Source organism: Komagataeibacter nataicola, from assembly GCF_003207795.1.
In the GTDB taxonomy this organism is placed as follows: Bacteria; Pseudomonadota; Alphaproteobacteria; order Acetobacterales; family Acetobacteraceae; genus Komagataeibacter; species Komagataeibacter nataicola.
Window position 1 is genome coordinate 1 of record NZ_NIRT01000004.1, and the last position, 57,671, is coordinate 57,671.

The following is a 57,671-nucleotide window of genomic DNA, read 5'->3' on the forward strand; positions in this document are numbered from 1 at the left end:
GCAGAAGATACGGCTGGGATCGGTCAAACGGGATGAAGCGGCTCATCGCGACACTCTACAGCCTTACCCCTTCACAGGGTACCCCAACCCGACAGGCTGCTAGAGCACTTTGTTGCGGGTACGGCCGCCCGGAGCGCCGCCGAACTTGTAGGCGTCAATCGTAATACAGCGACCCTGTATTACCGGAAATTACGAGAGATCATCGCAGAACAGATTGCTCATGAGGCGCCGGTCTCGGGGGAAATCGAAGTCGATGAGAGCTATTTCGGTGGGCATCGCAAAGGAAAACGAGGTCGGGGCGCTGCCGGGAAAGTGGCCGTCTTCGGCCTGCTGAAACGGCATGGCCGTGTCCATGCCGTCATGATCCCCAATGCCAGACATCAGACACTGATGTCGATCATTCGAAAGAAAGTACAGCCCGATTCAATTGTTTACAGCGATTCCTGGCACGCTTACGACAAGCTGGATGTCTCGGAATTCCATCACGAACGCATAGATCACAGCAGGCATCTTGCCCTGGGCAGAAACCATATCAACGGCATCGAGAATTTCTGGAGCCAGGCGAAGCGGCATCTGCGGCGATACAATGGAATACCACGTAAAGACTTCCATCTCTTCCTGGCCGAGTGCGAGTGGCGCTTCAACATCCGCTCACCTGCAAAACTCCTGAAAATCCTCACTCAATGGGCTAAACTGCCCGCGTGAACCGTCGCAAACAATGCTTACCTATGCCAGCCCCAAATATTTTAGAAATATATGAAGTAAAATATATCAATATATCAATATATCATAAATATGGACTTCAGTCGGCCAAACTGGTGCAGATAAGGTTGACTGTAGCCTTACAGCCATCCTGTCGGTATCACTTCAAGGCAACGGTCTTTGTCACTGTCCACAGCACAGGGGAGGGGCATTTTGTCCAGATGGCTCGAATCTGCTGGATCGTGTCGCTCAGGAATGTCGTGAATCGGTATGACCCTGAGGATATGTAACCTAACCGCCCCCCAAAAGTATATTGAAACATTTTTTGATGAGCATTGTCTGTTTTGAAAATGGTTTCTGCCAACCTCTCCGGAGAAGGTAGCCGGTCGTAAAGAAATATACCGAGAAATCAAGGCAATATAGATAATTGTTTTGTTACGTAACAGTATAAGGGCCATAAAATTCAAGCCCTTAGAATAACCATAATCAATTATACCGTAACGAATAAATAACACATCACTTTTTATTGATTTGTATTAAATGGATTAGATCGGCGATCGGAAATAGGCAGATCACGTACAACAATTTATTTATATCAAGGATATATGATATAGATCGTAAAAAAGATCAGTTTAAAATATAGAATAATAAAAATAATCAATAATATATCAGTTATGTAAATAAATACCGACTGCATGGCGAAAGTTTATGTCTCCACGCAGGCGGTATCTATACTTAACCATGCGCTACCCAATGGAATAATGCCGTGTTGCAATTGTTTAAAATGATGATGGATTCCAACATGCCCCTCCTTATTTCCGCCCTGATTGTGTGTATCGCAGGTTCATGGATCACTGTCCGCATTTTGGCGCGCATCGCCGCGACCCCGGGGCGGCAGAACCATTCATGGTATCTGCAATGCGCGGCCGCAGGCGCCACGACCATATGGTGCACCCACTTTCTGGCGCTGCTGGCGTACATGCCAGGTGTGGCGGGCCTGCTGAATATTCCGCTTACGCTGTTTTCGTTTGTCATTGCTGCCGTGGGCGTGCTGGCCGCAACCGTCATCGCCACCACCAGCACGAGCCGGATGGGGCCAGCACTCGGCGGTGCCGTGCTCGGACTGGCTATTGCGGGAATGCATTATTCCGGCATGTATGCCGTTGAATTCGGCGGGCATATGGCATGGAGCCTGCCAACAATCGGCTTGTCCCTGTTGCTGGGTATCGCTTTTGGCACGTTGTCCCTGCAGTGCCTGCTGCGTAGCACAAACCGGCATCGTGAATTCCTGGCGACGGTCCTGTTCGTCGCGGCGATCGCGGGGCTGCATTTTATCGGTGTGTCCGCCATGCGCACGCACATGATGTCGGCCGAGCTTGTGGCGACAGGCAATGCCCCTGTCGTGCTTGGCGTTGCGCTGGCCATTACAACCCTTCTGCTTGTGGCCACGGGCGGCAACAGTTTTTCGATCGACGATGCAACGCGCGCGGAATCTTATGAGCGCATGCGGCAGATGGCGTTGCATGATGCCCTGACAGCGCTCCCCAATCGCGTCAGCTTCAGCGATCATCTCGATCAGGTGATCGAGGCGGCAAAAGCACAGGGAACACAGTTTGCACTGATTGGCATTGACCTTAACAAGTTCAAGGAAATCAATGATGTGCGCGGTCATGCCGCAGGGGATGTCGTTCTGGTCACCATTGCCAACCGTTTTAGCGAGATGCTGGGGAAAGGCGAGTTCGTGGCCCGTCTGGGCGGGGATGAATTCGCTGCCGTGCACCTGACGGGCGACCCCGATGAACTGAATGCCTTTGTCGCCCGCATCGAGGAAGCCATCAACCTGCCCATCCCGATCGAGGATTACGAAGTTACAACCGGCGGAAGCATAGGCCTGGCCCTGTTCCCCAAAGATGCGACCGACAAGGAAACACTCGTGACGCGGGCCGACCTTGCAATGTATCGCGCCAAGGCGGACCCGTTGCGCACCGTGGCCTATTACGAGCCCGCCATGGATGAAACGGTGCGCGAAGCGCGCGCGCTTGCGGCGGACCTGAAGGCGGCAATGGAAAAAGGCGAACTGAGCCTGCACTATCAGGTGCAGACCGCCATTGCGACGGGCGAGGTCTTTGGCTACGAGGCCCTGCTGCGCTGGGCCAGCCCCGACCGGGGAGACGTGCCGCCGGCCCGGTTTATTCCTGTTGCGGAGGAGAACGGCCTCATCATCCCGCTGGGTGAATGGGTTTTGCAGACCGCCTGCGCACAGGCCGCGAAGTGGGATGGTGCGTACAAGCTGGCGGTCAACCTGTCTCCGGTGCAGTTCTTTCATCCTGATCTGTACCGGCTGGTCAGGGAGACACTTGAAAACACGGGTCTTTCGCCCGATCGGCTCGAACTGGAATTAACGGAAACTTCAATCATTGATGACAAGCAGCGTGCTCTTGAAATCGTACGCCGGATCAAGGAACTCGGCGTTTCAATTGCACTTGATGATTTCGGCACGGGTTATTCGTCCATTGACACGCTGCGTTCCTTCCCGTTCGACCGAATCAAGCTTGATGGCAGTTTCATGCAGGGGATCGAAACCAATTCCGATGCCGCCGCTATCGTCCGTTCGGTCCTTGCCCTTGGCCGCACCATGAACATTTCCGTGCTGGCGGAAGGGATCGAAACACCCCGGCAGCTTGAAGTGCTCCGTGGCGAGGGCTGCGTGGCGGGGCAGGGGTTCCTGATTGGCCGCCCCGCCCGGCCGGAAACACTGGGGCTGCAATTGGCCTGATGCCGGAGCGCTCCACATGCCTTTTCCACCCCGTGCAGGCAGGCGCCCTGCCTTTTTAATTGTGAACAGTGGCCCATCATCATGAACAAGTTGCTCCTTACCCCGCCCTCCCCAAAGCCGGCCTTATCGGGTGACACCGCCCTGAGCCTGCTGCACGACGCGACCGAGGCGATCGTGGTGATTGACGACCGGAATAACGTCATCTTTTTCAATAAGGGGGCGGAAAAACTCTGGGGGTATTCGCCCGATGAAGTGCGTGACCGAAACGTGCGGACGCTGGTCCCGGATTTTGCCTGCGGTGAGCCTGGTGGCTACGCAAGTAACGGCACGACGGATATCGACGCCATTGTCGGCACAACACGCGAGATCATCTTTGAGAACCGGCACGGAGACTACATCACCGGTGAACTGACGCTGTCTTCAAGCAAGGTCGGCCCGAAAGGCAGGAAATACTACCTTGTCTCCATCAAGGCGGTAACGGAAGAAAACCATCGCAAGAAACTGCTGGACCTGCAGAATACGGTCTTCCAGTCCCTTTCGACCGATATGCAGATCCAGGATGTGGCCGATCTCGTGTGTCGTGAGGTCGAGAATTTCATTCCCAATACGGTCGCCATTCTTGTCCTGATTGATGAAGACCACCGGCTTCATGTCCTGTCAGGTCCCGGCCTGCCACGGCGCTATGCCGCAGCGCTCGAAAATGTCACGCTCTCCGATGCGGACATCATGGCCCTGTCCAATGATCTTGACGAGGCGGCCACCGTTGTATGGGAAAGCTACAGGTCGCTGGGGGTTTCGCTGGGGCTGCATAGTTGCTGGGCCTCCGCGATCAAGGCCTGCAACGGCAAGATATCGGGCATATTCGCGCTCTTTTCACGCAACACCAGCACGATCAGTGACTGGCCGCAAAAAATCGTGGCGGGCTGCGTGCCATTCTGCAGTGTCCTGATCGAGCAGTATGAAGCGCGTCACCATATTTCCCAACTGGCCAATTATGACCCGCTGACCGGCTTCCTCAACCGGACCGCCATCCACAAGATCCTCAGGAATCTTGTCGGCAAACCGGGTGACAATCATTTCGCCGTGCTGATGCTCAACCTCGACCGCTTCCGCGATATCAACGATGCCCTCGGGCACACCAATGGTGATGATTTCCTCAGGGCGGTGGCGGCACGGATCAAGAGCCTGTGCCGGAGCCACTATATTCTCAGCCGCGCCGGGGGGGATGAGTTCGTCATCATATTGCCCGATACGCAGGCCGCCCCCGCAACGGCATTTGCCGAGAGACTGATCCAGGGCATGGAAGACCCCATCGAAATTGGTGGCAACTTCATTGCGGCTTCGATCAGTGTCGGGATCAGCATGTTCCCCGAAAATGGGCCGGACAGTGAATCCCTTATCGGTCATGCCGAAGCGGCGATGCGCCTGGCCAAGAAAGATGCCCGCGGAACCTTCCGCGTCGCCACGCCAGAGGACCATACCGCGGCACAGGACCGGCTTGTCCTTGGCTCCGCCTTGCGTGAATCCCTGGCGAAGGGCTTGCTCAACCTGCATTACCAGCCGCAGATCGAGGCAAAAACGGGCGCGTTATATGGTGTGGAGGCGCTGTCGCGCTGGCATCATCCGCACCTGGGCAATATTTTTCCCTCCCGTTTCATTGCGGTTGCGGAGGATACCGGGCAGATCGAGGCGATCGGCGTATGGTGCCTGGAAGAAGCCTGCCGCCAGATCGTGGCATGGGACCGCGATGGAGTCATGATTCCGGCCGTATCGGTCAACCTGTCAGCCGGTCATTTCCGCAAACGCCAGTTGCCTGAGATGATCTTGAACCTGCTGACCCGGTTTGGCATTGCCCCGGAACGGCTGACGGTGGAGATTACCGAAAGCGTGATGATGGATGAAAACAAGGATACGATGGATGTATTGCACGCCATTCGTGCCCTGAATGTTGGCCTGTCGATGGATGATTTTGGCACGGGCTACTCATCGCTGTCGCGGCTGACCCGCCTGCCGCTGACGGAAATCAAGATTGACCGCAGCTTCATTATGAACCTTGAGCATGATGCGAATGCGCAGGCGGTTACAACGGCGGTTATCGGCATCGGTAACCGTCTGGGCATGACCGTCGTGACCGAAGGGGTGGAGACGGAGGCACAATACGCGCTTCTGGAAAGCCTGCACTGTGATGTCATGCAGGGTTATCTGTTCGCCAGGCCCATGGCGCCCAATGATCTGGAAACATGGTTCAGGCAGCCCCGCAAGATCATGCCCGCGATGCGGAGGGCGGGGGAAGAAAAGGCAGCCTCCGGTCAGGCTGAAAAAAAGAAATAACCCTATGGCCTGAAGCGAAGGCGCCAGTCGGCTATCGCTTCAGGCTGGGGCGCCCGTTCCTCGCGGGAGGCCATGTCTGCCCGCTGGTCATTGCGCCAGAGGGCAGGCTGTCCGTGGCTGCGGCAAAAGGTTACGCGGGCCGCCACGCCGTTGCCTGTTGCAGTAATTTGCCGATCAGGGCGGATATCTTGCGGGTCTTGTCCGTATCAAGCGGCCATGGCGTATCTTCATGGCCGAGGTAGATCCTCTGGGCTTTTTCAAGCTGTATGGCATGGATGCCCTGTTCGGGCTGCCCATAATGCCGTGTTGTATAGCCACCCTTGAACCGCCCATTGACGACATGGGAATAATCCGTGTCCTGTGCGGCAAGGCTGACAACGCTGTTGATGAGCGACGGCGCGCAGGCAGCTCCCTGGTTGGTTCCGAAATTCAGGTCGGGCAGGCAGCCCTCAAACAGGCGCGGGATTTCCGTCTTGATGGAATGGCCATCCCACAATATCGCCCAGCCCCACCGGGCTTTGAGCCGGGCGAGTTCTTCCGCCACCGCATCATGATAGGGCTGCCAGTAGCGGATCCGGCGTTCGGCCGTTTCAGCTTCATCCGGTTCTTGGCCGGAGTGGTAGATCGGGGTACCATCAAAAGCCAGATCCGGCACGAGGCCGGTCTTGGGCCGACCCGGATAGAGCGTGGAATCATCCGCGCCCCGGTTGAGGTCAATGACATAGCGGGAATAATTGGCACGAATGACCCCGATGCCCAGATCGGCTGCCGACGTGTAGAGCTTTTCCATATACCAGTCGGTATCTGGCAGTAACCGGCCGCGTGGCGTCATGCGTTCCGCCATGCCGGGCGCGAGTGCCGTGCCGGCATGCGGAATGGTGACAAGAACGGGGGCCGTGCCGCGTGTGTGCGTGAAGACGGGCGGGGTCATGACAGTGAACTCCGATCGGAACGTAAGGTCGTAATCGCCTTGCTGAATTCGGTTGCAATGCGTTCTTCGTGAATATGGTGCCCTTCGCGCACGACCCATTGCCCACCGCACAGTACATCGCTCACAGGCAGGGTGGCGCGGGCAAACACAAGCGAATCCATAATGGTATCGCCCCGCAGGTCAGGCAGTGACAGGGCGGAGCCGGCCAGCGTGCACAGATCGGCACGCTGCCCCACGGCCAGTTGGCCACCCCCATGCGCGCAGGCCTGCGTTCCACCCCGCAGGGCCTGTGCATAGAGGTATCCCCCGATCGACCCGGTCTGGTCCGAGGGCAGGGCGCGGCAACGTTTTTGCGATATGAGGCGCTGCCCGTATTCCAGCGTGCGCAGCTCCTCCGCTACGTTAAGCAGTACATTGCTGTCACTGCCGATGCCAAAGCGGCCCCCCGCATCCACGTAATCCATGAAGGGGAAGAAACCATCGCCCAGATTGGCTTCGGTAATGGGGCAGATACCGGCAACCGCGCCCGAGCGGGCCAGGCGCAGCGTTTCGTCCTGGTCCATATGCGTTGCATGGACCAGGCACCAGCGTTCATTCACCGGCATCTCGTCAAGCAGCCAGGCAACCGGCCTGCGCCCAAGGAAGGCAACGCAGTCATCCACTTCCTTCATCTGTTCGGCAATGTGAATGTGCACGGGCATGTCACCGGGCATCAGGGCGAGCATTTCGCGTATGTCATCTCCACTCGCCGCGCGCAGGGAATGCAGCGCAATACCTGCATTGACCAGGGGATCACCAGCATGGCGGGTGGTAATATCGGTAATGATCCGCGCAAGGAATTCCGGTGAACTGGCAAAGCGCTTCTGTTCCGCCGCCAGCGGGCGGCCAAAGCCCGCGTGCCGGTACAGGGCAGGCAGCATGGTGATGCCAATGCCCGCATGCCGGGCCGCATCAATGACGGCAAGCGGCATTTCGGCGGGCTGGGCATATGGCTGCCCGTCCGGTGCGCAGTGCAGGTAATGGAACTCGGCAACCTGCGTATAACCGGCCTTGAGCATTTCCATATAAAGCTGTGCGGCGATGGCGCGCAGTGTCGCGGGGTCGATTACGGCGGCGAGGCGGTACATCTGCTCCCGCCAGCTCCAGAATGAATCGGCCGGATCAAGCCGGGTTTCCGTCAGTCCGGCCATGGCGCGCTGGAAGGCGTGGGAATGCAGGCTGGGCATGGGCGGCAGGGCGATATCGACGCGCCTGTCATCCGGTGCGGGCTGCTGGTCGGCTTCTATCGTGGTGAAATGGCCACTGGCATCAAAGCCGAGGCGCACATTGTCACGCCACCCCTCGGGCAGGAGAGCCTGCCCGGCAAAAATGGTCTGGATCTGTACCGATAAGGACATGACGGGCCTGTTTTGAAGTGCATTGCATTGGAACGGTTTCAAAACTAGACATGTATATACGTTTAGGGTCAAGCGCTGAAATGGGAGTGCGTCATGTGGGATCGGTTATGGGTCGATGTCAATCTGGCAACCAATGCGAGTGGAACCGGGCTGCCGGGCGGGGATGATTTCGGGGTCATTCCTGATGGCGCCATTGCCGCCCGGGATGGGCAGATCGTATGGGTTGGCCCCCGGGCGGACCTGCCCGGCGAGCCCGAACGCCTCGCGACCGAGGTGATTTCGTGCAGGGGGCAGTGGATGACGGCAGGCCTGGTCGATCCGCATACGCACCTGGTCTATGGCGGTGACAGGAGCGGCGAGTTCGCGGAGCGGCTGCAGGGGGTCTCCTATCAGGAGATCGCACGGCGCGGGGGCGGTATCCTGTCCACCGTGCGCGCCACTCGTGATGCGAGTGAAGAGGAACTGCTGCGCCTTACGCTCCGCCGTGCGCGCAGCCTTGTTGAAAATGGCGTGACCACGGTCGAGATCAAGTCCGGCTACGGGCTGCGGCTGGAAGATGAACTCAAGCAGCTGCGTGTGGCGCGCGCGGTGGGCAGGCATCTGCCGGTGCGGGTGCACACCACCTTCCTCGGCGCCCATGCGCTGCCGCCGGAATTCGCGGGCAGGCAGGATGATTACGTCACCTTCCTGTGTACGGAAATGCTGCCTGCCGTGGCGGAAGCCGGCCTGGCTGACAGTGTCGATGCGTTCTGTGAAACCATTGCCTTCCAGCCTGCTGAGGTCGAGCGTATCTTTGAGGCCGCCCAGCGCTGGAAGCTGCCCGTGCGCCTGCATGCCGACCAGATGTCCGATCTTGACGGGGGCAAGCTTGCGGCGCGCTGGCATGCGCTGTCGGCCGATCATGTTGAATATGCAAGCGAAAGCAGTGTGCATGCCATGGCGGATGCAGGCACGGTTGCCATGCTGCTGCCCGGGGCTTTCTATTTTGTGCGTGAAACGAAGCAGCCCCCGGTGGCCCTGTTCCGCAAGTATGGCGTGCCCATGGGCCTCGCCACGGACTGCAACCCCGGCACATCGCCCGTGCTCAGCCCCACGGCGGTCATGAACATGGCCTGCACGCTTTTCCGCCTGACACCGGGCGAAGCCCTGGCCGGGCATACCCACATCGCAGCAAAGGCGCTGGGGCTGGAGCATACGGTCGGGCAACTGCGCACGGGCATGGCCGCCGACATGGTGGTATGGGATATCGCCGGCCCGCATGAACTGTCGTACTGGATCGGGGGAGTAAGGCCCAGCGCACGGATTTTTGGTGGTTGTCCGCAATAAAAAGTTGCGATCAGCGCTGGATGGCGCTCACTCCCTTATGCCAGTATAGACTAACGTCTTCTGAATAAGGGGTAATTGCGTGTCACTGGTCTTAAGCAAGGATAAACCCACTGCCCGTTACGAGCAGGTCAAGCTCTACATCATCGAGCGGATCGAAACCGGTGAGTGGGCAATCGGTCATCGACTCCCGTCGGAAAGCGAACTGGTGGAACTGCTTGGTGTCTCGCGCATGACAGTCCACCGCGCCCTGCGCGAACTCACAGCCGAAGGGCTGGTCACGCGCGCGCAGGGCGTGGGGACATTCGTTGCCGAGCCCGCCCAGCGTGTGGAACTGCTGGAACTGCGTGATATTGCAGATGATATCGCCTCCAACGGGCATGAGCACACCACGCGCATCATCACGCTCGATACGATCCGCGCGAACAGTGATCTCGCAACAGCGTTCGAACAGCGCCCCGGTGCGCGGCTCTTCCATTCCATCATCGTCCATTATGAAGATGATACGCCACTGCAGGTCGAGGAGCGTTTCGTCTCGCCCCATTTTGCGCCTGACTATCTGGATCAGGACTTTTCCCTTACCCATCCGCACCGTCATCTTTCGGGCATTTCCCACCCCGAGGAGATCGAGCACGTGGTGTTCGCGGTAACGCCGAGCCTCGATATCTGCACGCTGCTCGAGCTTGATGAGCCCGAGGCCTGCCTGCAGCTCATGCGGCGTACATGGGTCGAGGGGCGAGTCGTCATGAAAGGTATCTTCACCTATTCCGGCAGCCGTTTCAGCTTTGTCGGTCGCTACAGGCCCTGATCTTTCTCCCCCCATTGTTCTAAAACGGTATTTCATTACGTTTTCATGTTGACAAGGGGGAGGGTCTGCGGCAAACGAATGTATATACAAGTACATTCAAGGTGATGTCATGAGTAGCCCGACCTCGTCCCGTCTGTCCAATGATCGCATTATCCATGCTGCGCATGGCCCGGAGATCACGGCAAAAAGCTGGCAGACTGAAGCTGCTATGCGGATGCTGATGAATAACCTCGACCCCGAAGTGGCGGAAAAGCCTTCGGAGCTGGTTGTCTATGGTGGCATAGGCCGTGCAGCCCGTAACTGGGAGTGCTACGACCGTATTGTCGAAACGCTGAAGACGCTGGAATCCGACCAGACCCTTCTGGTGCAGTCCGGCAAGCCGGTTGGTGTGTTCCGCACGCATGAGAACGCCCCCCGTGTCCTGATCGCCAATTCCAATATCGTGCCCCACTGGGCGAACTGGGATAAGTTCAACGAACTCGATCGCGCCGGGCTGATGATGTACGGCCAGATGACGGCCGGTTCCTGGATCTATATCGGTAGCCAGGGCATCGTTCAGGGAACGTATGAAACCTTTGTCGAGATGGGGCGCCAGTACTATGGTGGCGACCTGACCGGCCGGTGGATCCTGACCGGCGGCCTCGGCGGCATGAGCGGCGCGCAGCCCCTCGCTGCGGTCATGGCCGGTGCGTCGATGCTGGCGGTCGAATGCGAGCCCAGCCGTATCGAGAAGCGCCTGCAGACCGGCTATCTCGACCGCAAGGTCGAAACGCTTGATGAAGCGCTCGAGATCATTGATGCAGCCTGCAAGAGCGGCAAGCCGGTTTCCGTGGGCCTGCTTGGCAATGCAGCCGAAGTCTTCCCCGAGCTGGTGCGTCGTGGCATCCGCCCCGATGGCGTGACCGACCAGACCTCCGCCCATGATCCGCTCAATGGCTACCTCCCGGCAGGCTGGACGCTGGACCAGGCGGCAAAGATGCGCGTGACCGACCCGGCTGCGGTCGAGAAGGCGGCAAAGGAATCCATGAAGCTGCACGTGGAGGCCATGGTCGCCTTCCACCGTCTGGGCATTCCCACCTTCGATTACGGCAACAACATCCGCCAGATGGCGCTTGAGGTTGGCTGCGAGGAAGCCTTTGAGTTCCCCGGTTTCGTGCCCGCCTATATCCGCCCGCTCTTCTGTCGCGGTATCGGCCCGTTCCGCTGGGCGGCCCTGTCGGGCGACCCGGAAGACATCTACAAGACCGACGCCAAGGTGAAGGAGCTGCTGCCCGACGACAAGCACCTGCACAACTGGCTCGACATGGCGCGTGAGAAGATCCACTTCCAGGGCCTGCCCTCACGCATCTGCTGGGTCGGGCTGGGTGACCGCCACCGCCTTGGCCTCGCGTTCAATGAAATGGTTGCCAAGGGTGAACTCAAGGCGCCGATCGTGATTGGCCGTGACCATCTTGACAGTGGCTCCGTCGCCAGCCCCAACCGCGAGACGGAAGCCATGCGTGATGGCTCGGATGCCGTGTCTGACTGGCCGCTGCTGAACGCGCTGCTCAACACCGCATCGGGTGCGACATGGGTTTCGCTGCACCATGGCGGTGGTGTGGGCATGGGCTTCTCCCAGCATTCAGGCATGGTGATCGTGGCTGATGGCACGGATGACGCCGCAAAGCGCCTTGAGCGTGTGCTGTGGAACGACCCGGCAACGGGCGTGATGCGCCATGCGGATGCGGGTTACGACATCGCGGTCGATTGCGCCCACGAAAAAGGGCTTGACCTGCCCATGATCAAAAAAGGCTGATTTCAGATGTCAGAAAATCTCGTTCTTCATCCCGGTCAGCTTGATCTGGCTACCCTGCGCCGCTTCGTGTTCGAGGGGATGGACGTCTCCCTGAGCCCTGAGGCGCAGGCCACCCTGGCGGCGGCCGCGCGTTCGGTCGAGCGGATCGTGGCCGGGGGCGCTGCGGTGTATGGTGTCAATACCGGTTTTGGCAAGCTGGCCAAAACCCGTATCCCCGATGACCGGCTGCGTGATCTCCAGCGCAACCTCGTCCTCAGCCATGCGGCTGGCATTGGCAAGCCGCTGCCCGAGCGTGTGGTGCGCCTGATCATGCTGCTCAAGGCCAATGGGCTCGGGCGTGGTTTTTCGGGCGTGCGGCCCGAGGTTGTGCAGCTTCTGCTCGACATGCTCGCCAAGGGCCTCATTCCGGTCATCCCCGAAAAGGGATCGGTTGGCGCATCGGGCGATCTGGCCCCGCTGGCGCACATGACCGCGGTTCTGATCGGTGAGGGCGAGGCCTTTTACAAGGGCGAGCGCCTGCCGGGCGCCCAGGCGATGAAGGCTGCCGGCCTCGAGCCGGTTGTCCTTGGCCCCAAGGAAGGGCTTGCACTGCTCAACGGCACGCAGGTATCCACATCACTGGCCATTATTGCCCTGTTCGATGCCGAGCGGCTGTTCCAGGCGGCTCTTGTGACCGGCTCGCTCACGCTTGATGCCGCGCGTGGCACGGATGCGCCGTTCGATCCGCGCCTGCACACGCTGCGTGGCCAGCAGGGGCAGATCGAATGTGCGGCGGTCTATCGCAAGCTGATGGAGGGTTCGGCCATCCGTTCCTCCCATGAGGTTGATGATGAGCGCGTGCAGGACCCGTACTGCCTGCGCTGCCAGCCGCAGGTCATGGGTGCGGCGCTGGACAGCCTGCGCCATGCTGCCCGCGTCCTGCTGATCGAGGCCAATGCGGTTTCCGATAATCCCATTCATTTCCCCGATACGGATGAGATGATCTCGGGCGGTAACTTCCATGCCGAGCCGGTTGCCATCGCGGCCGATCTCATGGCGATCGCGGTATCGGAAATCGGCGCCATCGCCGAGCGTCGTCTCGCACTGCTGGTTGACCCGGGCATGAGCGGTCTGCCGCCCTTCCTGGTCAATGACAGTGGCGTGAACTCGGGCTTCATGATCGCGCAGGTCACGGCAGCGGCTCTGGCGTCTGAAAACAAGACACTGGCCCATCCCGCCAGCGTGGACAGCCTGCCGACCTCCGCCAACCAGGAAGATCACGTTTCCATGGCGACGTTTGCAGCCCGCCGCGTAACTGATATTAATGACAACGTGCGTACCATCCTTGGCATTGAATATCTGGCGGCCGTGCAGGGGCTTGACTTCCTTGCACCGCTGACCTCCTCGCAGCCGCTGGCGCAGGCCGCCGCCGCGCTGCGTGAGCAGGTGTCCTTCTTCGCGCAGGACCGGCTGTTCACCCCCGATATGGAAAAGGCCAATGCACTGATCGCCGCCGGCAAGCTGAATGCCGCGGTGGCGGGTGCCCTGTCCCTGCCCACGGTCGAGGCTGCCTGATGGTGGACGACGGCGCGTTCATCGCTGCTGCGCGGAAGGCGCGCCGTCGTCTTCCCCGGCTATTGGCCGATTATATTGATGGCGGTGCCCATGGTGAACGCACCATGGCCCGCAACCGCAACAGTTTTGCCCAATGGGGCGTCGTGCCCCGTGCCCTGCATGATGTGTCAGGCATTGACCTGACCACGCGCTGCTTTGGCCGGACATGGAAGCTGCCGGTCTTTCTCGCTCCGGTCGGGTTCGCAGGCATGTTCCATCATCATGGCGAGCGCGGCGCTGCCCATGCGGCGCGCAGCCGCGGCGTGGGAATGGCCATTTCCACCTTTGCCATGGCTCCCATGGAAAAAGTTGCCGCGACGGGCGCTGATGTCATGGCGCAGATTTATGTGCTGCGTGACCGCGCCCTGACACGCGACATGCTGGCCCGCGCGGAGGCATGTGGCATAACCGGCATTATCCTGACCGTTGACACAGCCATCACCCCCGTGCGTGAGCGTGATGTGCGCAATGGCTTCCGTCATCTTTCCCGCCCTACCGTATTGCAGGTGGCGGGCCTGCTGAACCATCCGGCCTGGGTTGCGGGCCTGTTGCGTAGCGGCATGCCCGTGGTGGGCAATATTAATGCCTATACAACCGTCCGCAACGTAATGGGGCAGGCGCGTGACGTGGCCGCCAAGATTGATCCCACGCTGGATTGGGATGATCTGGCATGGCTGCGTGAAACCTGGCGCGGCACCCTGGTGGTCAAGGGCGTGATGTGCCCCGAAGATGCCGTGCGTGCGGCAGATGCCGGGGCGGATGGCATTGTGGTGTCCAACCATGGCGGCCGCCAGATGGATCCGGCTCCCGCAACCCTTGACGTGCTGCCCGGCATTGCGGCCGCGGTGGGCGAGCGGCTGGACATCATGCTTGATAGCGGCATCCGCCGTGGTGCGGATGTGGTCACGGCGCTGGCGCTCGGCGCGCATGCGGTGTCCATCGGTCGCCCCTGGGCATGGGGGCTTGCCGCGGGGGGCGCGCCCGGCGTGGCGGCTGCCCTTGATGCGCTTGCACAGGAAACGCGTGATGTCATGGCCCTTGCCGGGCTGTGTGACATCGCGGCCGTGCGTGCAGCGGGCCAGAAGGCGCTGTGGCGGTTCTGACGGACCGCTCATCAGCAGACTGCCCGAACAGCTGATCCTGAAAAATATTCCGAAACTGCCCAAAGGTTTCTGCTGAAGCTTCTTTCAGAACGCTTCTGGCTGCGCCGCCTTTATGAAAAGGCGCCAACCCGGGCCTTTGTGCCGCCTCTGGATAGGGGCATAAGCCAGATGACAGCCCCGCCGGGTCACGGCGGGGCTGTGTCGGTCAGGCTGTAGTGGTGCGGGGTTTCTGGGAATCGCGGATGCGGCCCATGATGTAGTCACCGGCGGAAACCGGCTTGAAAAGCGGCTGCGTGCCTGCAGGCAGGTTCAGGTCACACGGGTCGACAATGGCGTCGTAATCCGGGTCGTAGAAGGTTGCGATGGACAGGCGTTCCTTGCCTGAGCGGTTCGTCACCCGGTGCATGTTGGAGTTGTAGCGCTGGTTGGACCAGCGGCACAGCAGATCGCCAATGTTGATGACCAGCGTGCCGGGAATGGGCGGGGCTGGAATCCAGTTGCCATCCGCACCCATGACATCAAGGCCGCCGGTCTGGTCCTGCCATAGCAGGGTGATGCAGCCATAATCGGTATGGGGGGCCACGCCAAACTGGTCTTTCTCGCGTTCGGCCGGGTGCGGCGGGTACCAGATGGCCTGCGTGCGTTGCAGCGGGCGGTCATATTTCCCCACGAAGAAATCCGGCGCGATGCCAAGCGAATGGGCAACGGCGCGCAGCAGCACCTGCCCGCAGGCACCGATGGCGTTGAAGTAGTCCATCATCGCCTCGCGGAAAGCGGGGCGGTTGGCTGGCCACTGGTTGGGGCCACGCAGGGGCTGGCCAGCCAGCACGGCGGGATCATCGGCCGGGAGTTCCAGCCCGATCTGGAAGAACTCCTTATAATCAGGCTGTTCCGCGCCGTACATGGTCGTGCGGTTGAGGGCGTTGAAGCCGCGCACCGCTTCCTTGGGCTTGCAGGTCAGTTTTTCTTCCATGGGGGCATGGAAGAAATCCAGCGCCTCTGCCCGCAGGCGGTCGATGGTTGCATCGGGCACGCCGTGGTTGCGGATGTAGCAGAACCCCGATGTCGTGAAGGCATGGCTGATCAGGGCACCGGTTGTTGCGTAGTCACCTTGCCGTGCGGGACCGAGATCAATGATGGGAAGACCGGCAGGCTCACTCATGACATGACTTTCTCAGTTTGGGATGTTGAAATGATGACAGCGAGCAGACAGGCGGGCAGGGCAGGGGCAACGGGCGCGACATTGGTCGTGCCGGTGGTGTGCCCCCATGCAATCATGCCTGTCGGCAGCGTGCTAGCGCAGCCTGCAATCCGCCATTCACCCTGAAGGGGAAGGAGGGCGACCGTATGGGCATGTTCCAGGCGGAATGGGGCCTGAAAGCGTTCCAGCCGTGCGGGCACCGCAGGTGCTGCCATGAGATTGAAGGCCTGTACGGCCTGCCCATGGCATGACGCCCCTACTGCGAGGGCGCCGTCAAAACGGATGATGTCGCCCGGGCGGTCAAGGGTCGTGCCGCCCGGTGCGATTCCGGTCAGTGTCAGCCTGCCGGGGGAGGCAAGCCCCAGCTGGCGCACAAGGCCGGGAAACAGTGAAAAAGGACCATCGCCCACGATGCTCGCCACGCTCACGCGCCACAAATGCGCCGAGGTGGGCGCATGGACGTCATGCGCCATGATTTCGCGCGTGGTGCCCCGCCCGTTGCGCCATGGCCGCGATGCAAAGGCATCGAGTGTGGCGATGTTCAGCATGGCGGGGCAGGGGGTGGAAGCAGCTTGCCCGGGTTGAGGATATTGTTCGGGTCAAGCGCGAGCTTGATCGTGCGCATGACATCCAGCGCCACCGCATCATGCTCGGCGGGCATGAACCCGATCTTGGCCAGGCCCACGCCGTGCTCGCCACTCGCTGACCCGCCTAGCGAAAGCGCGCGGGCGATGATCTTGTGGTCCAGCACGCGGGCTTTTTCCACTTCCGCCTCATCGGGCGGCACAAGCATGACGGTATGGAAATTGCCATCACCGATATGGCCCACGATCGGGGCGGTAATGCCGGATTCCTCGATATCATGCTTGGCGCCCAGGATCATGTCGGTCAGGGCGGAAATGGGCACGATCGCATCGGTCGAGATGCCGGTATATCCCGGCCGGTATGCCAGGCAGGCCCAGAATACGGCATGGCGTGTCTTCCACAATGCCGCGCGTTCCTGCGCCTGGGTGCTCCATGTAAAGGCCGAGCCGTTATTGTCGTCGGCAATGGCCTCGACTGTCGCGATCTGTTCACGAACCGCTTCCGGGCCGCCCTCGAATTCAAAGAACATGGTGGGGATGGGGCGGTAGCCCTCCAGTTTGGCGTAGCGGATGCAGGCATCCATCTGCACGTCATCAAGAAGCTCCATGCGCCCGATCGGCACGCTCATCTGCATGACCTGCACGGCTGTTTCCACGCAGTCGGCCAGTGTCTCGAACTGGCACACGGCGGCAGCCATGGTCTCGGGTATGCCATGCAGGCGTAGCTGCACCTCCGTAATGATGCCCAGCGTGCCTTCCGAGCCGATCATGAGGTGCGTCAGGTCATAGCCCATGGCAGATTTACGCACCCGGCGGCCCACGCGCATGATGCGCCCGTCAGCCAGCACCACGGTCAGGCCCAGCACGTTTTCACGGATCGTGCCATAACGCACGGCTCCCGTGCCTGATGCGCGCGTGGCGCACATGCCGCCAATGGTTGCCTCCCCACCCGGATCAACGGGAAAGAACAGCCCTTCATCACGCAGCAGCAGGTTGAGATCCTGCCGCGTGATGCCCGCCTGCACCCGGCAGTCCATGTCGCCTGTATTGAGTTCCAGCAGGCCGGTCATGCGTGACAGGTCTATGGAGATCCCACCTTCGATGGCGTTGACCTGCCCCTCAAGCGACGTGCCTGCCCCAAAGGGTATGACGGGCGCGCGGTGGGTGTTGCAGACGCGCAGCGCGTGGGCCACGTCCTCCGTGGTTTCGGCAAAGATGACAGCCTGGGGCGCATGCTGGGCGTGATAGCCCTCGCCGTGGCCATGGTGCTCGCAGACCGACTGGCTGCGTGACAGGCGATCGCCAAAATGGGGGAGCAGTTCGGCAATCGCCTGTTCAATCCTGTCGGCTGTCGTCATTTCACGCATTCTCCAACGGTGCTGTCGGCAGGGGCAGGGTGCAGTATCGCCTGCAGGGCTGCAAGGAAGCGGGCGTTCTCATCGGGCAGGCCCACGCTGACGCGCAGCCAGTGCGTATAGCCCGCCTCCTTCCATGGTTTTACGATCACGCCGTGATGCAGCAGGGCTTCGGCGATATCCCCCGACGGACGATCTGTCCGGAAGAACAGGAAATTGCCATAGGAGGGCGCAACCGTCAGCCCCATCCGCTCCATCTCGCCCCGCAGTTTTTCACGCGCCTCAACCGTGCGGCCCGTGCTGTGGTCCATGTGCTCCAGCCCTTCGAGTGCGCCAAGGGCGGCAAGCTGTGCGGCGATGTTGGTATTGAACGGATCGCGGATTCGGCCGAGCGAATCGATGATCGCGGGGTCCGACCCGATGGCGTAGCCGATCCGCAGCCCGGCAAGCCCGTATGCCTTGGAGAAGGTGCGCAGCACCAGCCACGGCCTTTCCTGCTCGCGCAGGATGGTGCGGGCATCGGGGTAGGTGGCGTCGAAGCGCGCATACTCATAATAGGCTTCATCCACCACGATCAGGCAGTCGGGCGGGCAGGCGGCGAACAGCGCGCGCATGTCATCCGCCTTCATCATGCAGCCCACCGGGTTGGACGGGTTGGCGAAGATCAGCACCTTGAGCGGGGTGGAGACCGCCTTCATCAGAGCGGGCAGGTCGAAGGTGCATGCGGGTGTCATGGGTATTGCGTCAACCTGCCCCCCCATGGCCTCGGCCGTGATGATATGCAGGCCGAAAGAAGGCACCACGGTAACGACGCGGTCACCGGGATTGATATATGTTTCCGCGATCATGCGGATGATCTGCTCGGAGCCGTTGCCAAGCAGGATGCATGAGGCGGGTTCGTGCAGCCTTGCCGCGAGGGCGGCCTTCAGCTTCTGGTCGGCCTCGGGGTAGAGCGCAACCTGTTTGACAAGCCCCTGCAGGGCCGCAGCCACGGCGGGAGCGGGGCCGTAAGGGTTTTCGTTGCTGCCCAGCTTGGTAATGGTTTCTGCACCGTAACGGCTCCGGACGGCTTCCGTGCTCAGGCCCGCATTATAGGGTGCAAGCTGCGCGACTTCCGGCCGGCATGCAGGGCCATTGACCTTTGCTGTGGAAGCGGGCTTGGCGGACATGACCTGATCTCCTGTTCGTTCATGTATATACAATCATATAAGATTTCGTTGGTCGAGCGAAATTTAATTGGATGCGTGGCGGGGCTGGCCTTGGATAAGTTTTTGATGAAGCAGTCTTATTTCGCTAAATTTTTAGGATCAGACGCCTTTTTTTATTTCGTATCAGTATTGACGCTTCTTGTACAGACAACATAACATCGTTGCATTGTCGCTCATATCGGGAACGGCCAGAAAATGAACCAGGCAGTATCAATGATTCCCCCGACCGGACAGGCGGCGGATTTTCACGAGAATGGCGCGGTCGTGCTGCGTGGCGTATTCGCCCCGTGGGTCGAGGCACTGCGCGCTGGCGTTGATCGCCTGATGGCGGACCCCAGCCCCCTTGAACGTTCCTACCAGCCTGATGGCTCAGCCCCCTTTTTTCAGGATCTATGCAACTGGCAGCGTATCCCTGAATTCCGCGATTTTGTCGAGCATTCTCCCCTCGGCCAGATCGCGTGTGAACTGCTGGGCGCGCATGAGGTGCGTTTTTTTCATGACCATGTCCTGGTCAAGGAGCCGGGCACGTCGCTTGTCACCCCATGGCATCAGGACCGCCCCTATTACTGCGCCCGCGGCCCCCAGACCGTAAGTTTCTGGATTCCGCTTGACCCGGTGCCCGCCGCCAGTGCGCTGGAATGCGTGGCCGGCTCCCACAGGTGGGGGTATGACCACAGGCCCATGCGCTTTGATGGTACGCCCCTTTACGCGGTTGATGACAGCCCGCCCATGCCCGATATCGATTCGGCGCGCGGGGACTATCCTATCCTGAGCTGGGACATGGAGCCGGGTGATGCCGTGGCGTTTGACTTTGGCACCGTTCATGGCGCCGCGGCGACCACGGGCTCGGTCAACCGGCGGCGCGTTTTCTCGGCGCGGCTGGTGGGGGATGATGCGGTCTTCGCCTCACGCGGGGGAAAAGGCTCGCCACCTTTCGCGCATCTTGCCCTGAAGGATGGTGACCCGCTGGCTGGGCCCGACTTTCCCGTCCTTTATACGGACCCGGCGTGAGGGCGCCCCTCCTGCTTGTGTTGGGCCTCCTGGCGGCTGGCGTGCCGGCAGGTGCCCGGGCGGGATGTCTGGATGATATCCGCAAGGCAGGGGTCATGCGGGTGGGTAACGGGCTGCTTGGCGCGCATCCCTCCCTGTGGCAGGACCATGATGGTGTCTATCATGGTATTGATGCCGACCTCCTGACCGAACTGACACGCCGCATGGGGCTGCCCCGCTCGGAGTTTGTCATTACGGAATGGTCAACCATCGTGCCGGGCCTCAAGGCCAGGCGGTGGGATATCGTGCTGTCGGATGTCCATATCACCCAGGAGCGTGAGGTGATGGGGCATGTGCGCTTTTCCATCCCTTATTTCATGCTCTACGATTACGTGATCGTGCCGCAGGATTCGCCCATCCATTCCCTTGCGGACCTGAAGGGCAAGACAATCGGTTCCGTGCTGGGCACCAACGATTCCGCCACGGCCCACCGCCTTGTGGAACAGGGGATGGGTGCTGCGGTCGCGGATTACGATACGTTTGGCGACCCCTTCCTCGCGCTGCACAACAGGCAGATCGATGCGGTCGTGGTCGACCAGGGCACGCTGCATGCGCAGCAGGCGCATTTTGCTGGGCTGCGCACGGTAGGCGGGCCGATTTTCTATACACCCAAGCCGAAATGGGCCAGCGCGCAGGCCGCCGCCCCCTACAGGCTGGGGAGCGAAGGGGTGGTGGTGCGGCCGGCCTGCACCGACCTGCTCGCCGTGATAAACCACGCCCTGCAGGACATGCATGAAGACGGTACGATCCGCACGATCCTGAAACGTTACGGCGTATGGGAACCGCAGCAGGACCATCTTCTAAAAACATCCGGACAGGACTGAGCGGCGGCATGTACAATTTCTTCTTTTACGCGGTGCCGGAGCATTTTCCCTTCCTGCTTCAGGGCGCGCTCGTTACGGTCGAACTCTCGCTCATCTCGATGCTGCTGGGCACGCTGCTGGGTTTTTTTCTTGCGGTGGGCCGGCTGTCGGCCCGGCGCACGCTGCGCTGGCCGCTTGATGCGTTTGTCGAGGTCGTGCGCGATACGCCGCTGATCGTGCAGTTGCTGCTGATCTACTTTTCCCTGCCCGAAGCCGGGATCGTGCTGAGTGCGTTCTGGGCGGGCATTGCAGGGCTTACGCTCAACCTGGCGGCCTACCTGTCCGAGGTGTTCCGCGCGGCGATCGTGGCGGTTGATAAAGGTCAGCGCGAGGCCGCCATCTCGCTTGGCATGTCGCCCGTGGCCGTTTATTGCCGGGTGATCATTCCGCAGGCGGCGCTGGCCTCCCTGCCAACGCTGGGGGGGTATTTCATCGCGCTGCTCAAGGATTGTTCGCTGGTTTCGTTCATCTCGGTCAATGAACTGCTCCGCCATGCCACGATTGTCATTTCCGACACGTTTGACAGCATGGATACATATATCATGGTGGCGATCATCTATTTCATGATGAGCTTTGTCAGCGCCCGGATCATCCGTTACATCGAACTGTGGCTTACCCCCTCAAACCGTCGTGCCACCATCAGCGTGCCATTGACCATGGACAAGGAGGGCGCGCGATGACCGAGCCAAGGCCTCCCGTCCTGATGGTGCGCCAGTTGCGCAAGACCTTTCAGGGCAATGCCGTTCTCAAGGGAGTGGACCTGTCCCTGCATGAAGGCGAGATCGCCTGCCTGATCGGCCCGAGCGGCACGGGCAAGTCCACCATCCTGCGCTGCCTCAATTTTCTGGAGCAGCCCGAGGGGGGGGAAATCACCTTCTTCGGGCAGACCCTGTGCGCGGAAGGTGGCAACAGCAACATCTTCCGCATCGCCCCGCCGCGCATATTGCAGGCGGCGCGGGCGCGCATGCCCATGGTGTTCCAGCACTTCAACCTGTTTTCGCACCGCACGGTCATGGAAAACGTGGTGGAAGGGCAGGTGGTCGTGCTGCGTCGTGGCCGGGCCGAGGCCCGCGACAGGGCCCGCGACTGCCTGGCGCGCGTGGGCATGCTGGAGCGTGCGGATTTCTACCCTGACCAGCTTTCAGGCGGGCAGAAGCAGCGCGTCGCCATTGCGCGTGCGCTGGCCATGTCGCCCGCGCTGATTCTTTTTGATGAGCCGACCAGCGCACTCGATCCGCAACTCGTGCAGGAGGTGCAGGGCGTGATTCGCGACCTGTCGGCGGAGGGGATGACCATGCTGATCGTGACCCATGAAATGCGTTTCGTGCGTTCAATCGCCCATACGGTCCACTTCTGTGAAGGCGGCCGTATAGCGGAAAGCGGGTCGGCTGCCGACATATTCGGCCCCAATGCACCGCCGCGTATCCAGACCTTCATGGAGGTCGCCCATGGCTGACCAGAACCGTTTTTCCTACAGGGCCGATTCATGATGACCTCGCAAGGCACAAAGACCGAACAGCATACCGAGCTGCCCGAAGATTTCCTGCCCGAGAAAACCGTCGAATTCCAGACGATCTACCCGGTTGCCGCATCGGAGCGGCACGGTCGCGCCCGCGACCTGCTGGCCCTGTGGTTTGGCGCCAACATGACCATGCTGACCGTAACGACGGGCGGCGTCATGCGCGGGACATTTCACCTCACCCCGCTGACTGCCATTATCGCGGCTATCATGGGCAACCTGATAGGGGGGCTGTTCATGGCCCTGCATGCGGCGCAGGGGCCGCATCTCGGCATACCGCAGATGGTGCAGTCGCGCGCGCAGTTCGGCATGATCGGCGCAGCCCCCATGACTGCCCTGATCGTCATCATGTTCCTGGGGTTCTCCGCCTCCAACCTTGTGCTGGGGGCGCAGGGGCTGGCCACGATGAATGGGCATATGGGCGGCACGCCGGGCATGCTGATCGTGGCGTTCCTCTCGCTGGTGCCGGCGGTGCTGGGGTACAGGGCCATCCATGGCGCCACCCGGATCGCCTCGGTGCTGTGCGGTGCGGCCGTGCTGACCTGCCTTGTGGTGGCGTTGTATCACATACCGCGCACCAGCGCGTGGTGGGTCAGTGACGGGCATGACACGGTGCCGGGTTTTCTTGGTGCCATGTCGCTTGCGGCCCTGTGGCAGATTGCCTACGCGCCCTATGTTTCGGACTATTCACGCTACCTGCCCAGCAGCCGGGCGGGGGAGCGGCAGGCTTTCCATGCCACTTACTGGGGCTGCGTGCTGGGGTCGTTCGTCGCCATGCTGATCGGCGTTGTAACGGGCGCCAATGTTGCCGCCGTGCTGGGGCGCGAGCTCGGCTGGCTGGCCGCGCCGATTCTGGGCGTGCTGTCACTGGGCATCATCATCGCCAATGCCATGAACCTTTACTGCGGGGCGCTTTCCTCCATTACCGTGTTCCAGACCCTGGCCCCGCACCGGCATTTCGGGCGCGGCTGGCGTGTGGCGATCTCGATCACGCTGCTGCTGGTGGCGACCGTGCTGGCGGTGGTCATGTCCGATCAGTTCGACAAGGCCTACGCAGGCTTCCTCGAGCTGCTCATGGCGATCATGGTGCCATGGTCGGCCATCAATCTGGTCGACTATTACCTGTTGCGCCATGGCAACTATGACCTGCCATCTTTCTTTGCTGCAGATGGGGGCGTGTATGGCCGTTTTAACCTTCGGGCTATGCTGTCATATCTTTTCGGGCTGGTCATACAGGTGCCGTTTCTGGCTAACGAACTGTATATGGGACCATTTGCCCACGCATTCGGGGGGGCGGACCTGTCATGGGTATTCGGGCTTGCGCTGACAGGCCTCGTATATGCCGTGGCCATGCGGAACACAGGGAAGGAGAAAACGACGGAGTGATTACATTTTCGATACGAATCTTATTGACTGTACTCGTATAGACAACTTAGCCTGTTTTCAGGACAGACAATGGCCTCCGGGCTGAACATCTTTCAACATTTCATGCTGACGGGGCGCGGTGACTGCCTGCGGTTAAGCGTCGTAAGTAGGGGTCAATAATGATGCGGAACATTTCGTTATCAAAATTATGTCTCTTTTCCACCACGCTCTTCACGATCGGAACCGGCGTGGCTTCGGCGCAGGTGGTACCGCAGGCGACCGAAAAGGAAGGCGACCGTGCGCACCATGCCACCGGCCGCACCGCCGCGCACGCGACAGCGCCTGCCGCCAGTAAGGAAGCTGTCTATGTCAGCTCCACTTCGGAAACATTTAACGTCAAGTCCAAGCATGTCTCGCACGGCGCGCTGGTCACTGTCGGCCAGAAGCTGCTGTCACAGGCGCCAGCGGGTACCAACCCGCTCAAGACCCTCGGGCAGTTGCCCGGCGTCATGTTCCAGTCCGCCGATGCGCAGGGCGTGGATATCTGGTCCGAACAGATCTTCATGCACGGCTTCCAGCAGCAGGAGATCGGCTTTACGCTCGATGGCATGCCGCTAGGTGAACAGTCGCTGCGAAACTATAACGGCTTCAACGCTCTGCTTGCCATCTCGTCTGAAAATGTCGGGCGTATCGACGTGTCCCAGTCTGCGGGCGCGGAAGATATTGCCGCCACCAACAACCTTGGTGGGTCGATGGCCTATGTCTCGCGTGATCCGTCGCACAAGATGGGCGGCATGATCAGCCAGGGCTTTGGCAGCTTTGCCAATTATCACACGTTCGTGCGTTTCGAGAGTGGTGACCTGAACCGCACCGGCACGCGTTTCTATACATCCTACAGCCGCCAGGATGGGCAGATCTGGAAGGGAACGGGCGAGCAGTTCGTCCAGCAGGTTAACGCAAAGCTGGTGCAGCCTCTGGGTGAGGAAAGCTCCCTGTCCGCCTATTTCGACTGGGCCGACATGCACCAGTTCTCCACGCCCGATGCTTCGCCTGAAGTGATCCGCAAGGCCGGTTATAACGTAACCAACTATTATAACGGCAAGCAGAGCGGCCTGCAGGCTGCGATCAATGCGGCCAATGGCATTTTCCCGTCATCATTCTCCGGCCTGGCCGACCCGGAGGATTCCGCCTATTACGATGCGGTTCTCAACAGCGAGGACTATTTTGGTGGCGTGAAGGCGCATATCAAGCTTTCGCGTGACGTGACGTGGGACACCACGGCCTATGGCCATGGCGAGACGACCCAGTCCACCTGGACCACGCCCTATTATCCCTCGCCCAACGGTTCGCCGCTGTCCGAACTGCGCAAGGCGCCGGGCATCCGTCGTTTCGGCGTTATTTCACAGGTGCATTACGATACATCCAAGAACCAGCTGGCCGGTGGCGTATGGTATGAAAACAACAGCTACCAGTCGCCCGAGTATGACTTCCAGATGCCCAACATCGTCAACGGCCAGCTGACGCAGGCACTGCCCAACCCGCTGAATTACTGGAAGAACCCGTTCGCCGAGATCTATAACCAGGATTACAACACCAACACCTTTACGGCCTTCGTGCAGGATACCTATCGCCCGATCCGGCACCTTGCCCTGCATTTCGGCTTCAAGTCCGTTCTCAGCACCACGCGTGTTGGCAATGGTTATGCCAACCAGGATTATTACGGTGCGGGCACACAGCTTGCCAGCGGCGTTGGCCTGACCACTGCCAAGCCTTTCCTGCCGCATATCAGCGCGGACTGGCATTTCCTGAAACATCATGAACTGTATTTCGACATTTCGGAAAACGTGCATACCTACGCACAGTGCGGCTACAACCTCTGCGCCTCGCCGTTTGCCGTAACGCAGGCCGCGTTCAATGCCGAGCGGAATACCATCCGCCCTGAAACGGACTGGACCTATGCGCTGGGTTATCGCTATTCCAGCCAGTATGCCGGGCTGTCGCTGTATGGTTACCGCACGAACTTCAACAACCGCCTGCAGCAGATCACGTCGGGATCAGCAGTCAATCCGTTGTCTACCGTAGCAAACGTCGGCGGGGTGACCATGGATGGTGTGGATGCGGCCCTTACCCTCATGCCGGTCCACGGCCTGGCGTTCACCAACAGCTTCAGCTACAACCATGCGACCTATGACAGCAACCTTGTGGATGGCGGCGTCAACTATCACACCAAGGGCGTGCAGGTCATCAACTACCCGCGCTTCATGTACAAGACCCGCCTGTCCTATGACTACAAGGGCCTGACAGCCTATGTTGATGCGACCTTCACCAGCCACCGCAACTACAGCTATACGGGGGATGTAAAGGTTCCGTCCTACTGGCTGGCCAACCTGGGCGTGCAGTACAACCTCAGCAAGATTGGTTCGGTGCATCGCAAGCTCGCCCCGGCCAAGGATCTTATCCTTTCCTTCAGCGTAACCAACCTGTCGAACTCCCACTATATTTCCACCATGGGTGAAAACGGCAACCCGATGAGCCTTTCCCAGGGGGCGGATGCTTACCAGTCCTTCCTGGTGGGTGCGCCGCGGATGTTCTTCGGTTCACTCAGCGCGAGCTTCTGATATCGCGCCAGATCGGTAACAGCAGTCGGTATATGCCCGCGTGGCATATACCGGCTTTTTTATTGTCTCAGGAGCCCGTGCCTTTTCATGACCGCCCTGCCAAGCCAGCAGTCACTTGACTGGATTACGCGCCTGATTGCGCATGAGAGTATTTCCTCCCGGTCCAACATGGCGCTTGTTACGGAAGTAGCCACCCATTTTCGTGAACTGGGCATGGACGTTGTACTGACACGCAACGAGGAGGGGACAAAGGCCAACCTGTTTGCAACCCTGCCGGGGAGTGAGGGCAGCCTGCATAACGGACTTGTGCTGTCAGGCCATACGGATGTCGTGCCCGTGGCGGGACAGGACTGGACATCGGACCCGTTCGTGGCAACCATCCGTGATGACAGGCTGTACGGTCGTGGTGCATGCGACATGAAGGGCTTTCTGGGCATTGCCATTGCGCTGGCTGCGGAGTTTGCACAAAAACGCCTGCAATACCCGCTGCATTATGCCCTGTCGTTTGATGAGGAACTTGGCTGCATCGGCGCGCCACTCATGATCCGTGATATCGTGGCGCGTGGCTACCATCCGCGTGTCTGCCTTGTGGGGGAGCCCACGGACATGACCCCGGTTACCGCGCACAAGGCATCACGGGTGTATGAATGTCGCGTGCATGGCCGTGCGTGTCATTCCTCAGCTCCGGCCGATGGGGTGAACGCCATTAATTATGCCGCCAGGATCATCAACTTTCTTGAGGGTATGGCGACAACCTTCCGTTATGAAAAAATGCAGGACCCGGATTTCGATCCGCCATACACCACATTCTCGGTCGGCACGATTGAAGGCGGCCTGTCCACCAATACGGTGCCGGATCTTTGTGATTTCAGCTTCCAGTTCCGCGCCCTGCCACAGGAAGATGGGGAGGCCATAGAACAGGCGATCCGGCATTATATCGATCATGACATCATACCCGCGATGCGACGTGATGATCCTGATGCAGGCGTGACCCTGTTCCGGCGCGCCAACGTGCCTGCCCTGGCCGGACTCAAATGCGAGGCGATTGACGATATAAAGGACAAGCTGGGAAACTGGCAGTGTAGCTGCGTATCATACGGAACGGAGGCGGGGCTGTTCCAGCAGGTTGGTATTGACGCCGTGGTGTGCGGTCCCGGTTCGATCATGCAGGCGCATAAGGCAGACGAATTTGTGTCGTTGCAGCAACTGGCTGATTGTGAGAATTTTCTGCGTAACCTGGTTATCTAGTTTTTCCATATGAATGGAATGACTTTATACTTTCAACACAATGCGGTCCTGCCTGATGCGCTCGGGGCCGTACTCGTGTAGGATGGGTTATCGCCAGAAGTGACACTGTATGGGAAATATTGGTGGCGGGAAAAGATGACCGGAAACAGGATTGGCCGATCATCATCCATATTGGCCCCGATATTTCCCGGTTTACTGTTTCCTGACCGTTTTTATGGCAGGATGACCGGATTCAATAAGGAGAAAATGCGTGAAATCGCGTGCCGCTGTTGCGTTTGAAGCCAGGAAACCCCTTGAAATTGTCGAGATCGACGTCGAGCCGCCGCGTGCGGGCGAAGTGCTGATCAAAATCACCCATACGGGTGTATGCCATACCGATGCCTTTACCCTGTCCGGTGATGACCCGGAGGGGCTTTTCCCCGCAGTGCTCGGGCATGAGGGTGCCGGCATTGTCATGGAAGTGGGCGAGGGTGTAACCAGTGTACAGCCGGGAGATCATGTCATTCCGCTTTATACTGCGGAATGTGGAACGTGCCTGTTCTGTAAATCCGGCAAGACAAATCTGTGCGTGTCGGTCCGGGCAACGCAGGGCAAGGGGCTTATGCCTGATGGCACGACGCGCTTTTCCTATAAGGGCAAGCCGCTATATCATTACATGGGCTGTTCTACATTCAGTGAATATACGGTTGTGGCCGAAGTATCCGTGGCCAAGATCAACCCGCAGGCCAACCCCGGCCATGTGTGCCTTATGGGATGTGGCGTGACGACCGGGATTGGCGCCGTGCATAATACAGCCAAAGTACAGCCCGGGGATTCGGTTGCCGTATTTGGTCTGGGCGGTATCGGCCTTGCTGTTATTCAGGGCGCGCGGCAGGCTAGGGCCGGACGGATCTTTGCCATCGACACAAATCCGGACAAGTTTGAGCTGGCAAAAGCCTTTGGTGCGACGGATTTCCTTAATCCGAAGGATTATAGCAAGCCGATCCAGCAGGTTATCGTGGAAATGACAGACTGGGGCGTGGACCATACCTTTGAATGTATTGGCAACGTCAATGTCATGCGGGCAGCGCTTGAATGCGCGCATCGTGGTTGGGGGCAGTCCATTGTCATCGGTGTGGCAGGCGCCGGGCAGGAGATTTCCACCCGTCCGTTCCAGCTTGTTACGGGGCGCTCCTGGAAAGGGTCCGCATTTGGTGGCGTAAAAGGGCGCAGCCAGTTGCCGGGCATGGTGGAAGACGCAATGCGGGGCGATATCCAGCTTGAGCCTTTCGTGACACACACCATGCCGCTTGAAGATATCAATGAGGCGTTTCGCCTGATGCATGATGGCAAGTCCATCCGCTCTGTCATCCATTACTGAACGGATCTGTTACCCTGATGCTTCGGTTCATTGAACCACATCAGGGTAATACCTGTAGTATATTTATAAATTATATATGAAAAGAGCATGGTTATAACGAAAGTATAATCATGCCTTTTTCAGTTTTATGAGCGGGCAATCTGATTGCAGGCATGCACGCGCCCCACTTGTGGCGCCTGTCATATTCAAGCGCTCTGGCACGGGATTATCATCCAGAAAAGCAGCCGCCCCAGTGTAATGACTGACCTGCCCTCATAGACCGCGCGGTGTGTTTTAAGATGGGGGCATCAGTCCGGCCCGTCAGATATGGCGTCCCGACAACAGATATTCCCGACAGACCGGATACGGAGATGCGCCTGCACGCTTCATGGCTCAAGGCAGGCCGGGCAGAATGGTGTTGAAGGTCTTTAATGGCATGGAGCATCGTATCGGCCTTCTGATTACTTAAGTTGGCCGATACGAAAACCTTACACGTTCACATGCCCCATGCGGTTTTAGTCTGTTTCTGGCCGGACTTACTTTAGTCCGTCCACAAAGGCCGCGATCCGGCGGCAACCTTCACGCAGGGTGTCCGTGTCGGTGGCATAGGAAATGCGGAAGAACGGGCTCATGCCATAGGCAGCACCCTGCACGGAGGCAACCTGCTGCTCCTCGAGCAGGGCCATGACGAAATCGGCATCGGTTGCGATCAGGCGGCCACCTGCCGAAGTCTTGCCCATGCAGCCACTGATGTCGGGATAGACATAGAACGCGCCCTGCGGCGTATGGCACTGCACGCCGGGAATGGCGTTGAGCAGGGAAACCACCAGGTCGCGCCGGGCCTGGTATTCAGTCGCGCGGTCCTTGAGGAAGTCCTGCGGCCCGTTGAGGGCTGCAACCGCCGCCGCCTGCGCCAGCGTGTTGATGCCGCTTGTTGACTGGCCCTGCATGTTGTTCATGGCGGCGATCAGTGCGCGCGGGCCACCGCAATAGCCAACGCGCCAGCCCGTCATGGCATAGGCCTTGGACACGCCATTGACGGTCAGCACCCGCTCCTTCAGTCGCGGCTCGACCTCGGCGATCGTGCAGAAGGTGAAGCCGTCATAGATCAGGTGTTCGTAGATATCATCGGTCATGATCCAGACCTGCGGATGCTTCAGCAGGACGGCGGCGATGGCTTCCATATCCGCCCGCGGGCAGCAGGCGCCGGTGGGGTTGCCGGGAAAGTTGAGAACCAGCCACTTGGTTCTGGGCGTAATGGCAGCCTCGAGTGCCGCGGCCGAGAGGCGGAAGCCGCCTTCGGCAGGGCAGGGCACGGAAACGATGCTCGCCCCGGCAAGGCGGGCGATATCGGCATAGCTGATCCAGCTCGGGGTAGGCAGAACTACCTCGTCACCGGGGTTGATCGTCGCCATCATGGCATCATAGATGATCTGCTTGGCACCGTTGGCCACCAGGATCTCGTTCAGGGCGTAGTCAAGGTGGTTTTCGCGCTGGAACTTGGCCTGGACCGCTTTTTTCAGCGCGGGCTTGCCATCCTGCGGCGGGTATTTGGTATCACCCGCGCGGGCTGCGGCAATCGCAGCATCCACCACATGCCCGGGCGTGGGAAAGTCCGGCTCGCCCGATGACAGGCTGATGATCTTCATCCCTTCAGCCTTCAGTGCCGATGCCTTGTCGGTCATCGCGGCCGAAGCCGAAATCCCAATTCCATTCAGTCGATCAGCAAACCCGGGCATCAGACATGTTCTCCAATTTCACTCAATGCAACAGCATATTAGATGTTCATAGCGATCGTAGATCGTTTCGCTACAGGTTAGATACCGGTGAAAATCGTCTGGCCCCATACAACTATCCTATGAAGGCCAGAGTGTTTTCCTTACCCGTCCATCCGGATCGGGTTGCGCACCATGGCAAGTGACAGCCCGCCCGCAATGAGCAGGGCAGCGGCGCATATATACCATGCCATGTCAAAACTGCCGGTCCATGACACGATATACCCGGTCAGGATCGGCGAGAGCAGTCCCAGCGAATTGCTGCATGTCAGGGTAACCCCTGTCACAGCACCCATCTTGCCGCCGTCTTCCACCATATCGGTCAGCAGCGCGGTATTGGCGCCATTGGCCGCCATCAGGCACGCCAGCGCGCCAGACAGCACGAGCAGGATGGGCATCATGGTATGAAAATGCGGCAGCAGCCCGATCGTGGCAGCCCCCAGCAGGCAGGTTGCGACAACAAAACGCCGGTTGGGCGGATGAATGCCCCTGCGAAAGACCAGATGCTCCAGAATGCGCCCGATCACGACCGCGCCAATGGCCGCGACCAGATAACACAGGGCCGTGCTGTTGCCCGTGCCGGTGGTGTCGATGTGCAGCTCATGGATCAGGTACAGCGGCATCCATGACATGACCAGAAAGTTCAGGTAGTTCTGGGTGCACTGCACGGCCAGTATCCCCAGGAAGGAGGATGAGCGGAACAGGTTCCGGATCTCGCGGGCCGAAATGGGCTTGCGCGGGGCGGCATCGGGTTTTGCCTTCGGGTTACGGTACACCAGCCACCATACCAGCGCCCAGCCGATGCCGATGCCGCCCAGCGCCATGAATTCGCACCGCCACCCGAAGAACGTGATCAGGTAAGCCCCCGCAATCGTGCCGCCTGCCAGCCCGAGCTGCATGCCTGTCAGCAGCATGGTCATGACCGAGCCGCGCTCGCGTGGCTGCGCCCAGTTGCGCACTACCGTGGCCCCGACGCCAAAGGTCGGCGCTTCACCAACGCCAAGCAGCACGCGGGTCAGCAGGAACTGGGTAATGTTCTGCGCCATGCCGCCAAGCAGCATGGCAAATGACCAGACGCCTACCGCAAGACTGCCGATGGCGCGCGCGCCAACCAAGTCGAGCACGATGGTCGAGGGCAGGTTGAGCAGGAAATACGACCACAGGAAACTCGACGAGACCCAGCCCATCTGCACCGGTGTCAGCGAAAACTCCTTGCCCATCGTAGGCAGGGCGATGGAGAGGGCCGCGCGGTCGCCATAGCTAATGGCGTACATCAGGAAGACAAGAAAGAAGAACACGTAGCGGGCAGGAATTGCGCGCCTGCTTCGTGCGTCGGTGGTCATTTCACCTGTTGTCACGCTGTAGGACTCCTGGTGTGCCATGAATTACAAGAGGGAAGGGCGTGCGAGGCCCAGAGTGCGGCGATCAGGGCGGGGTGCCGGTGGCCGCATCCATCGTGCCTTCCGCCACCACTTTCCGCCTGGCCGGGCGGTCGTGGCGCAGCATCCACACGCCCGAGCCAATAATCAGCAGCCCGCCAATGCCCATGGCGATGCCGGGCATTTCGCCAAACCCGAACCACCCGATCAGCGCGGCCCAGAGCAGCCCGGAATAGGCAAACGGGCCAATGGCGGATACCTGCGCCGAGGCGAAGGCCTCGGTCTGGAGCACCTGCGCGATACCGGCAAAGGCGCCCACGGCGACGAGGCAGCCTGCTTCGGTCAGGCCGGGTGTGGTCCAGATGAAGGGCAGCGGCAGCGCGGTCATGAACGTCATGAGAATGGCCTGCCACAGGGCGATGGTGGTGCTGGATTCCGTAGCGGAAAGCTGGCGGATCTGCATGGTGGTCAGTGCGCCGACGGCCCCCTGCGCCAGGGCGACGAAATAGGCCCAGCTGGGCACGGCAGGGCCTGTTGCGCCATGGCCATGCAGCAGCCCCTTGCCAAGGGCCACCACGATCACGCCCGAAAACCCGATCGAGACCGCAACCCAGCGCTGGAGCGAGGGCCGTTCATGCAGCAGCGGTATCGAGAGCAGGACCAGGAACAGTGGCTGCGTGTAGGACAGGACCTGCTGTTCGGCCAGCGGCAGGCGGGTCACGGTTATCACGACCATGATCATGCTGATCAGGCCCACGACCGAGCGCAGGACATGGCCGCCAAAATGCTGTGTTTTCAGAACAATGCCTGTGCGTGATGCAATCAGCAGCACGAAGGGCAGCGAAAACAGGTTCCGGAAGAAAATGATCTCGAGCGCTGGAAGCGTGGAGCCGGTCAGTTTCTGCAGGGCATTGAGGGCTGCGGTAAAAAACGTTGCCGATGCCAGAAGGAGGGCGCCACGTTTCAGGTCATGCTTCATTTTATCCGTACCTCAATGCACGACATGGACAGCGGCGCGCTTCATCAATCAATGCTGCTGGCGTGCCCCCACGCGCTTCATGTTACGGCAACGTAACGCAGGGGGCGGATTCCGGGTCATAGGCGTTCGTTGCGGTGCAATAGAAAATTCTTATGGGTAGCGGCGGCCCCGGCCCTTAAAGCTGGCAGGCAGGGGTCAGCATGCCGCCACTGGCCTCGATTTCCGCGCGGATGGCACGGGCGAGTTCCAGTGATCCGGGCGTGTCGCTGTGCACCAGAATGGACTGTGCCCGGACCGGCAGGCGCGCGCCGTCAATGGTCGTGACCGATCCATCTTGCAGGAACTGCTTCACGCGCGCCCGCACGCCCGCCAGATCATGAATGACCGCGCCCGGCTGCCCACGCGGCACCAGCGTGCCTGCGGTGGTATAGGCGCGATCGGCCAGGAACAGGGTCTGTGCCCGCAGGCCGGCCTTCTCGGCGGCGCGCTCGGTCGCCTGGCCGGGCATGCAGAACACGCTCAGGTTCCGGTCAAGGGTGGCGATGGCGCGGGTCAGGCGCAGGGCAAGGGCCTCATCCGCATTGGCCATGTTACCGAACGCTGCATGGTAGCTGACATGGGTCACCCGATGGCCGTGGCGGGCGGCAATGCCCTGCAGCGCGCCGATCTGGTAGCACATCATGGATTCCATATCCGCATCGGACACGGCCATGTTGCGGCGGCCAAAGCCCATCAGGTCGGGCAGGCCGGGGTGGGCGCCAATGCCCACGCCCTTTTCCTTCGCCAGCTGCACGGTGCGGTCCATGATGGCGTAATCACCGGCATGGAAGCCACAGGCGATATTGGCCGACGAGACGGTGTCCATCAGCCCGTCATCATCAGCGATGCGCCAGCGGCCAAAACCTTCGCCCATATCGGAATTGAGGTCGATCTTCATGCCTTGGCTCCAGATTTCATGCCAGCGCGGCAGCGGGCGGATGAGCGGTAACGGGCAACCATCATGCGCAGGTCATCAAGATAGGTATTGATCGGCTGCATGGCGGCGACACCTTCGGTAAAGCTGCATTCATGCAGGCGGATGCGCATGCCGATGCGCGCCTGCGCCAGCCGCCACAGATCGGCTTCGATAACGGTGGCGATGCGCGGGTAGCCGCCCACGGTATTGGCATCAGCCAGCTGCACGATCGGCTCGCCTGCGGGCGGCACCTGCACGATACCGGCAATCACGCCATAAGAGCGCAGTTCAACCCGGTGGCGCAGTTCAAGCGGTGCGCCCGACAGGCGGTAGCCTACGCGGTTGCTCTGCGGCGTAATGCGCCATGCGGTATCCCACAGCCGCTGCTGGGATTCGGGCGTGAACAGGGCGTAATCGGTTGCGGGCATCGCACGCAGGTGAATGATTTTGCTGTCCTCTGCGGCAACCACGGCATCGAGCGCCGCAGCGGGGGGCAGGGCGCCGTAGCCTGCCACATCCAGCGCAGCGCCCGTGGTTTTGAGCGTATCGCCCGCCTCCAGCGGGCGGCCGTCGAGGCCGCCAAAGCTGCCACGTAACTGCGTGCTGCGCGAGCCCAGCACCACCGGTACCTCAATGCCGCCCGCAAGGCAGATATAGCCGCGCGCGCCGCTTTTTGGCGGTCCGACACGCAGGACCTGCCCGGGCGCCGCCGTCTCGACCATCCACGGCAGGACCGTGCGGCCATCGAGTTCGATCGCGGCGTCAATGCCCGTTACGGCAAAGGTGGCGGGTGCGTCAAAGCGCAGCACGAAGGGATAGGTCTGCAGTTCGATGCAGGCATCATTGATCTGGTTGCCCAGCAGGATATTGCCGACCTGCAGGGCAAGTGCATCCATGGCGCCCGACGTGCCCACGCCCAGATTACGGTAGCCGGGGCGGCCGAGATCCTGCACCGTGTTCAGGGCGGATGTTTCAAGGATCGTAATCACAGCTCGATGCTTTCGGGGTAAAAGCGGATGCGGTCGCCTACGGCAAACAGGGCAGGGGGCTGTTTATGGGGGTCGAACACGCGCAGGTCGGTAAACCCGATGGAATTCCATCCGTTTGGCCCTGTCAGTGCGGAAATGCCGGCCTGCATGCCGCCGATGATGACGGTCCCCGCCTGCATGTTCAGCGAGGGCACGGTCTTGCGCGGCGTTGCAATGCGCGGGTCAAGGCCATGCAGGTAGCCAAAGCCCGGCGCGCTGCCAATGGCGCAGACCGTGTATTCACTACCATGATGGATGAAAATGACTTCCCGAGCCGACAGGCCTGAATGGGCGCACACCGCGGCCAGGTCCTCCCCCAGCGCACCGCCGTAGCGCACGCCGATTTCGAACAGGCGCCCTTCGATATGCCGCTCGGGCAGGGTGTTCCAGGCATGGCACAGCCAGTCCGCCACCGCCTGCGGGCTGTCGGGTGGTGCGGAGAAGATCAGCATGAGGTTGGTCACGCCGGGAATGAGTTCCTGCACGTCGGGCCGCGCCCCGGCGGCATCCATCAGCGCCCAGACCCGGCGCTGGTGGGCCATGGTGAAATCACCCGGCGCCTCGAACAGCATGGCGCGCGTACCGATCATGCTTATGGCAGGCGCCGCAGCCGTATCGCGCGCCACATTGTTCTTTATATCCGTGTTCAAAATACACAGTCCCTGGAACGGCGCTGGTTATTGACCGGAGAAAAAGGCGGGATCCGGTCATTGAGCCTGAACCGTAACAATATAGGTTTCGCGGCATGATGTGCCGACTGCAAGAATATGACCGTTTACGTAATGATGGCCAGTGCAATTCTGGTTGTGAGGCTATTGAATAATCTTATGGCTCAGCATGATAGGCGGGCCATCATATTATGTTATGGCGTGAGAACGAAGTGCTCTTGGCGCATGTTGTCCATGGTCGTTAGCATGCAATCAATAGCTGAGCATCCGGTATCCGCTGTGGGGCCGGGTGGTGTTAGTTTCTCTGTTCAGGATCGGGTTTTCTTACCATGAGCAACCAGCCGTATCGTACCGCCCTCGTCACTGGCGCTTCTTCTGGCATTGGCGCGCAGATCGTGCGCCGCCTTGCGCAGGAAGGCATCGAGGTTCATGCCCTGGCGCGTGATGCGGCCCGGCTGGAGGAGCTGTCGAAGGAAACCGGCTGCATCGTGCATGCCGTCAGCGTGTCCGATCAGGCGGGGATCGAGGCGCTGGTCAAGACGCTCGAGATCGACATTCTGGTCAACAATGCCGGGCAGTCGCGCACGGGCAACATCACCAACACCACGCCCGAGGATATCGATGCGCTGGTGGACGTGAACCTGCGCGCCGTGCTGCAACTGACCCGTCTCGTGGTGGCGGGCATGATCGAGCGTGATCGCGGGCATATCGTCAACATTACCTCCATTGCAGGTCATTATGCCTTTGCTGGCGGCAACACGGTCTATCATGCGACCAAGGCAGGCGTGCATTCGCTCTCGCAGCAGCTGCGCTGCGACCTGTTCGGCCACCGTATCCGCGTGACCGAAGTCTCGCCCGCGCGTTGCGAAACCGAAGTGTTCGGTCGCCTGATCGGCAACATGGAAGAGGCGAAAAAGCGCTTCTTTGATGAATATGAGTCGCTGCTGCCCGAGGATATCGCCAACTCCGTCGCCTTCGCCGTCATGTCGCCGCAGCGCATGAATGTCAGCTTCATGGAAGTGCTGCCGACCATGCAGGTCGTGGGTGGGCTGAACTTCGCCAAGAAGACATCCGGCGCGGCGTAAGGACGGTGGATCTCACGCATGTCAGGCAGCTGATCGACCTGCTGGCCACGGCTCCGGTCACGGAGCTGGAGGTCGAGGAAAGCGGCTGCCGTATCCGCATCACCCGTGGTGGCGGCGCGCAACCTGAGGTTGCGCCGTCCGTCCCGCCCGCAGTCGTGGCTCACACGCCCGTGGCGGCCACGCCGCAGGCCGCTCCGCCCGTGGCGGAGGCGGCGGTCGTTACCGCCCCGTCCTATGGCGTGTTCCATCTCTCGCCCGCGCCGGGCGCGCCGCCGTTCGTAACGGTGGGGCAGGAGGTGCAGGCAGGGCAGGAAGTGGGCCTGGTCGAGGCGATGAAGGTGTTCAACGCCGTCCGTGCCGGGCAGGCTGGCAAGATCGCCGCCGTGCTGGTGGAAGACGGCACCGAAGTGGAGGCAGGCACCCCCCTGTTCCGGCTGGCATGAGTGAGACCCCACGTTTCAACCGGGTGCTGATCGCCAATCGCGGCGAAATCGCACTTCGCATCCAGCGCGCCTGCCGCCAGCTCGGGCTGGAGACGGTGGCCGTGTATTCCGAAGCCGATGCCGACAGCCGCCATGTGCACGAGGCCGATGTCGCCCTGTGCATTGGCCCCGCAGCGGCGGCGCGCAGCTATCTCGATCCCGACGGGCTGCTGCTCGCGGCCCGGCTGACCGGAGCGCAGGCCATTCATCCCGGCTACGGCTTCCTGTCTGAAAATGCTGATTTTGCCGATGCGGTGGAAGAAGCGGGCCTGACCTTCATCGGTCCGACCGGCGCGTCCATCCGCATGATGGGCGACAAGATTACCGCCAAGCGCGCCATGCGCGAGGCGGGCGTGCCCTGCGTGCCCGGCTCGGACGGGCCATTGCCCGCTGAAATGGACGCGGTGAAAGCCATTGCGCTGGACGTAGGCTTTCCGGTTATCGTCAAGGCATCAGGCGGTGGCGGCGGCCGCGGGATGCGCGTGGTCGAGCGTGTGGCGGATCTGGCGCAGGCCGTAACGCTGACCGCCAAGGAAGCCGAACAGGCCTTTGGCAACCCGACGCTGTATCTTGAACGCTTCATGCAGAAGCCGCGTCATATCGAAATTCAGGTTCTGTGCGACACGCACGGCACCGCGCTGTGGCTCGGCGCACGCGACTGCTCGTTGCAGCGCCGCCACCAGAAAGTGCTGGAGGAAGCATCCGCCCCCGGCATAGCGCCCGAAACCATTGCCGAAATTGGCGAACGCTGCGCCGAGGCATGCAGGCGTATCGGCTACCGTGGCGCGGGCACGTTCGAGTTCCTGTATGAAGACGGCGTATTCGCCTTTATCGAGATGAACACCCGTGTGCAGGTCGAGCACCCGATTACGGAAGAGACAACGGGCATCGACATTGTGGCCGGGCAGCTGAGCATTGCCCAGGGCGAACGGCTTGGCATCACACAGGCGGATATTCCGCTGCGCGGGCATGCCATTGAATGCCGCCTCAATGCCGAGGACCCGTTCACCTTCATGCCCTCGCCCGGCATCATCACGCGCTGGGATCTGCCCGGTGGTCCGGGCATCCGCGTCGATACGCATGTCGTGGCGGGCTATACGGTACAGCCCTATTATGATTCGCTGATCGGCAAGATCATCAGTTACGGTGCGACCCGTGAGCAGGCGATTGCGCGCATGCGCGTGGCGCTGGCGGAAATGAAGGTGGAAGGGGTATCAACCAACATCGCCCTGCATCAGGACCTTCTGGCTGACCCCGCATTTGCGCGTGGTGGGGTGGATATTCACTACCTGGAACGCTGGCTTGCACAAAGGACAGCCTCATGAACAACCGGTCCGAACAGCTGGTGCCCCATTTTGATCGGCTGCCAGAGCCCGAACAGATTGGCCAGATGGCGACATGGCTGGCGCAGGCCGGGCTGGAAAGCCTGGAACTGTGTAACGAGGCAGCGGGGCTGAAGCTGCGGATCCGCGTGGGGCAGGCTACGTCTGCTGCGGCCTCCCCCCATGCCCCTGTAGCAGCGCAGCCTGATGCCGGGGGCGGAGTGGTGGCCGTGAAAACACCGTATTTCGGTCATCTGTGCCTGACCCATCCGCAGCGCGACACCGCTTTTGCTCCGCTAGGGGCGAAGGTGGCGCAGGGCGATATGGTAGCACTCGTGACACTCGACAGCCTTCAGGTGCCTGTTTCCGCACCGGTTGCGGGCACGGTCGCCAAGGTAACGGGCGAGGCTGGCGCGCTGGTCGGATATGGCGCCGTGATTATGCAGATCCAGCCTGACTGATATGCTCAGGCCGGGTATTATGGTGGTGCGCCAGGCTGTATCCATCACGTTTTCCCGGCCTGTCATCGTGTCATTACATGCAAATACAGGTGTTGTGCGGGTCCTGTTCCACACGCACCGTAGCATTCTTCCTAACGTGGATAGACCGAAATGATTAATATGCCCTCTCCGGCGCGAGATAGCGCGACCTGCACCCTGACGGGTGAGGCCAGCCCTGTGGCAGCGGAGAGCGGGCAGTTCGGCCCCCGCGTCGAGCGCGACCTGTTGGGAGAGGTTACGCTGCCCCCCGGCGTGCTGTGGGGCGTGCACACCAGGCGCGCGCTGGATAACTTTCCCATAAGCGGCACCACAATCGGCAGTTTTTCTGAACTGGTGCAGGGGCTGGTTGTCGTCAAACAGGCTGCGGCGCGGGCCAATCTGGCGTTGGGCTACCTCGACCCTACGCGCGCCAATGCCATTGATGCCGCCTGCGAGCGGATATTGCGGAACCCTGCCTATCGCGCGCAGTTTGTGGTGGATGCCATGCAGGGCGGGGCGGGCACGTCCACGAACATGAATGCCAATGAGGTCATTGCCAATGTCGCCCTGGGGCTGCTGGGCGAAAAACCGGGCACCTACGGCGTTCTGCATCCCAATGACCATGTCAACATGGCGCAGTCCACCAATGATGTTTACCCCACAGCACTCCGTCTGGGCCTGCTGCTGGCGGTCGACCCGCTGGTGGCGGCCCTTGAAGGGCTGCACGCGGCGCTGGATGAAAAGGCAGAGGCGTTTGATACGATCCTGAAGGTTGGCCGCACGCAGTTGCGTGATGCCGTGCCCATGACGCTGGGGCAGGAATTCGGGGCGTTCCGTACTTCTGTGGCGGGAGAAATCAGGAGCATAAAGGCTCATGTGGCGGCTTTTGAGCAGGTCAACCTTGGGGGCACCGCCATTGGCACGGGGCTGAATACCGACCCGCGTTATGCCTCCACTGTCATGGAGGAACTGCGCGGCCTGACCGGACGGCCCATGAGCCGTTCGCCCGATCTGATCGAGGCGACATCGGATGTGGGGGCTTTCGTGCTGTTTTCGGGCGCGCTCAAGCGTTTGGCGCTCAAACTGTCGAAAATGTCCAGCGACCTGCGCCTGCTGTCCAGCGGGCCGCGCACGGGGATAGGTGAAATCGTGCTGCCGGCGGTGCAGGCCGGGTCTTCCATCATGCCGGGCAAGGTCAATCCCGTCATACCCGAGGCGGTTAACCAGGTGGCTTATCTGGTTGCGGGCCACGACCTGACCATTACCATGTGCGCCGATGGCGGGCAGTTGCAGCTTAATCCGTTTGAACCGATGATTGGCTATTGCCTGTTTACATCGATCAAGACATTACGCGCCGCCATTGAAACCCTGACTACGCGCTGCATCAGCGGCATTTCCGCTGATCGGGCGCGGTGCCAGTATCTGTCTGACCTTAATATCGGCATCATCACCGCGCTGGTGCCGGTGCTGGGCTACGATATCTGTTCAGCCATCGCCAGGCGCGCGCTGGCTGAAGACCGTAAGGTGACGGATCTGATCGTGGAGGACAGGCTGCTTTCTCCCGAACAGCTTGCGGCCCTGTTGCAGCCTGACGCGCTGACCCGCCCCAATATCGGACGTACTCCGCTCTGAGCGCTTAGCCGAAAGGTTGGGCACCCGGCCAGTTATGCGAGGCGGCCATGGTCTTGGCGAGGTCGATAAGCAGTTCACGCACGGCTACCGAGGCCTCGGTCTCGGGAATGATCTCGGGGATGCAGAGTGAAACGTCTTCCTGAATGACAGGGTTGTGCAGCGGAAAGATGCGCGACTTGCCCGGCACGACAATGCGGCTGGCAACCGACCAGGGCAGGATGGTGCTGCCAATGCCCTGTTCTATGGCGCCCTGCAGGGTAATCAGCGCCTCGATTTCGGCCACGATGCGGGGTTCAAGCTGCTTGCGTATGAAAGCCATGTCCACGCTCTTGCGGACAAAGTTATGCTTGGGCGGCAGCAGCAGGGGAATGTCGGCTATGTCAGCGAGTTGCACGGCCCCTTTTTCATTCTGGGGGAATTCCAGGTCATGTGGTGCGAGCAGGAAGAATTCTTCCTTCATAAGCGGCGTGAAAATAACGCCCTTGATGGGGCCTGCACCATGGATCACGGCCATGTCCAGCCGGCCGGTCATGATCAGTTCGCTGTATATGTCATCAAAGCTTTCGGTCAGGTGCAGGGTAATGTTGGGCAGGCGCTCGCGCACAAGCTGCAGCAGCTTGACTGAAAGCGTGGACCCCGCGCTGTAGGGAGAAAGCCCGACCGAGACCTTGCCCACCAGCGGGCCTGCGCCCTGGCTGATTTCAACCATGGCCCGGTCGAACTGTTTGGTCAGGGTCTGTGCGTGCCGGTACAGTTCTGCTCCGGCGGTGGTGGGGGTTACGCCGCTCTTGCTGCGGATGACAAGCTTCTGTTTGAAAGCATTCTCAAGTGTGGCCAGTTGCTGGCTCAACGCGGGCTGGGCAATATTGAGCAGGTCAGCCGCACGCGAAATGCTGCCAAGGTCGATAATTTTAATAAAAGCCTGTAGTCGGCGTATATCCAACGGGAACTCCACAAATGTTGTAGGTTATGGATTTATAACCTTGACATTAGGGATTTTTATTTAACTGTCAACTTATTGTGCCATATGCGGGGCATATGGCCGGTAGCGTGGCACGGCTGCTGCGGGCGCTCATGCAGGCCTGCCCGGGTGGCCTTCCTGATACTTGCAATTATTATGCAAAAAAGCAACACACCGACAAAAATCAAAGCGTTTTCAGTTATATAATTTGTCATGTTCAAGTTAAGAACCAATCCGGATTCCTAACATATCAATAATTCATATGACGCCAAATCATAACGAACGCGCATCATAAGACTGCACATTTCATTACGGAACGTTCGGTCGAGTTTCAGGGGGGAGAGGCGGATGTCAGGCCTGTCAAAGCGCAAGTTATATCTGGTGGCCGGAGTGGCATTTGGCACGTTCGTGCCGGCTGTGAGTGAAGCCGCCTCCGCTACCGTTTCGACGGCGCAGAAACATTATCGGGTCACCACCACCAAGAAGGCGTCCGTTCCCAGCCAGGCCATGCCCGCGGCCCTGCGTGCCTCGAGCAACCCCGAAGAGATCCATGTCGGCGGCCATCAGACCAATTCCGTCTTTTCACCCGGCACGGCACGACACAGCACCACACAGGTTACGGTCGTAACCGGCGCGGAGCTGCTCAAGACCGGCCAGACCAATGTGCTTTCTGCCCTGGCGCAGGCCAATCCCGCCATTACCACCGCGGCCCTGCCCGGTGGCGGCGCGAGTTCCTTTGTCCAGACCATGCAGCTGCGGGGGCAGTCGCCTGATGACACGCTGATTCTGGTCAACGGCCATCGCCGCCATATTGGCGCGAACTTCAACTCCAACGCGGGCACCAACTGGGGCAGTGAGCCTGCTGATATCTCGCTGATCCCCATCACCGCGATTGACCATATCGAGGTCGTGACCGAAGGCGCATCCGCGCTGTATGGCCAGGACGCCATTGCGGGCGCGGTCAATATCGTGCTCAAGCGCGATACGAGCGGCGGCACGGTCAACTTCAAGAACAGCGGCTATTATGCAGGCGACGGCCAGGCGTTTGACGGTTCGGCCAGCTACGCCATGGCGCTGGGCAACAAGGGCGGCTACCTTGACCTTGCGGCACAGGTGACCCACCAGCTGCCCACCACCCGCGGCGGTGATTTCTATGGCACCCTGTTCGATGGCGCGCGTAACGATACGGCAAACCGCGATGTGCAGCGCGGTCTGGGCCTGCCCAAGAGCACGCTTGAAACACTGAGCGAAAACATGTCCGTGCCCATGGGGCATGGGCTCAACTTTTACAGCACGTCCACCTTCTCGCACCGTCGCGCCAACGTGGCTGAAACCTTCCGCCCCAATACGAGCTCGGATATCTGGATCAACCCGTCGCTCTACCCCAATGGTAACCAGCCCTACATTACCATGGACCAGTACGACTTCGAGACCGATAACGGCATCCGTACGCGCAAACTGGGCTTTGCCTGGGATGCATACGTAACATTCGGGCGTGACCAGCAGGCCTATGGTACCAAGGATTCCGAAAACGCCTCGATGACAGGTGGCGCATATACATTCGACCCGACCCAGACATCCTTTTATGATGGCAAGTCGATCTCGACCGAGCTGACAACCGGGTTGAGGGGATCACGTTCGTTCCATACCGGTCTGCTGCCCAAGGACATCAACCTGCGGTTTGGCGCGGAATACCGTCATGATACCTTCCAGATGACCGAAGGTGAGACCGCTTCGTGGAGTGGGCAGGGCGCAACCGATCACCCCGGCAACCCGGCGCTGGCCGTATCGAACACGAACCGTGACGTGTATGAAGGTTTTGCCAACCTTGATTTCTATATCACCAAGAAGTGGGAGTGGACCCTGGGCGGTCGCGTTGCCAGCTATAGCAACATGGCAACCGTCGAGACAGGTTCGGTCGGCACGCGCTACAATTTCAACAAGCACTGGGCCATCCGCGCCAACATCAATTCCGGTTACCGCCCGCCAACGCTGGGTGAGATTTCATACTTCTATTCGGCACCCTATCCCGGTTATGTTGTAGATCAGATTCCCTCCAACAGCGCCCTGGCCAAGTCTTATGGTGCAACTCCCCTGAAAGGTGAGTATTCGCGCAGCTATACTATTGGTATTGATGCTACCCCCGTGGATGGTTTCCACCTTGCGGGCAACCTGTACTACATCGCCATTAATGACCGGATGGGCAGCTCCAAGAGTTTTGCCGTCGACTCGGGCAATATTTCCGGTCTGGGCAACGTGACTTCGCTCAGCTACTATGCCAACCTGTATAATACCCAGACATTCGGTGGTGACCTTACCGCTGATTATACCCTGCATACCAGTCATTACGGCAAGTTCCGCTTTGCCATGGGCATCAACTTCTCGGATAATGAAATCCGTTCGAGCAAGAGTAACCTGGTCAACGAATTTACCAAGGAAATGGTGCTGCACGCCGCACCGAAAAACCGCGAGCAGATCAGCGTGAACTGGCAGTACAAGAAGTGGTCGGTCTTCGTGCAGGAAATGCGCTATGGCTCCATTACCTACATGGCAGCGCCGACAGGCCCAGGTTCCGTGCCGTTTGAGCAGAATCCCGGCTTCATTACCAACATGGAAGTTGACTACAAGCCTGTGCCACGCTGGACCATTGGCATAGGTGCGAACAACCTGGGCAACAAATACCCGACCCGTGTCCCCAGTGCGATTGCCAATTCGCAGCAGGGACTGACGAAATATGCGTCCTACTCGCCCTACGGGTTCAATGGCGGCATGTATTACGTCAAGACGTCGCTCGATTTCTGAGCAACGTGCCAGCACACAACGAGCATTTAATACGGAGCAGGGCAGGGGTCTCATGGCTCCTGCCTGATGCGTTCATCCGGCAGATCAGGCTGCTGGCCATATCCCGGATGGCATTTGAGAGATGACCTGAAAATAACAGAAGCTTTAGGATGCCGCCTTTCAAGGGCGGCGTTTTTTTTGGGGCGCTCCTGTTCCGGTTCTTCGTAAAATATTTCGCCGGTAGGAAGGGATTTACTCGCGCATGACCCTGCCGATTGCCCCGTGGCTTTCTGATTATGTTCAATCTGCCATTCGTGGTCGAACAGATATGCAACCTGTTCGTTGAGCGTGCGCGACACAGTGGCAAGGTAGAGGGTTACGCCCGGTACCGGCATCAGTTCATGGAAATCGAACCTGCGGTATCGAACGGGGCGATGACGCGCTCGGTCGTATTCATACGCCAGCGGGACGGATCGTCCGAACAGGGCGGGTGTGAGGAGGGGGAAGTCGCAACCGGCCCCCCACACTTATTGAATCTTGCGATGATATGCGTAATCCGGCCAATGGCACGGAACCGGGCCTTCCTGCGTGAGATCCCGACAGGACTGCCAATGCGCGAAGACATCGGGTATGTTGACCCGGTCAGACGGGGATATGCCGATTTTGCCCGGTGGGACGGCCCGAAGCCTGCATGCCGTGCGCTACTGTGCCGCATGCGGGGTGCATCGTGCCGTCTCTGTAGCCTAACCCATAGGTGTGGAGCCACATGGCCGTTGTTTGCTACAGGCGATGGAGTGCATGGCATGTCATCATGGAAAATGCCGCCCTTTCCTCAAAAGGCGGCATTCGGAAACTTTTATCAATGCGTGGTTTGCAAACAGTTTTTTACAAAGGTTGTGCAGCCGCCTGGCGCCGCAGGGGTACCATTCTGCCGATCAGGCGTGGATAGGCCCATTTGAACAGACCCGACGCGGTAATGACCGCAATGCCTACAAAGGTCCAGCCATCAAGCGGCTCATGGAAGACGTAGAAACTGAAGGCCACGGCCCACAGCATCTGGCTGTATTGCGGCAGGGCAATCGCGCTGGCCGTGGCGCGGGTGGCGGCTATCATCATCAGCAACTGCCCCAGTGCGGCCAGGAAGCCGTAGCCGAACAGAAACATCCATACCGTACCGCCCTGCGGCCAGCTTGCATGGGCCACCATCAGCGCACCATTGCCCAGCAGGGGGCCGCACAGGCTGGAACTGAACATGGACAGGCGCGGCGTGTCGCGGCCCGACAGGCGGTAGGCAATGACGCCCAGGGCGCTCGCGGCTGCCGCGATCAGGGCGCATAGATGCCCGAACTGCAACGCACGCAGGCCGGGGCGCAGCACGATCAGCACGCCGATAAAGCCCACGATGACCGACAGCCACCCCAGTGTGGACACTTTCTCGCGCAGCAGCACGACCGAGAGGATGGTCACGAAAAGCGGCATGAGGAAAATGAGCGAGAAGGCCTCCGGCATGGGCAGGAGCATGAAGGCCTCGACGCTCGCCGCCGTAGCGGCAAAGGTGGAGAAGGCCCGCACCACCCACATCGTGGGATTCCGCACCACGAACAGGTCGCGGTAGGACTCGTTTTTCCCCCGGATGACGGGGATGAGCAGCAGGCCAAAGACACCGCCGAAAAACGCGACCTCAAACGGGTCGATCTGGTCGGCCAGCAACTTGGAATAGGCGTCACTGATTGAAAACGAAGCGTATGCCGCGAACGCCAGCATCATGCCCGCCGAAAGACCGGTATTCTTCATCCGCATTGCTCACGAAAAAATTATTCAGGCGCAAATATGGATATAAGGAGGGAAAGACCAGCGCTTGTCGGTAAATCCAGTCATGCATTTTTTACGTCTGATTTCATATGACGCCCCGCATTTTTTCGGGTAGTTGATTTCGCCCTAAAATCAGGGCCTGACCCGGAATGGCCTGCGCACGAGAAAATTGTCGCCGTGTCGGATGCTGCCATCTGGTTCAAAGCCGACATCACCCGTCCCGCCAGGCAGCATGACAGGGAATTCCCCGTGGTCTGGCCAGGGCGGCAGACAGTACCCGTAACCGTTCCCCATCCCCTAGCGGCAGAATGAAAATCCGTTCCTTCTGGCCCCTGTGTGTGCTGATGGCGGGCATGTCCTGATGAGGACGATCCTGCGCGCACGCCATGGCGAGACGGCTGTGTCCCGTAGCGTGGTGTAGGAGCGAGATTTGCTGCTGAGGCGGCCACCGCCGGTCTTTAGATAGGGTTCGAATGCGACAGCGAACCTGAAGGACCTGACGATGACCGATGAGAAGATGGCGCTGCTGGAGCTTGTGGAGCAAGTATCAGACGGTGATTTTGTGCGCGAGATGCTGGCGACGGCTATCGCGCTCGAAGCTGGGGCACGCGGGCGTGCACGGTCGGACTGGCGATCCCGAAGCTGCGCAAGGGTAGCTACTTTCCAACCTTCCTCAAGCCGCGCAAGACGGCGGAAAAGGCGCTGCTGTCGGTGATCCAGCAGGCCTATGTGCAGGGGATTTCCACACGATCGGTCGATGATCTGGTCCGCGCCATGGGGGCGGGTGGCGTCTCCATAAGCCAGGTCAGCCGACCTGTCGGCGAGATCGACGAACGGGTCAACTCCTTCCTGTCCCGGCCGATCGAGGGTGAATGGCCGTATCTCTGGATCGATGCGACGTATCTCAAGCTCCGCCAGGGCGGCCGGATCGTCTCGATCGCCGTAATAATCGCTGTGGCCGTGAACACGGACGGATGGCGTGAAGCTGGTGATCGCCGCCGACGCGCATGCGGGTCTGCGGGCCGCAGCCGCCCGCGTGTTCAACGCAACCCCGCAACGCTGCCGGGTGCATTGGATGCGCAACGCATTCGCTTATGCCCATACGAAACAACGCCCGGCCGTCTCAGCCCTGCTGCGCACGATCTTCATGCAGGAAGCCGCCGATGACGTCTCGCGCCTGTGGCGACAGGTCACCGATCAGCTACGTGACGGTTTTCCGAAACTGGCGGAATTCATGGAGCGGACGGAGACGGACGTGCTGGTCTATATGGGCTTCCCCCGGGAGCACTGGACGCAGATTTCATCCACAAATCCGATCGCACGGGTGAACAGGGAAATCAAACGTCGCTGCGACGTCATCGGGATTTTCCCCAACGACGCTGCCATCATCCGCCTCGTCGGCGCCTTGATGTTTGAACAGAACGACGAGTGGACCGTCTGCCGACACTACATGACGCTGGAAGGCCTCGCCGCCATAATCCCACTATCAGCCTGCCCGCCGTGGCCGCCTGATAACCTCGAACCTGTCGGAGACCGGTGCTCCTGCACCACGCTACGGGGCACAGTCCGTATCAGGGTGAATATCCCGCTTTGGAGCGATCATCATCACCGCTGACCACCGCGAAGGATGGTTCTTCTCTTCCGCCAGAATTATGCGGGCTGCACGTTCACGAAATTCAGGCGGAAAACGCTTCGATTTGTTACTCATGAATATCTCTTACCTCACAGGTCTTGCTGTCTCCACAAAACCCGGGGCAATTCAGCTTCAGGCGGCATAAGTCGGGTTAGCCTTGGTGTTATGATTCTCAAAATGGCCAACCCGACAGGCTGTGAGCGCCGATCCGTAAAAATGTGATGGGTTCGTGGCCCCTCCTGTCGTCTGGCCCGGCAGGAGGTCTCGCCCGTCCGGTGGCAGATCTGCATTGAAAAAGCTGTTGAACCTGCACGAAGTCAAAGCGCTATGATGGTTTCCACAGGGCAACACGTGCGGGCCTGTCAGGCCATGCCACGGTGCCACACGCATGAACGGAGAGAGCACGGCACATGACGGATAGCAAACGGTTTGGCGGAAAGGTGACGCTGGTAACAGGGGCTGCGGGCAATATCGGCCTGGCCACGGCGGAGCGGCTGGCGGCGGCAGGCTCGGCCATCGCGATGCTCGACCTTGCGGGCGAGAAACTTGACGCGGCTGTGCGCACGGTGGCCGCTGCCGGTGTTACGGCACGTGGCTATGGCTGCGACGTAACCGATGCGGCAGGCGTGCAGGCGGTGGTGGACCAGGTCGCGGCTGATTTCGGCCAGATCGACTTTCTGTTCAACAATGCGGGCTATCAGGGCGCATTCGCACCGGTGCAGGATTATCCGGTAGAGGATTTTGCTCGTGTCATGACCATTAACGTGTGTGGCGCGTTTCATGTGCTGCGCGCGGTCTCACGCCATATGGTGGCGCGAAAATTTGGCCGTATCGTGAATACGGCCAGCATGGCGGGCGTGGGCGGCCCGCCGAACATGGCGGCCTATGGGGCCTCGAAATTCGCCATTATCGGCCTGACCCAGACGGCATCGAAAGATCTGGCGCCCTATAATATCCGTGTGAATGCAATCAGCCCTGCCTTTATGGGTCCTGGCTTCATGTGGGAGCGGCAGGTGGAACTGCAGGCCGCCGTGGGCAGCCAGTATTTCTCAACCGACCCCAAGGTCGTTGCCGAACAGATGATCAATTCCGTGCCGATGCGCCGTTATGGCGATATCAAGGAAATTCCCGGCGTGGTGGAATTCCTGCTTGGTGATGATTCCAGCTACATGACCGGCGTCAACCTGCCAATTGCCGGTGGTATCCTGTAAGTGGCTGTTTGAAAAGGCAGGACCAATAATGTCTTGAAATTGTAAGAGTTTCCGGGGTGCCGCCTTTTTGCAAAAAAAGCGGCACCATCTGAATATTTTTAAAAATATTCACCGGAAATTTTCATTCTTTAGTATTTCTCCGGCACGAACATGGTCTCGGGCACGGGCTGGCGGATGTAGTCCGGGCTGTAGACCCGCTCGGGCAGGCGCACTTCCGGTTTCTGTATTTCATGGTAAGGCACCTGTGAGAGCAGGTGGCTGATGCAGTTGAGGCGGGCCTTCTTCTTGTTGTCCGCGCGCACGATCCACCAGGGGGCTTCATCAATGTTCGAGCGCTCGAGCATGATTTCCTTGGCCAGGGTGTAGGATTCCCAGCGGCGGCGGCTTTCAAGGTCCATCGGGCTGAGCTTCCACTGCTTCAGCGGGTCTTCCATGCGGGCGCGAAAGCGCAGTTCCTGCTCGTCATCGGAAATGGAAAACCAGTATTTGACAATCTGTATGCCGCTGCGCACCAGCATGCGCTCGAATTCCGGCACGGAGCGAAAGAACTCGTCATATTCTTCATCCGTGCAGAAATTCATCACGCGCTCGACGCCTGCGCGGTTGTACCAGCTACGGTCAAACAGCACGATCTCGCCGGCTGCGGGCAGGTGGGCCACGTAACGCTGGAAATACCACTGCGTGCGCTCGCGGTCGTTGGGAGCGGGCAGGGCGGCCACGCGGCAGATGCGCGGATTGAGGCGCTGGGTGATGCGCTTGATGACACCTCCCTTGCCCGCCGCGTCACGCCCTTCGCAGATCACGACCAGACGGTGGCCGGTATCTTTCACCCAGTCCTGCAACGTGACGAGTTCACCCTGCAGGCGCAGCAGTTCGCGGAAATAGTTTTTTCTGAAACCGGTGTTTTCCGCCTCATTTTCCGAACCGAGACGTGCGTCGTCGAGTTCCAGTTCAATTTCCTCGTCAATGTCATCGAGCACCTCCTCGCGCAGGCGGTCGCGGTCTGACGGGGCTCTGGGGTCTTTGCAGGTGTCGTTCATGTCAGATGTCGTTTCCATTTGCAGTGCGCCTTACCAGCTCAGCAGGTAGAACAGGCTGGCGGCGATGGTGATGGTGACGGGCAGGGTAAAGACCCATGCCAGCGCGATCTTGACCAGCATGCCCCGGTTGATGCCTGAGCCCGAGCCGAGCATGGTGCCTGCAATACCGGCGGTGATGATGTGCGTGGTGCTGACCGGCAGGCCGGTATAGCCTGCCGTTGCGATCAGGCCCGCGCCCACCAGCTCGGCCGAGGCGCCCTGCGCGGGGGTGAGGTGCGTGTTGCCGATTTTCTCGCCCAGCGTGTGTACGATGCGCTTGTAGCCAATCATGGTGCCAATGCCCAGGCACAGCGCGCTGAGCAGGCGCACCCACCATGGCGCGTATTCCACTACCGGGCGCATCTGGTTGCTCAGGGTCTTGGCGGTGGCGCGGTCATGGGCCGAGGCCTGCGTATTGAGCGAGACCGCCTTCAGCCCGGCCACGACCTCGTACAGATCGGCGCGCAGCTGTGAGGGCACGACCGCATCAGGCGTGGTCTGGGTCAGGCGGTTGACCGAGGCGATGGCTTCCTCGCGCAGGCCGTCATGGTCGTATTGCGTGATAAGGGGGGCCGCCTCGGTGGCGTACTGGGCAATATGGCCGATCTGGGGCTTGCTGTCGGGGGCCAGGGCAAAGGTTGCGGGCAGGATGCCGATGATGGTCAGCATGATCAGGCCGATGCTCTTCTGCCCGTCATTGCTGCCGTGCGAGAAGCTGACGCCGGTGCAGGTCAGGATCAGCAGCCCGCGCACCCAGCCGCGTGTCGGCTTGTCGCCCTGCGGCGGCTGATAGAGTTCGGGATCATGCACCAGGTGTTTGATGATGAAATACAGCCCGCCCGCGCCAATGAGGCCCAGCAGGGGCGAAATGGCCAGCGCGCGCAGGATCTTCCAGATCTGTGACCAGTCAACGCTGTTGCCGATCGCACGCGTGTGCAGCAGCGCATCGCCAATGGCAATGCCGATCAGCGCGCCAATGACGCAGTGCGAGCTGGAATTGGGGATGCCGAACCACCAGGTAAACAGGTTCCACGCCAGCGCCGTGCCGAACAAAGCAATGAGCATGGGCACGGCCGGGTCGCCATTGGGGGGGGGAGAGCACATCGGCGGGCAGCAGTTCCACCAGTCCGTAGGCCACGCTGATGCCGCCAAGCACCACGCCCACGAAGTTCATCAGCCCCGACCAGATCACGGCGGTGCGCGGCTTTAGCGATTTTGTATAGATGACGGTTGCAACCGCATTGGCCGTATCATGAAAACCGTTGACGAATTCGAATATGCAGACCAGCGCGAAGCATATGACCAGCGCCAGAATGGAAAAAGTTGAATAGGGTGCAAAATGAAGCATGAAACAACACACCAAAAGTTACTGTCATGCCAATTTAAATAAAAAATCAGTTAAAATAAATAATACTCATTCTCATTTCATATAATATTCACATTCATGAATGGGGAATGCTGATTTCAGGCATAATGCCGGGCTGCGGGTAGGCTGCGTGCAGGCTTGCAGCGCCCGAGGCGGAAACGGGTGCGCGCGCGGGCCACCGCATCTTCATAGGAGGGGAGGACATCGCCATCCATCTGGGTGACGCGTTCGTGCATGGCGCGGAAGGTATAGGGCTCATCGGGGCCGTCCTGAAACACGATGCCAATGAACACGCCGTCTATTTCAATAACGCTGGATTCAAACATGAGGCTCGTTCCTGCCTGTCTTTTGGGGAGCAGGGCCTTCGCTTCCGGCCTGCCCGTTGCGGGTGCTATGCCGCATTTTTCCGGGCGCGTTCAACCTGAAATATATGAACTTTATATGACGTGCCACAAGTAGATATCAGGCATACATGCATGTAATGGCATGTGTCATAAAAACTTCATGAAAAATGCAGCACGTTATTATTGTCACGAGTCAGTTAATACGTTTAGTGCTGCATTCATGTCATGCATATCAGGAACTACATGATGGAAGCGCCATCCACCACCGCAGCCCGGGGAGCGGACGTTTCCGGGCGCAACGCAGGGGGCAATGCCGGTGATATCGCCTTTGGCATGCTGGCCCGGCTGGCCGGGTGGTCCATCCTGCTGGTCATGGCGGGCATCATCATCGTGCTGGTCAGCGGCGGGTGGCAGGCTTTCTCCACCTTCGGGCCGGGGTTCATCACCAGCAGGGCATGGAACCCCATTTCGCACAATTTTGGTGCGGCAACATCAATTTTCGGCACGCTGATCACAACGGTCGTGGCGCTCGTATTTGCCGTGCCTTTCGCCTTTGGCGTCGCCTTCTGGCTGGTTGAGATGGCGCCCCCGGCGCTCGCGCGTGTGATCGAGACGGCCGTGCAGCTTCTGGCCGCCGTGCCCTCCATCATATTCGGCATGTGGGGGTTCTTCATTGTCGTGCCGTTCATGGCGCATTATGTGGAGCCCGTGGCCACGCGCTACCTCGGCCATGTGCCGGGCATCGGGCTGCTGTTCCGTGGCGCGCCCTATGGCACGGGCCTGCTGACCGGCGGCCTCATCCTGGCCATCATGGTCACGCCCTTCATCTGCTCGGTCATGGCCGATGTGTTCGTGTCCATCCCCGCCGTGCTGAAGGAGAGCGCCTTTGGCCTGGGGGCAACCCGGTGGGAGGTGATGCGCAAGGTGGTGCTGCCGTGGTCGCGGCAGGCCGTGATGGGTGGCATCATGCTGGGCACGGGCCGTGCCCTGGGCGAGACCATGGCCGTGACCTTCGTCATTGGCAACAGCAACCGGCTGGGCTGGTCGCTGTTCGCGCCGGGCAACACCATCGCCTCGCTGATCGCGCTCGAGTTCCCCGAGAGTTCGGCAGGCAGCCTCAAGCTCTCGGCGCTGCTGGCGCTGGGCGCGATCCTGATGGTCATTTCATTCATTACCTTGGCCTGCTCGCGCATGTTCCTCCAGCGCGGCATAAAGAACTAGGGAAGTAGCCTTACATGTCAGCCCAGAAAGTACAGGCCGGGGCCACGAGCGGGTGGCAGCGCGGTGGCGCGCAGGCCGTGCGGCGCAGGATTGTCGAGCGGCTGGTCAACGTGCTGTGTGGTATCGCCACCGTGGTTGTCCTGTTCCTGCTGTTTTCGATTTTATGGACACTGGTCACGCGGGGGGCGGCGGGGCTGTCGCTTTCAACCTTCCTGCACAGCACGGCAGCGCCCGGCAGCGGCGGCGGGCTTGCCAACGCCATTGTGGGCAGTTGCGAGCAGACGATGCTTGCGGCCCTGCTCGGCACGCCCATCGGCATGCTGACCGGCATCTACCTGTCGGAATTCAGCCATGACGGGAAGATCGTCTCGTTCGTGCGCTTCGTGTCGGACATGATGCTGTCCGTGCCCTCCATCCTTGTCGGGCTGTTCGTCTATCTGGTGGTGGTGGAGCCCGCGGGGCATTTCTCGGGCATTGCGGGCACGCTGGCGCTGGCCATCCTGTTCATCCCCATCGTGGTGCGCACGACAGAAGACATGCTGCACCTCGTGCCCCGCGCCATGCGTGAGGCGGCCTACGCGCTGGGCGCGCCGGGCTGGCGGGTGATCGTGAGCATCTGCCTGCGCGCGGCCCGTGGCGGCATCATGACCGGCATCCTGCTGGCACTCGCCCGCATCTCGGGCGAGACCGCGCCGATGCTCTTTACCTCGCTTGGCAACCTGAACTGGTCCACCAACCTCAACGCGCCGATGGCGAGCCTGCCTGTCACCATCTATCAATATGCCGGTTCGGCCTATGATGACTGGGTGCAGATGGCCTGGACCGGTGCGCTGCTGATTACGGTTGCGGTGCTGGCAACCAACATATTCGCCCGCTGGTGGCTCTCGCGCAATGGAACCGCATCATCATGAACACCGTCCTCATGGATAACAGGCCCGCCCAGACCCAGTCGGCTCCGGCGATCGCCATTCGCAACCTCGATTTCTGGTATGGCGAAAATCACGCGCTGCGCGGCATCTCGCTTGATTTCCCCACCCGGCAGGTCACCGGCATGATCGGACCTTCAGGGTGTGGCAAGTCAACGCTGCTGCGCATCCTCAACCGGATGTATGACCTCTATCCCGGCCAGCGCGCCATGGGTGAGGTGCTGTTTGATGGCCGCAACATCCTCTCGCCCGGCATCGACGTGAACGTTCTGCGCTCGCGCATTGGCATGGTGTTCCAGAAGCCCACGCCTTTCCCCATGTCGATCTATGACAACATCGCCTTTGGCGTGCGCCTGCATGAGCGCCTCTCACGCACGGAAATGGACCAGCGCGTGGAAAACGTGCTGCGCCGCGTGGCCCTGTGGGGCGAGGTCAAGGACCGGCTCAATGCCTCCGCCGCCGCCCTGTCGGGCGGCCAGCAGCAGCGCCTGTGCATTGCGCGCACCATTGCCACCCGGCCCGAAATCATCCTGCTTGATGAACCGACCAGCGCGCTCGACCCGATCTCGACCGCGCGGATCGAGGAACTGCTTGATGAACTCAAGCAGGAATTCTCGATCGCCATCGTCACCCACAATCTCCAGCAGGCGGCCCGCTGCGCGGATCGTGTGGCCTTTTTCTACATGGGCGAACTGGTTGAAGTGGACACGGCGGACAAGATGTTCACTGCCCCGCATGAAAAACGCACCCAGGATTACATTACCGGCCGCTTCGGTTGATGACGAAAGACGTGATGATGCCCCAGGAATCGATGCATACTGTCCAGAGTTACGAACAGGAACTTGAACAGCTTCGTTCGCTCATCAACAAGATGGGCGGCATGGTCGAGCGTCAGGTGGCGCAGGCCATTACGGCGGTGGTCGAGCATGATGAGGTGGCCGCCCTCGATGCGCCGGAAATGGACCCCCATGTCGATGAACTCGAGCGCCAGACCGAGGCGCTGGTCATCCGCCTGCTCGCCCTGCGCGCCCCCATGGCGGGCGACCTGCGCGAGGTGGTGGCGGCGCTGAAAATGTCGGGCGACCTGGAGCGGATCGGTGATTGCGCGGCCTCCATCGCGCGCCGGGCCATGCGCAACGAACTGCTGTCATGCCCCATATCGCTCACGGGTCTGCACAGCATGGGCCGGCTGGTGCAGGAAAACCTGCGCCGCACCATTGATGCGATGGACCAGCGCGACCCGGAACTCGCGCGCATTGTCTGGCAGTCGGACACGGCGGTGGATGAACTCTATGTGTCACTGTTCCGCGAACTCGTGACCTACATGATGGAAGACCCGCGTAATATCGGCCCGTGCACCCACCTGCTGTTCATTGCCAAGAACCTTGAACGCATTGGCGACCACGCCACCAATATTTCCGAGCGGGTCTACTACTCCGTAACCGGTAATATCCTGCCCATCATCCGCCCGCGTGGCGGCACGTTTGACTGAAGTTACTGCCTGATACCGGCCTGGCCGGGCGTGATTGCGTTACCGTCCGTCTTTTGCAACACTCGCGCCTGACAGAGACGGCCCGCGCCGCGCCCCACCAACCCCAGGCAGGTTTTTACATGCAGCAACGTGAACTTGGTCGCACTGGCATCATGGTCAGTGAGATCTGTCTTGGCACCATGACCTTCGGCCAGCAGAATACGGAAGCCGAAGGCCATGCCCAGCTGGATATGGCACTCGATCACGGCATCAACTTCATTGATACCGCCGAACTCTATTCCATCCCGCCCCGTGCCGAGACCCAGGGCGCGACCGAAACCATCATCGGCAGCTGGCTCAGGGCGCGTGGCGGCCGTGACCGGCTGATCATTGCCAGCAAGGTGGTGGGGCGCGGCACATCGCCATGGTTCCGCTCCGGTGGGGAGGAAACCCGTCTGACACCCAGGCAGATCCGTTACGCGCTTGATGGCTCGCTGCGCCGCCTTGGCACGGATTACATCGATCTGTACCAACTGCACTGGCCAGACCGCAAGGTGGGGCTGTTCGGGGCAGGGGGCACCACTTTCACCACTCTGCCCGAGGCCGATGAGATCCCCATTGCCGAGACGCTCGGCGTGCTGGGCGATCTGGTGCGCGAGGGCAAGATCCGCCATGTCGGCCTGTCTAACGAGACGGCGTGGGGTGTTTCGCAATATCTGGCCGAATCCCGCCACGGCGCGCCACGTGTCGTGTCGATCCAGAATGCCTATAACCTCATCAACCGCACTTTCGAGATCGGCCTCGCCGAAATCGCCCTGCGGGAGAAGGTGGGCCTGCTGGCCTATTCACCCCTGGCGCAGGGTTACCTGAGCGGCAAATACCTTGGGGGCGCCCGACCGGCGGGTGCGCGCACCACGCTGTTCAATCGTGCCCAGCGCTACGAGAAGCCGGGCGTGGAGGAAGCGGTCAGCGCCTATATCGCGCTGGCGAAAGCGGAGGGGATCGACCCGGTGCAGATGGCCATTGCCTTTGTCACCTCCCGTCCGTTCGTGACCTCGAACATCATTGGCGCCACCAGCATCGAGCAGCTCAAAACCATTCTTGGTTCGGTTGACCTAGCCATCACCCCGGAACTCGAGGCAAAAATCAACGCGATCCATCAGGTGCACTGCAATCCCGCGCCCTGAACCGGCTTTTCTGCCCTCGCGCTGGCCTGAAGGAAAGGGGGGCTGTCAGTTACCTTTCCTGCTTATCATACAGCACCGCCTGCATCACGCGCTCAACAGCATAGCCCATCCAGCAGCACATCGAGGGCGGCGCGAACCGGCTCCCGTCCTACCTTTTCTTCCGCAAGCTGCCCGCTGATCGCCAGCATCGCCAGCCCATGCACCTGCGCCCAGCTTGCGGCTGCCAGCGCGTTGATGGCAATCGGGCGGAAGCTGCCGCGAATTTGCCCTTCTTGCAGCAGGCGCAGAAGAATTCCGAATGTTTCCATGGCGGCGTCATGCAGTGGGCGGTCTGCCGTCTTGTCCGCATCGGCGCTGAACATCAGGCGATAAAGACCGGGATTGCACAGCGCGAACCCGATACAGGCCTGCGCGCCCGCAATGAATTTTTCACGCACGCAGGCGCCACCGGCAGACATGGCCGCCGTCATGGCCTGTCCCAGCCGGATGAAACCAATCCGCGCCAGTTCACGCAGCAGGCTTTCCCTGTCACGGAAGTGCTTGTAGGGGGCGGCATGGCTGACGCCGGTGCGTCGTGCCACTTCGCGCAGTGTAAAAGCCCAGTTCTGGTCCGCTGCCAGCATGGCAAGGGCTGTATCGATCAGGGCGCGACGCAGATCGCCGTGATGGTAGGGCCGGTCCTTTGTTTCAGGCATTTCGGGGTCCATGTTTACACAAGAAACTTAGTTGACATCACAGTGTTACGCTCCATATCGTGCCAATATAAGTTTCTCCTGTAAACATGGA

46 protein-coding genes and 2 pseudogenes are annotated in these 57,671 nt (G+C 60.2%); 29 read left to right on the forward strand and 19 right to left on the reverse strand.

The annotated features are described in order from the left end of the window. The first annotated feature begins 96 nt into the window (after positions 1–96). The 3 genes from CDI09_RS03275 to CDI09_RS03285 all read left to right on the forward strand — a co-directional run bounded on the left by CDI09_RS03275 (position 97) and on the right by CDI09_RS03285 (position 5,809). A complete protein-coding gene (locus tag CDI09_RS03275) occupies positions 97–705 on the forward strand; it encodes an IS1595 family transposase (protein WP_078527402.1) in 609 nt (202 codons plus the stop codon). A gap of 799 nt (positions 706–1,504) precedes the next feature. Next, positions 1,505–3,478, forward strand: a complete 1,974-nt coding sequence (locus CDI09_RS03280; protein ID WP_236944530.1) for a putative bifunctional diguanylate cyclase/phosphodiesterase — start codon at positions 1,505–1,507, stop codon at positions 3,476–3,478. 81 nt (positions 3,479–3,559) lie between these two features. Then, positions 3,560–5,809 (forward strand): sensor domain-containing protein, encoded by a 2,250-nt coding sequence (locus tag CDI09_RS03285; RefSeq protein WP_078527406.1) that lies wholly within the window; start codon positions 3,560–3,562, stop codon positions 5,807–5,809. Between the two features lie 130 nt (positions 5,810–5,939). Here the strand turns inward: CDI09_RS03285 and hutG are convergent, their stop codons facing one another. Together hutG and CDI09_RS03295 are read right to left on the reverse strand one after the other, a co-directional pair. Next, positions 5,940–6,740: an N-formylglutamate deformylase gene (gene hutG / locus CDI09_RS03290; protein WP_078527407.1), complete on the reverse strand. Its 801-nt coding sequence runs from the start codon at positions 6,738–6,740 to the stop codon at positions 5,940–5,942. Further along, the gene (locus tag CDI09_RS03295; RefSeq protein ID WP_078527408.1) at positions 6,737–8,137 is read right to left on the reverse strand and encodes a formimidoylglutamate deiminase; all 1,401 of its coding nucleotides are present in this window, start codon (positions 8,135–8,137) and stop codon (positions 6,737–6,739) included. Before CDI09_RS03295 ends, hutG begins: the two co-directional genes overlap by 4 nt. Positions 8,138–8,230: 93 nt before the next feature. On the opposite strand from CDI09_RS03295, the gene hutI reads away from it, so the two are divergent. The 5 genes from hutI (at position 8,231) to CDI09_RS03320 (ending at position 14,759) form a co-directional block, all read left to right on the forward strand. Next, positions 8,231–9,463 (forward strand): imidazolonepropionase, encoded by a 1,233-nt coding sequence (gene hutI / locus CDI09_RS03300; RefSeq protein WP_078527409.1) that lies wholly within the window; start codon positions 8,231–8,233, stop codon positions 9,461–9,463. A gap of 79 nt (positions 9,464–9,542) precedes the next feature. Further along, positions 9,543–10,268 carry a histidine utilization repressor gene (hutC, locus tag CDI09_RS03305; protein ID WP_078527411.1) on the forward strand — a complete coding sequence of 242 codons (726 nt, stop codon included), beginning with the start codon at positions 9,543–9,545 and terminating at the stop codon, positions 10,266–10,268. Between the two features lie 109 nt (positions 10,269–10,377). Next, positions 10,378–12,063, forward strand: a complete 1,686-nt coding sequence (gene hutU / locus CDI09_RS03310) for a urocanate hydratase (protein ID WP_078527412.1) — start codon at positions 10,378–10,380, stop codon at positions 12,061–12,063. Between the two features lie 6 nt (positions 12,064–12,069). Next, positions 12,070–13,617 carry a histidine ammonia-lyase gene (hutH, locus tag CDI09_RS03315; RefSeq protein WP_078527414.1) on the forward strand — a complete coding sequence of 516 codons (1,548 nt, stop codon included), beginning with the start codon at positions 12,070–12,072 and terminating at the stop codon, positions 13,615–13,617. Next, complete coding sequence (locus CDI09_RS03320; RefSeq protein WP_078527416.1) at positions 13,617–14,759, forward strand: alpha-hydroxy acid oxidase; 1,143 nt, start codon at positions 13,617–13,619, stop codon at positions 14,757–14,759. Before hutH ends, CDI09_RS03320 begins: the two co-directional genes overlap by 1 nt. Positions 14,760–14,964: 205 nt before the next feature. Here CDI09_RS03320 and CDI09_RS03325 read toward each other — a convergent pair whose 3' ends face one another. From CDI09_RS03325 to hisC, 4 genes are read right to left on the reverse strand one after another with little or no spacing between them, the layout of a single operon-like run. Then, the gene (locus tag CDI09_RS03325; protein WP_078527418.1) at positions 14,965–15,921 is read right to left on the reverse strand and encodes an isopenicillin N synthase family dioxygenase; all 957 of its coding nucleotides are present in this window, start codon (positions 15,919–15,921) and stop codon (positions 14,965–14,967) included. Beyond that, positions 15,918–16,508 carry a HutD/Ves family protein gene (locus CDI09_RS03330; RefSeq protein WP_078527422.1) on the reverse strand — a complete coding sequence of 197 codons (591 nt, stop codon included), beginning with the start codon at positions 16,506–16,508 and terminating at the stop codon, positions 15,918–15,920. Before CDI09_RS03330 ends, CDI09_RS03325 begins: the two co-directional genes overlap by 4 nt. Further along, positions 16,502–17,902 (reverse strand): FAD-binding oxidoreductase, encoded by a 1,401-nt coding sequence (locus CDI09_RS03335; protein WP_078527424.1) that lies wholly within the window; start codon positions 17,900–17,902, stop codon positions 16,502–16,504. Before CDI09_RS03335 ends, CDI09_RS03330 begins: the two co-directional genes overlap by 7 nt. Then, on the reverse strand, positions 17,899–19,068 hold the full coding sequence (hisC, locus tag CDI09_RS03340) for a histidinol-phosphate transaminase (protein WP_078527426.1): 1,170 nt from the start codon (positions 19,066–19,068) through the stop codon (positions 17,899–17,901). Before hisC ends, CDI09_RS03335 begins: the two co-directional genes overlap by 4 nt. Positions 19,069–19,302: 234 nt before the next feature. Here hisC and CDI09_RS03345 point away from each other — a divergent pair, with 234 nt between their 5' ends. The 8 genes from CDI09_RS03345 (at position 19,303) to CDI09_RS03380 (ending at position 29,130) form a co-directional block, all read left to right on the forward strand. Beyond that, the gene (locus tag CDI09_RS03345) at positions 19,303–20,118 is read left to right on the forward strand and encodes a phytanoyl-CoA dioxygenase family protein (RefSeq protein ID WP_078527428.1); all 816 of its coding nucleotides are present in this window, start codon (positions 19,303–19,305) and stop codon (positions 20,116–20,118) included. After that, complete coding sequence (locus CDI09_RS03350; RefSeq protein ID WP_205836630.1) at positions 20,115–20,981, forward strand: substrate-binding periplasmic protein; 867 nt, start codon at positions 20,115–20,117, stop codon at positions 20,979–20,981. The genes CDI09_RS03345 and CDI09_RS03350 overlap by 4 nt, the downstream gene beginning before the upstream one ends. An 8-nt stretch (positions 20,982–20,989) precedes the next feature. Further along, entirely contained in the window at positions 20,990–21,700 is a 711-nt protein-coding gene (locus CDI09_RS03355) for an amino acid ABC transporter permease (RefSeq protein ID WP_078527430.1), read from the forward strand. Further along, the gene (locus tag CDI09_RS03360) at positions 21,697–22,476 is read left to right on the forward strand and encodes an amino acid ABC transporter ATP-binding protein (RefSeq protein WP_078527432.1); all 780 of its coding nucleotides are present in this window, start codon (positions 21,697–21,699) and stop codon (positions 22,474–22,476) included. Before CDI09_RS03355 ends, CDI09_RS03360 begins: the two co-directional genes overlap by 4 nt. Positions 22,477–22,506: 30 nt before the next feature. Continuing rightward, positions 22,507–23,925, forward strand: coding sequence for a purine-cytosine permease family protein (locus CDI09_RS03365; protein WP_236944531.1), 1,419 nt, complete (start codon positions 22,507–22,509; stop codon positions 23,923–23,925). 227 nt (positions 23,926–24,152) lie between these two features. Continuing rightward, complete coding sequence (locus tag CDI09_RS03370; RefSeq protein WP_249033990.1) at positions 24,153–26,522, forward strand: TonB-dependent receptor; 2,370 nt, start codon at positions 24,153–24,155, stop codon at positions 26,520–26,522. A gap of 87 nt (positions 26,523–26,609) precedes the next feature. After that, positions 26,610–27,770, forward strand: a complete 1,161-nt coding sequence (gene argE / locus CDI09_RS03375) for an acetylornithine deacetylase (RefSeq protein ID WP_078527436.1) — start codon at positions 26,610–26,612, stop codon at positions 27,768–27,770. A gap of 250 nt (positions 27,771–28,020) precedes the next feature. After that, the gene (locus CDI09_RS03380; protein ID WP_078527438.1) at positions 28,021–29,130 is read left to right on the forward strand and encodes an S-(hydroxymethyl)glutathione dehydrogenase/class III alcohol dehydrogenase; all 1,110 of its coding nucleotides are present in this window, start codon (positions 28,021–28,023) and stop codon (positions 29,128–29,130) included. A 515-nt stretch (positions 29,131–29,645) separates the two neighbouring features. Here the strand turns inward: CDI09_RS03380 and CDI09_RS03385 are convergent. From CDI09_RS03385 to pxpB, 6 genes are all read right to left on the reverse strand, one after another. Beyond that, complete coding sequence (locus CDI09_RS03385; protein ID WP_078527440.1) at positions 29,646–30,848, reverse strand: pyridoxal phosphate-dependent aminotransferase; 1,203 nt, start codon at positions 30,846–30,848, stop codon at positions 29,646–29,648. 140 nt (positions 30,849–30,988) lie between these two features. After that, positions 30,989–32,227 (reverse strand): MFS transporter, encoded by a 1,239-nt coding sequence (locus tag CDI09_RS03390; protein ID WP_078527442.1) that lies wholly within the window; start codon positions 32,225–32,227, stop codon positions 30,989–30,991. Positions 32,228–32,309: 82 nt separating this feature from the next. Then, on the reverse strand, positions 32,310–33,242 hold the full coding sequence (locus CDI09_RS03395) for a DMT family transporter (protein WP_078527444.1): 933 nt from the start codon (positions 33,240–33,242) through the stop codon (positions 32,310–32,312). Between the two features lie 175 nt (positions 33,243–33,417). Next, complete coding sequence (locus tag CDI09_RS03400) at positions 33,418–34,179, reverse strand: LamB/YcsF family protein (RefSeq protein ID WP_078527446.1); 762 nt, start codon at positions 34,177–34,179, stop codon at positions 33,418–33,420. Next, positions 34,176–35,186: a 5-oxoprolinase subunit C family protein gene (locus CDI09_RS03405; protein ID WP_078527448.1), complete on the reverse strand. Its 1,011-nt coding sequence runs from the start codon at positions 35,184–35,186 to the stop codon at positions 34,176–34,178. The genes CDI09_RS03400 and CDI09_RS03405 overlap by 4 nt, the downstream gene beginning before the upstream one ends. Continuing rightward, positions 35,183–35,815, reverse strand: a complete 633-nt coding sequence (gene pxpB / locus CDI09_RS03410; protein ID WP_205836729.1) for a 5-oxoprolinase subunit PxpB — start codon at positions 35,813–35,815, stop codon at positions 35,183–35,185. The genes CDI09_RS03405 and pxpB overlap by 4 nt, the downstream gene beginning before the upstream one ends. 407 nt (positions 35,816–36,222) lie before the next feature. Here pxpB and CDI09_RS03415 point away from each other — a divergent pair, with 407 nt between their 5' ends. The 5 genes from CDI09_RS03415 (at position 36,223) to CDI09_RS03435 (ending at position 40,893) form a co-directional block, all read left to right on the forward strand. Next, entirely contained in the window at positions 36,223–36,978 is a 756-nt protein-coding gene (locus tag CDI09_RS03415; RefSeq protein ID WP_078527450.1) for an SDR family oxidoreductase, read from the forward strand. A 5-nt stretch (positions 36,979–36,983) separates the two neighbouring features. Further along, entirely contained in the window at positions 36,984–37,421 is a 438-nt protein-coding gene (locus tag CDI09_RS03420; protein WP_078527452.1) for an acetyl-CoA carboxylase biotin carboxyl carrier protein, read from the forward strand. Beyond that, on the forward strand, positions 37,418–38,785 hold the full coding sequence (accC, locus tag CDI09_RS03425; protein ID WP_078527454.1) for an acetyl-CoA carboxylase biotin carboxylase subunit: 1,368 nt from the start codon (positions 37,418–37,420) through the stop codon (positions 38,783–38,785). The genes CDI09_RS03420 and accC overlap by 4 nt, the downstream gene beginning before the upstream one ends. After that, entirely contained in the window at positions 38,782–39,243 is a 462-nt protein-coding gene (locus CDI09_RS03430; RefSeq protein WP_078527456.1) for an acetyl-CoA carboxylase biotin carboxyl carrier protein, read from the forward strand. Before accC ends, CDI09_RS03430 begins: the two co-directional genes overlap by 4 nt. A 150-nt stretch (positions 39,244–39,393) precedes the next feature. Then, the gene (locus CDI09_RS03435; RefSeq protein ID WP_110571182.1) at positions 39,394–40,893 is read left to right on the forward strand and encodes an aspartate ammonia-lyase; all 1,500 of its coding nucleotides are present in this window, start codon (positions 39,394–39,396) and stop codon (positions 40,891–40,893) included. Positions 40,894–40,897: 4 nt separating this feature from the next. On the opposite strand, the gene CDI09_RS03440 is transcribed toward CDI09_RS03435, so the two are convergent. Then, a complete protein-coding gene (locus tag CDI09_RS03440) occupies positions 40,898–41,836 on the reverse strand; it encodes a LysR substrate-binding domain-containing protein (RefSeq protein ID WP_078528227.1) in 939 nt (312 codons plus the stop codon). Between the two features lie 366 nt (positions 41,837–42,202). Here CDI09_RS03440 and CDI09_RS03445 point away from each other — a divergent pair, with 366 nt between their 5' ends. Further along, entirely contained in the window at positions 42,203–44,656 is a 2,454-nt protein-coding gene (locus CDI09_RS03445; RefSeq protein ID WP_205836631.1) for a TonB-dependent receptor plug domain-containing protein, read from the forward strand. 50 nt (positions 44,657–44,706) lie between these two features. Here CDI09_RS03445 and CDI09_RS03450 read toward each other — a convergent pair whose 3' ends face one another. Beyond that, the gene (locus tag CDI09_RS03450) at positions 44,707–45,030 is read right to left on the reverse strand and encodes a hypothetical protein (protein WP_078527460.1); all 324 of its coding nucleotides are present in this window, start codon (positions 45,028–45,030) and stop codon (positions 44,707–44,709) included. Positions 45,031–45,520: 490 nt separating this feature from the next. Further along, positions 45,521–46,429, reverse strand: a complete 909-nt coding sequence (locus CDI09_RS03455; protein WP_078527462.1) for a DMT family transporter — start codon at positions 46,427–46,429, stop codon at positions 45,521–45,523. Between the two features lie 520 nt (positions 46,430–46,949). On the opposite strand from CDI09_RS03455, the pseudogene CDI09_RS03460 reads away from it, so the two are divergent. Both CDI09_RS03460 and CDI09_RS03470 read left to right on the forward strand, forming a co-directional pair. Then, positions 46,950–47,959, forward strand: a pseudogene (locus CDI09_RS03460) (transposase). Positions 47,960–48,490: 531 nt separating this feature from the next. Beyond that, positions 48,491–49,291: an SDR family NAD(P)-dependent oxidoreductase gene (locus CDI09_RS03470; RefSeq protein WP_078527464.1), complete on the forward strand. Its 801-nt coding sequence runs from the start codon at positions 48,491–48,493 to the stop codon at positions 49,289–49,291. A 128-nt stretch (positions 49,292–49,419) separates the two neighbouring features. Here the strand turns inward: CDI09_RS03470 and ppk2 are convergent, their stop codons facing one another. From ppk2 to CDI09_RS03485, 3 genes and pseudogenes are all read right to left on the reverse strand, one after another. Beyond that, positions 49,420–50,331, reverse strand: a complete 912-nt coding sequence (gene ppk2, locus CDI09_RS03475) for a polyphosphate kinase 2 (protein WP_078528233.1) — start codon at positions 50,329–50,331, stop codon at positions 49,420–49,422. Between the two features lie 30 nt (positions 50,332–50,361). Next, positions 50,362–51,718 (reverse strand): annotated as a pseudogene (locus CDI09_RS03480) (inorganic phosphate transporter). Positions 51,719–51,834: 116 nt separating this feature from the next. Beyond that, the gene (locus CDI09_RS03485) at positions 51,835–52,062 is read right to left on the reverse strand and encodes a hypothetical protein (RefSeq protein ID WP_110571183.1); all 228 of its coding nucleotides are present in this window, start codon (positions 52,060–52,062) and stop codon (positions 51,835–51,837) included. A 261-nt stretch (positions 52,063–52,323) separates the two neighbouring features. Here CDI09_RS03485 and pstC point away from each other — a divergent pair, with 261 nt between their 5' ends. From pstC to CDI09_RS03510, 5 genes are all read left to right on the forward strand, one after another. After that, a complete protein-coding gene (pstC, locus tag CDI09_RS03490) occupies positions 52,324–53,301 on the forward strand; it encodes a phosphate ABC transporter permease subunit PstC (RefSeq protein ID WP_078527468.1) in 978 nt (325 codons plus the stop codon). Positions 53,302–53,315: 14 nt separating this feature from the next. Beyond that, positions 53,316–54,212 carry a phosphate ABC transporter permease PstA gene (gene pstA / locus CDI09_RS03495; protein ID WP_078527470.1) on the forward strand — a complete coding sequence of 299 codons (897 nt, stop codon included), beginning with the start codon at positions 53,316–53,318 and terminating at the stop codon, positions 54,210–54,212. After that, complete coding sequence (gene pstB / locus CDI09_RS03500; protein WP_078527472.1) at positions 54,209–55,006, forward strand: phosphate ABC transporter ATP-binding protein PstB; 798 nt, start codon at positions 54,209–54,211, stop codon at positions 55,004–55,006. The genes pstA and pstB overlap by 4 nt, the downstream gene beginning before the upstream one ends. A 17-nt stretch (positions 55,007–55,023) precedes the next feature. Next, complete coding sequence (gene phoU / locus CDI09_RS03505; protein WP_205836730.1) at positions 55,024–55,719, forward strand: phosphate signaling complex protein PhoU; 696 nt, start codon at positions 55,024–55,026, stop codon at positions 55,717–55,719. 119 nt (positions 55,720–55,838) lie between these two features. Continuing rightward, positions 55,839–56,885 (forward strand): aldo/keto reductase, encoded by a 1,047-nt coding sequence (locus CDI09_RS03510; protein ID WP_078527473.1) that lies wholly within the window; start codon positions 55,839–55,841, stop codon positions 56,883–56,885. 92 nt (positions 56,886–56,977) lie between these two features. Here CDI09_RS03510 and CDI09_RS03515 read toward each other — a convergent pair whose 3' ends face one another. Further along, positions 56,978–57,580, reverse strand: coding sequence for a TetR/AcrR family transcriptional regulator (locus CDI09_RS03515; RefSeq protein ID WP_078527475.1), 603 nt, complete (start codon positions 57,578–57,580; stop codon positions 56,978–56,980). Positions 57,581–57,671 lie beyond the last annotated feature (91 nt).

Coding starts and splice junctions, on each gene's coding strand:
- ppk2 (WP_078528233.1), bottom strand. CDS start 50,331: ATGAACGACACCTGCAAAGACCCCAGAGCCCCGTCAGACCGCGACCGC.
- hisC (WP_078527426.1), bottom strand. CDS start 19,068: ATGTCCGCCAAGCCCGCTTCCACAGCAAAGGTCAATGGCCCTGCATGC.
- CDI09_RS03470 (WP_078527464.1), top strand. CDS start 48,491: ATGACGGATAGCAAACGGTTTGGCGGAAAGGTGACGCTGGTAACAGGG.
- CDI09_RS03320 (WP_078527416.1), top strand. CDS start 13,617: ATGGTGGACGACGGCGCGTTCATCGCTGCTGCGCGGAAGGCGCGCCGT.
- hutU (WP_078527412.1), top strand. CDS start 10,378: ATGAGTAGCCCGACCTCGTCCCGTCTGTCCAATGATCGCATTATCCAT.
- CDI09_RS03355 (WP_078527430.1), top strand. CDS start 20,990: ATGTACAATTTCTTCTTTTACGCGGTGCCGGAGCATTTTCCCTTCCTG.
- phoU (WP_205836730.1), top strand. CDS start 55,024: ATGCCCCAGGAATCGATGCATACTGTCCAGAGTTACGAACAGGAACTT.
- CDI09_RS03295 (WP_078527408.1), bottom strand. CDS start 8,137: ATGTCCTTATCGGTACAGATCCAGACCATTTTTGCCGGGCAGGCTCTC.
- CDI09_RS03400 (WP_078527446.1), bottom strand. CDS start 34,179: ATGAAGATCGACCTCAATTCCGATATGGGCGAAGGTTTTGGCCGCTGG.
- CDI09_RS03365 (WP_236944531.1), top strand. CDS start 22,507: ATGATGACCTCGCAAGGCACAAAGACCGAACAGCATACCGAGCTGCCC.
- pxpB (WP_205836729.1), bottom strand. CDS start 35,815: ATGATCGGTACGCGCGCCATGCTGTTCGAGGCGCCGGGTGATTTCACC.
- CDI09_RS03450 (WP_078527460.1), bottom strand. CDS start 45,030: ATGCCGGTACCGGGCGTAACCCTCTACCTTGCCACTGTGTCGCGCACG.
- CDI09_RS03335 (WP_078527424.1), bottom strand. CDS start 17,902: ATGACGACAGCCGACAGGATTGAACAGGCGATTGCCGAACTGCTCCCC.
- hutG (WP_078527407.1), bottom strand. CDS start 6,740: ATGACCCCGCCCGTCTTCACGCACACACGCGGCACGGCCCCCGTTCTT.
- CDI09_RS03280 (WP_236944530.1), top strand. CDS start 1,505: ATGCCCCTCCTTATTTCCGCCCTGATTGTGTGTATCGCAGGTTCATGG.
- CDI09_RS03435 (WP_110571182.1), top strand. CDS start 39,394: ATGATTAATATGCCCTCTCCGGCGCGAGATAGCGCGACCTGCACCCTG.
- CDI09_RS03360 (WP_078527432.1), top strand. CDS start 21,697: ATGACCGAGCCAAGGCCTCCCGTCCTGATGGTGCGCCAGTTGCGCAAG.
- CDI09_RS03385 (WP_078527440.1), bottom strand. CDS start 30,848: ATGCCCGGGTTTGCTGATCGACTGAATGGAATTGGGATTTCGGCTTCG.
- CDI09_RS03330 (WP_078527422.1), bottom strand. CDS start 16,508: ATGCTGAACATCGCCACACTCGATGCCTTTGCATCGCGGCCATGGCGC.
- pstB (WP_078527472.1), top strand. CDS start 54,209: ATGAACACCGTCCTCATGGATAACAGGCCCGCCCAGACCCAGTCGGCT.
- pstC (WP_078527468.1), top strand. CDS start 52,324: ATGATGGAAGCGCCATCCACCACCGCAGCCCGGGGAGCGGACGTTTCC.
- hutH (WP_078527414.1), top strand. CDS start 12,070: ATGTCAGAAAATCTCGTTCTTCATCCCGGTCAGCTTGATCTGGCTACC.
- CDI09_RS03390 (WP_078527442.1), bottom strand. CDS start 32,227: ATGACCACCGACGCACGAAGCAGGCGCGCAATTCCTGCCCGCTACGTG.
- CDI09_RS03485 (WP_110571183.1), bottom strand. CDS start 52,062: ATGTTTGAATCCAGCGTTATTGAAATAGACGGCGTGTTCATTGGCATC.
- CDI09_RS03285 (WP_078527406.1), top strand. CDS start 3,560: ATGAACAAGTTGCTCCTTACCCCGCCCTCCCCAAAGCCGGCCTTATCG.
- argE (WP_078527436.1), top strand. CDS start 26,610: ATGACCGCCCTGCCAAGCCAGCAGTCACTTGACTGGATTACGCGCCTG.
- CDI09_RS03345 (WP_078527428.1), top strand. CDS start 19,303: ATGAACCAGGCAGTATCAATGATTCCCCCGACCGGACAGGCGGCGGAT.
- CDI09_RS03430 (WP_078527456.1), top strand. CDS start 38,782: ATGAACAACCGGTCCGAACAGCTGGTGCCCCATTTTGATCGGCTGCCA.
- CDI09_RS03325 (WP_078527418.1), bottom strand. CDS start 15,921: ATGAGTGAGCCTGCCGGTCTTCCCATCATTGATCTCGGTCCCGCACGG.
- CDI09_RS03445 (WP_205836631.1), top strand. CDS start 42,203: ATGTCAGGCCTGTCAAAGCGCAAGTTATATCTGGTGGCCGGAGTGGCA.
- CDI09_RS03515 (WP_078527475.1), bottom strand. CDS start 57,580: ATGCCTGAAACAAAGGACCGGCCCTACCATCACGGCGATCTGCGTCGC.
- hutI (WP_078527409.1), top strand. CDS start 8,231: ATGTGGGATCGGTTATGGGTCGATGTCAATCTGGCAACCAATGCGAGT.
- accC (WP_078527454.1), top strand. CDS start 37,418: ATGAGTGAGACCCCACGTTTCAACCGGGTGCTGATCGCCAATCGCGGC.
- pstA (WP_078527470.1), top strand. CDS start 53,316: ATGTCAGCCCAGAAAGTACAGGCCGGGGCCACGAGCGGGTGGCAGCGC.
- CDI09_RS03415 (WP_078527450.1), top strand. CDS start 36,223: ATGAGCAACCAGCCGTATCGTACCGCCCTCGTCACTGGCGCTTCTTCT.
- CDI09_RS03455 (WP_078527462.1), bottom strand. CDS start 46,429: ATGAAGAATACCGGTCTTTCGGCGGGCATGATGCTGGCGTTCGCGGCA.
- CDI09_RS03395 (WP_078527444.1), bottom strand. CDS start 33,242: ATGAAGCATGACCTGAAACGTGGCGCCCTCCTTCTGGCATCGGCAACG.
- CDI09_RS03510 (WP_078527473.1), top strand. CDS start 55,839: ATGCAGCAACGTGAACTTGGTCGCACTGGCATCATGGTCAGTGAGATC.